Below are 56761 nucleotides of genomic sequence, written 5' to 3' on the forward strand. Positions count from 1 at the left end.
GTCGGCCGTGCCTCCGGGGGATCCGGTCCTGTCTCCGCGGGGGCCGACTCCGTCACCACCGTCCCCGCCCTCCACGTCGATGTCGTCGCCCCGGTCGGCGCCGGTGACGCCTTCGCCGCCGGTTTCCTCTCCGCCACCCTCCGCGGCCTCCCCGTACGCGACCGCGTCCGGCACGGCCACCTCATGGCCGCCGCCGTCCTCACCGTTCCCGGCGACCTCACCGCCCCTCCGGCCCGCGCGCACGCCGACGCCCTCGCCGCACTGGACGACGAAGCCTGGGGGAGACTTCGTCTCGGCCCCGGGTGGACGGGGCACGACCAGGAGGTACGAACGACGTGAGCGGGCGCAGCGAGCGAACGGACAGGAGGGGCGTCCCGGGCGACGTCCGGGCCGAGGGCAGCGAGGCACGCGCATGAGCCAGACCGTCGACCGGGCGCTGAGCATCCTGCCGCTGCTCGCCCGGGGGTCCGCCGACCTCGGGCAGGTCGCCGAGCGGCTCGGCGTCCACAAGTCCACCGCGCTGCGCCTGCTCCGCACGCTCCACGAACACGGGCTCGTCTACCGCCAGCAGGACCAGCGCTACCGCCTCGGCGCCCGTCTCTTCGCCCTCGCGCAGGAAGCCGTCGAGAACCTCGACGTACGCGAGATCGCCCACCCCCACCTCGTCGAACTCAACGAGAGCTGCGGCCACACCGTGCATCTCGCGGTGTACGAGGAGAACGAGGTCCTCTACATCGACAAGGTCGAGAGCCGCTACCCGGTCCGGATGTACTCACGCATCGGGAAGCCCGTCGCGATCACCGTCGCCGCCGTGGCGAAACTGCTCCTCGCCGACCTCACCGAGCCCGAGCGGCGCGCCATCGCCGAGAAGCTCGACTACCCCATGTACACGTCCCGTTCGATCCCGAACGCCGGTGCCTTCCTCAAGGAGCTCGCCGCCGTCCGCGAACAGGGCTGGGCCACCGACCTCGGCGGCCACGAGGAGTCCATCAACTGCGTCGGCGCCCCCATCCGGGGTGCGGACGGTCGGGTCGTCGCCGCGATGTCGGTCTCCGCGCCCAATGTCGTCGTCACGGCCGAGGAACTCCTCACCCTGCTCCCCCTGGTGCGCCGCACCGCCGACACCATCAGCCGGGAGTACTCCGGCACCGACCACCCCCACCAACCCAGGAGAGCCTGAACAGCCATGACCGAGAAGATCGCCCTCACCCCGAGCACCCACACCACGCCGCCCGCGAAGTTCTCGCACGGGGTGAAGAAGGGGAACATCCTCCAGGTCGCCGGTCAGGTCGGCTTCCTCCCCGCCGTCGAGGGCAAGGCCCCGACCCCCGCCGGTCCGACCCTGCGCGAGCAGACCCTGCAGACCTTCGCCAACGTCAAGGCGATCCTGGAGGAGGGCGGCGCGAGCTGGGACGACGTGATGATGATGCGCGTCTACCTCACGGACGTGGACCACTTCGCCGAGATGAACGAGATCTACAACAGCTACTTCGGCGAGCAGAACCTGAAGGCGGCCCCCGCCGCCCGTACGACGGTCTACGTCGGCCTTCCCAAGGGCCTGCTCATCGAGATCGACGCGCTCGCGGTCCTCGGCTGATCCGGCTGAGCAAGCCGATCGTGCCTGCCGACGGGTCAGGACGGGCGGGTGCAAATGATGTTCTTGCCTCCGTCCACCTTCCAGTACCAGTTCCGCTCCCCGGCACCCGCCGGACAGATCTGGCCGCTGTACGACTTGGGCGCCCGGTAGTAGTCGGTGATCTGCAGGATGGCGTAGCCCGCGACCGGCACCCGGTCGGAGCTGCAGTTCCAGACCACCATCAGATCGGCCTGGCCGTTCCCCTTCGGATCGGCGGGAAAGCACTGGCCCTTACGGAATTGACGCGACAGGCACAGGGTCGTGTCGAACCCGTCGTCCGCCGAGTGGTGCCACTCGCCGCGGCCGTTCCCGCTGCGGCAGTCGTAGGGGGAACCGGAGGTGGAGGTGGCGCTGGAGACATAGACGTAGGCGCTGGCGGATTCGCAGTCGACCCGGATGGGCACCGAGGCGCTCCACCTCCCGTGCCCGTCGTCGTAGACGTTGAGACAGTCACCGGAACGCACGGCGCGGAACGCCTGGTCCGTGGGGTCGGGGGTGGGTGTGGGGGTGGGCGTGGAGGTCTGCCCGGCGGTGGAACCGTAGGTGCTTCCGCCGGACGCGGTGGTGCTGGTGCTGCCCGTATCGAAGAGCTTCCAGGGCTGCCAGACCACGAGTACGAAGAAGAGGACCGGGACGAGCAGCCAGCCGCTGCCGGAGGACTTCTTCGCCGCCGGTGGTGCGGGTTCCGCAGGTGTCGTCGGTGTGCGGCGGGGCGCTGATGAGGACGCTGACGCCGACGAGGACGCCGACGAGGACGACGAGGACGACGATGAGGACGTGGACGAGCCGGGCGACGGCCGTGCCGACGAGGCACGGGCCCGCCGCTCGGCCCGCCAGTGCTCCTTCGCGGCGCGTTTCTTCGCGCGTTCGCGTTCGGCGCGTTGGTGTTCTTCGGCGGCGCGTTGCCGTTCTCGTGCGGCGCGTTTCTCGGCGCGTTCGCGTTCGGCGCGTTGGTGTTCTTCGGCGGCGCGTTGCCGTTCTCGTGCGGCGCGTTTCTCGGCGCGTTCGCGTTCGGCCCGTTGGTGCTCCTCGGCGGCCCGCTGCCGTTCCCGCTCGGCACGTTCCTGCTCGGCACGTTCCTGCCCGGCGCGTTCCTGCTCGGCGCGTTCCCGCAGGTCCCGTTCGCGTTCCCGCAGCCGCCGCAGGTGCGCCTCGCGTTCCTCGGTGTACATCCGGGTGGTGCGCGGTGGCGGCACCATGCTCGTGCGCTGGTCGACGGTCGGGGCTTCCGGCTCGATCCGGTTCGTGCGCGCGAGGTCCCGGCCCTGGGCCGCGTACTCCTCGATCAGCGCCGTCCAGCGCGGTGGCAGCCAGCGGCTGCCGCTGTGCGTCGCCGGCATCCCGGCCTGGTCCGCCCGGAACCGGCCGAGCAGATCGGCGGGCGTGGGGCGTCCGGCCGGATCGGTGGCCAGGCACGGGCGGATCGTCGGGACGAGTTCCTTCGGCAGCCCGTCGAGGTCGAGTTCGCCGCGCTGTACTCGGGCGAGCAGGCGCAGGGCGTCGCCGTCCGAGCGGTACGGCGGCCGGCCGGTGGCCAGCAGGAACAGGGCCGCGCCCAGCGAGTACACGTCCGACGCCGCCGTGGACGGCTCGCCGCGCGCCTGCTCGGGCGAGGTGAACGCGATGGTGCCCAGGGTGAGGCTGGTGCGGGTGAGGTCGCTGGCGTGGGAAATGCCGAAGTCGATCAGCCGGGGGCCGGCCAGCGGCAGCAGCACGTTCTGCGGCTTCACGTCGCGGTGCACGATGCCCTCGCGGTGCAGGGTGACCAGTGCTTCCGCGGTGCCGGCCGCCGCCCACCGCACGGCCGATGCGGGCAACACCCCGCAGCTGCGCACCAGTTCGGAGAGCGGGGGCGCGGCGATGTAGTCGATGGCCATCCAGGGCCGCTCGGCGCCCGGGTCCGCGTCCCGTACCCGCGCCGTGTGCGCGCTGTCGACCCGCTGCGCGAGCGTCACCTCCCGGGCGAACCGCCGCCGGTCGATCGCGCTGACATCCCCCTCCGCGAGCAGCGTCTTCACCGCGACGAGCCCTCCGGCGCCCCCAGAGCCCCCAGCGTCCCCGGCGCCCCCGGGCCCCCCGGTTCTCCGGCCGGACTTCCCGGGGCCCTGCCCGTCGTCGCTCCGGGCCAGGTAGATCCGCCCCATGCCGCCGGAGGCCAGCCGCCCGATCAGCCGGTACGGCCCGAGCACCGCCGGATCGTCCGCGCCCAGTGCCTGAACCCGCGCCCCGGCCATGTCGCTCCCCCCGTCGCACCATCGCGCCCCCACCACGGTGGCACGCGAGCGCCCATGAGGCCATGGGTCGGGCCTGTCCCGGACACCGCGCCCGGAACCGGGACAGACAGGGGACGGCCCCGTCCCCGCAGACCGGCGGGGACGGCCCCGGCCCCATGGACCGACCCGGCCGGGCCCGCACCCGACCGGGCGTCGCTCGACGCGGCGTCCCCTCCGGTGTGTTCTCAGCCACCGGGCCAGTACAGGGGGCCGCTCTGTTGCCCGTAGTACCCGGGTGTTGTCCAGGCAGCCGGCAGCTGGGAGGCCCGGTCGCTGACTCCGCCCGCGGCGGTGTACGTACCCGGGGGCGCGTCCACCGTCGTATCGCAGAAGCGGGTCTCGGTGGCGACCGGCCGAGGGCAGTGGTGCCGGTCGCTCTTGTGCCTCGTCTCGGTGCGCACGAGCCATGTCCACATCTGTTTCGGCGGGTCGGCGACGGCTCCCGCCGCCCGGTAGTACGTGGCGACGCGCAGCCGTCCTCCGGACGTGCCGATGCACATCCGGTACGTCACACCGTGGTCGGGGTTCTTCCAGCCGCTGCACTGGAGAGCCAGGTCCGACGAGTCCACGCCCGGCGGGTCCGCGTCCGGGGAGGCCGGTGGCCGTGGGGCCGTCGATGTCGGGGTTTCGGACACCGACGGTGTGGCGGGGGCGGGCGAGGCGGCACCCGAAGGTGTGGGATCGGTGGTCGGGCTCGATTCCGGGCCGGCCGAGGGCGAGACCGCTGGAGCGGGGGGCGGGTGCCCCGGACCGGTGCTGCCGCCTGCCGGGTACAGCCGCGCTCCCACCAGCACGACGGCCAGTACCAGTCCGGCGGCGTGCAGGGACACCGCCGTGCGATGGCGCAGGGTGCCCCGTGCCCGGGAACCGTCGCCCGACGCGACGACGACCTGGCTCCCGCCGTGGACGTTGTGGATGACGACGCTCGGGCCACCGGGGGCCGGGGCCGGCGCGTGGACACCGGCACCGGCACCGGCCTGCGTCCGCTTCACCGTCGAAAGCCGCCCACGGCCCGCGTCCTCCTCCCTCCGTCTTCCCGGCGTGTCCGGTACGTCGTCGGTGGTTCCCGCATCCCCCGAACCGCCGGATGCCGGACGGGACCCCGACGGGACGACACGTTGCAGCGCCATGCCGGTCACCGCGAGCAGCAGCCCCGCCACGGAGGCCACATCACTGCCGGTGCCCCACCCGTCGAGTTGAGCGACCACCACCGGAGCCAGCGCAAGCAGTCCCGAGCACCACCACAGAAGCTGTCCTCGCCGCCCGTGTCCGATGCTTCCCCGCTCCACAGAACCTTCCTCCGTCCGGGAGTTCGCCGCCCCCCGTGCGCGGCGAACCGGGTGGACAGTCTGCGCCGGAACGGCATTGAATTCCGCACGTGCGCAACGGTGCGAACAACCCCCGGTCAGAATGAAATCAATCTCCGGCCTGCCGACGGCCGACGGACAGGAAGACGGGGGTGACGCGTGGGACGGCAGGAGAAGCCGCTCGACGGGGACCGGGAGGCACTCGTCGAACTCGCCGCTGCGTTACGGGCGTTACGGGCGGCACAAGGAAACCCGCCGTACCGGACATTGGCCGCCAGAGTCCATGTGGCGCCCTCGACCCTCTCGGCGGCGGCCTCGGGCAACCGGCTGCCCACATGGGTGGCGCTCAGCGCCTTCCTGCGCGCCTGCGGTGTCACCGACGACACCGAATGGCGCGCCCGGTGGAACCGGCTGAGCGGGCGGGACGCTCCGCTCGCGGCCGGGCCGAACCCGGGACCGCCCCCGGTACGACGCGGCCGGCCGGTAGCCCCGCGTACCCCGTACGAGCGGCAGGCGTCCGGCCGCTCACCCGGTGTCCGTGTCCCTGACACTCCCACTTCCTTCGTCGGGCGGGCCGACGACCTGCGGCGGGTGCACGAACTGCTGTCCGCCGGACGGATGGTGACCCTCACGGGCCTGGGCGGGGTCGGTAAGACGAGACTCGCGCAGCAGACTGCCCGCAGCGCGGCTCTCCGGCACCGCGACGGGGCACGCTGGGTGGAGCTGGCCGAGGTGAGTGCGCCCGAGTCGGTCGCGAACCAAGTCCTCGCGGCGCTCGGCGAGGTGCCGGTCCCGGGAGTGCCGCCGCTCGCCGGACTCGTCGCGCTGTTGCGCGATCGCGACCTGCTCCTCGTCCTCGACAACTGCGAGCATCTGATCCCCGCCACCGGCAGGCTCATCGACGCCGTCCTGCGCGGAGCGCCGGACATCACCTTCCTGACCACCAGCCGCCATCCGCTCGGCGTCGGCGGAGAGTGCCTCTGCGCCGTCGCCCCGTTGCCGGTCACGGCCGACCGCGGCGGCGCGCTCGACCTGTTGTGGGCGCGTGCCCGTTCCGTCCGGCCCGATCTGCGATGGGGCGCCGCGGACCGGGAGAGCGCCCGGCAGATCTGCCGCCGCCTGGACGGTGTGCCGCTCTCGATGGAGATCGCGGCACGCCGGCTGCGATTCCTGTCGCCCGCCCAGCTTCTGGAGCGGCTGGATTCCGGCCTGCACGATCTGGGCAACGCGAATCCGGCGGCCCCGCCCCGCCACGCGTCGCTGCGGGCCGTGCTCGACTGGAGCCATCGGCTGTGCAGTCCGGACGAACAGTGGGCCTGGGCGGCCTTCTCCGTCTTCTCGGGCCAGGTGCCGGTGGAAGCCGCCGAGGCCGTCTGCGCGCCCGTCCCCGTACGGGCCCCGGCCGCTTCCCGCAGCGCCGTCCTCGACTCGCTGGCGGGGCTCGTCGACCACTCCATTCTCACCGCGGTGCGAACGGCGGACGGTGAGCACCGGCTGATGATGCCGGAGACGGTCCGCGAGTACGGGCGCACCCTGCTGGACGGGCGGGGAGGCGCCGAACTGGCCGCGCGCAGGCACCTCGACTGGTGGGCCGGGTTCGCGAGGAGCGCCCGCGAACGCTGGCACGGACCGGGCCAGGCCGAGCTGATCCGGGCCGTCCGGGCAGAGCTGGCGGGACTGCGCCGCGCCCATGAATACGGGCTGACGGAGTCACGCGACCCGGCCGCCGTCCGGGTGGCGGCCGGAATGGTGGCCGATCTGTGGTGGCATTGCGTCGCGGTGGGATCACTGGACGAAGGCCGCCGATGGATGACGCGCGCCCTGCACCGCACCATCGATGCCTCGGCCGGTGGTGCCTCGGCCGCCGACTCCTCGGCCGGTGGTGCCTCGACCGCCGACTCCCCGGCTGCCGACTCCCCGGCCGTCCGTGCCGGGAGGGCCGGTGACATCCACGATGCCGTCGAGTGCGATGACACCCGGGTATGCGAGGACACCCGGGTCCCCGTGACCCGGACCCTGCCCGTCGAGGGGACGGCCCCGGCGCCGGACCCGCCCGCGCCCACACCCGCCGGCGTGCGTACCAGGCTCATGTGGATGCGCGCGTACCTCGACGCCATGCGCGGGGACGCCGACGCAGCACTGAAGGGCGCGGTCCGGGCCGCGGGCCGCGCCCGGCGGTCCGGTGACCCCTGCGCACTCGGCTGGAGCCTGCTGGTGCAGGGCCTGTCCCTCCTGATGCGTGGGCAACCGGACCGGGCGGTGGCACTCACGGAGAGGTCGCTCGGACTCTTTCGGACGGAGGGGAACGCGGAAGGCCTCCAGCACGCGCTCAGTCAGCTCGGCACCGCCTACTGGCAGGCGGGCGACGCGGACAGAGCACGTACTCATCTGACGGACGCGGCAGCGGCCGCTGCCCGGACCGGAGAGGAGTGGCATCGCGGCTACATCCTCTGGTCCCTGGCCCTGTTGCTGCTGGCCCGTGGCGAGCCGGCCGAGGCACGCGCCACGCTGGCCGAGGCGCTGACCGGCCGGGAGCGGTTCCCGGACAGGCGCACACCGGTCGCGCTGCTCGACGCGCTGGCCCAGTGCGCGCTGGCGGAGCGCAGGGGGCTGCGGGAGGCGGCGGTGCTGCTTGCCGCTTCGGCGGCCATCTGGCCCGCGAGCGAGGCCCTGCTCTTCGGGTACGAGGGCCTGATCGAACGCCGCAGCGCGTGCCGCGCCGCGCTGCGCCGGGCCCTCGGGGAGCGGGTGTTCGACGCGGCGGTCACCGAGGGCGCGACGCTCACCCCGGCGCAGGCCGTGGGCCGGGCCGTGCGTCACTGTCTGTCTCCGACGGGGTGAACATGCAGCAGCGCCGCCGGGGAGCGGCGGCGCTGCTGGTCAGGAGGTACGGCCACCGGCTAAGGCAGGCCGTGGACGTGCGGGGCCACCGCGTTCGACCAGGCGTTGCCCGACTTGGCGTCCCAGTTGGTCGACCAGGTCATCGCGCCGCGGAGACCGGGGTAGGTCTTCGAGGGCTTGAAGGTGCCGCAGTTGGTGCCCGAGGCCAGGCAGTCCAGGGCCGCGTTCACGACCGAGGGGGACACATAGCCACCGCCCGCGCCGCTGGCGGAGGCGGGAACTCCGAGGCCGACCTGGGACGGGTCGAGGCCGCCCTCCAGCTGGATGCAGGCGAGCGCGGTGAGGAAGTCCACCGAGCCCTGCGAGTAGACCTTGCCGTCGCAGCCGAGCATCGAACCGCTGTTGTAGTACTGCGTGTTGACGACGGTCAGGATGTCCTTGATGCCGAGGGCCGTCTTGAAGTACTCGCCCGAGGTGGACTGCATGTCGATGGTCTGCGGGGCCATCGTGATGACGAGGCCGGAGCCCGCCTTCTGCGACAGCGAGTGCAGCGCCTTCGTCATGTACGTGGAGTTGAGGCCGTTCTCCAGGTCGATGTCGACGCCGTTGAAGCCGTACTCCTGGATGAGCGAGTACACCGAGTCGGCGAAGTTGGCCGCGGAGGCGTCGCTGTTGACCGAGACGGACCCCTTCTCACCGCCGACCGAGATGATGACGTTCTTCCCGGCCGCCTGCTTCGCCTTGATGTCGGCCTTGAACTGGTCGACGGTGTAGCCGTTCAGCCCCGCCGTGTCCAGGTTGAAGGTGACGGCACCCGGCGTGGTCGTGGCATCGGCGAAGGAGACCGCGATGATGTCGTAGTTCGCGGGCACGTCGCCGAGCTTCTGCACGGTCGCGCCGTTGTTGAAGTTCTGCCAGTAGCCGGTCACCGCGTGCTTGGGCACCGAGGTGCCGGGATGGGGATTGCCGCCGCCGTCCTTGGCCGTACGGCCGCTGACCGTCGCGGACTTGACGGACTCACCGGCCGCGTTGGTGGCGGTCACCGCGAACTGGTACGCCGTGTCGGCTGCCAGACCCGTGACCGTGGCGGAGGTCCCGGTGGACGTGGTGGCCTTCGTGCCGTCCTTGTAGACGGTGTAGCCGCTCGCCCCGGAGACCGCGTTCCAGGACAGGGCCACGGAGGAGGTTGTGGTCGCGCCGACCGCGAGTCCGGCCGGGGCGGCCGGGACCCCCGGCTCGGGGTCGGTACCGCCGCCGTCGGGGCCGCTGACCGAGACGTCGTCCACCAGATAGGCGGCCTGCCCGTACCAGCCGTGCGTGTACACCGTGACCGAGGTGGTGTTCGGGCCGGTCCTGAAGCTGGTGGTGAGCCGGGACCAGTTGGTGGAGCCGGGGGACCAGGCCGACACGTCGGTGGTTCCGGTGCCGCTCGCGCCGAGGTACGCGTACCCGCCCTGCACCCAGGAGCTGAGCGTGTACGTCGAGTCGGGCCTCACGGCCACGGTCTGGGCGCACTGCGCGTTGTCCTGGCCGCCCGGGGTGGCCTTGAGGGCGGCGGTGCCGCCGTGCACGGGCGAGGAGACGATGGTGCCACTGCCGCCGGAACAGGCCCAGTTGGCGAGCCCCGACTCGAAGCCCGCGTTCTTGGCGACGTTGATGTCGGCGGCCTGGGCGTTGCCGACGAGACCGGTGGCGGTCAGCGCGCCGGCCGCGAGGACGGCCAGGGCGCCGCCGAGGAGCGGCCGGGTGTGGCGCCTGCGGAGTCTGTGGCCGCTGGCGGGGGAAGGTTCCACTTTGCTGCCTCCGTGGGGGAGTTGGGGTGCTGGGCGGGGGAACTCGGGGGAAGGCCGGGCCGGGGGTGCTCGGGGGTGCCCGAAGACACCCGGGAACGAGTCGGCGGCATCGGCCGACGGGTATCGCGGCTGTCTTCGGAGTGGCGCGGAGATGAAGCGGGAGTGGGGTGGAGCGACGGTGGCCACCGCTGGCGGATAAACTGGTCCAGACCAATCAAGTTGTCAAGACCTCTGGCAGTGACGGTTGTACGGGCGGCGCCCGCCGGGCCGCCCCGCGTGGTCCCCGTCGCGCACCCGTGAACGCCCCCGCGCAGGTTCCGGAACCGCCGTGAACCCCCAATGAATTGACGTTTTGTTGACCTCGTACGCCCCCGTGCGGGTGACGTGGCTCAGATGTCCGGACAGTGACGACCCGGCCGCCGTCGCAGAGTCGTGTGCCAGGTTCCGCATCCGGTCTGACGTGCGGAAATCAATTCGAGGCCGCAGGTAATCGGAAGGTGGATTCGTAACACTCCGCAGTGGTGCAGGAGTTAACGGTTTTCGATTTGATCCGATTTAGCACCAGGGCGTTGCCCGGCCGTCTCGCACACGTTGTCGTACTGGCCCCCGAAAAGTGTTCTCTGCCAGGTAGGACGTGGATAAAGTGCTGAGGCAGAACCGCGGAGCAGGAGCGATTGCGGCCTACGTCATGACCGGCGTTTGGCCGGAGCCGAAACGGGGAACAGCGTGCCGACCGCAATAGCAGTGACCAGTGCTGATTTGGTACTACCTCCGACCGACCAGCAGACACCGACAGCCGCTCTGTTGCAGGCGCCCGACGCGCAGGCGCTGGAGATGGCCATCGGTGACATGCATGTGCTGCTCGAACAGCACGGGTACGTCGTCGCCGTCTACCCGACCGGTATCGCGCCCGCTCACGAGCGCCGCCTCTACTCCGTACGGTCCGTACTGGAGAGCGACCGCATCGCTCTGCTCAAGGTGGACCTCCCCCCCTTGGGTATCGCCGTACTCGTCAGGCAGCTGCGCCAGCTGTCCATCTGCGACTTCAGCCCGGGAGTGGTCGCCTCCGCCGCCCGGCTGCTGTCCCACTACATCCATGCGGGCGCCCTGCTGAACTCGGTCACCAAGTTCGACCGGGTTCCGGTCGACCTCAGGACACACGCACAGTCCTGGGTCCCGGGCTCCCAGTTCGCCGTGGTCGCGGGGCCGGACCCGCAGCTCGTCAAGGTCGGCCCGAAGGCGGACCTGCCGACCGGCCCGGAGTACGCCACCGACCTGGTGATCGCCAAAGGGCAGTCGCAGTCCGAGTGGGTCAAGCAGACTCTCGCACCCGCGTGGCAGGTCCAGTCCATTCACGAGGCTGCCCTCCCGTCCGATTCCCCGGCTTGGTGGGGAACCGGGAAACTGGTGGAATTCGCCGCCTATCTTCCAGACATCTCCGTCCTGTACCAACTGGTGGCCTCCGTGCGTCGAGAGAACTGCCACTGGTGCGGAATGGAGCTCATCGGCGACTGCTGCGGGTTCTGCTCCTCCCCGCTACCCGCAGCCGAGAGCCGAATGCACCCCGCCGGTGTCCTCAGCCATGGAGCGCCCGCACCACCGCAGTCCTAGCGCTTCCGCTTTCCTCCGTAGACGCCCTCCTGTCCGCTGCCCCACGCATCCGATTCGAACGAGGTTGTCCGGCCCATGAACTCCCGCCAGCGCCGCGGCGTGATACTCCTGCTTTTGTCGGTTCTGTGCGCCTTCGGCGCCTTCGCCGGCGTGCTCTCGGTGATCAGCGATGTCAATACCAAGGTCGGCCCCGAGGTCTCGGCCTACCAGCTGAAGTCGGACGTCGCGCCCTACACAGCCCTGTCGTCCGGCCAGTTCGAGAAGATCTCGATGCCGAAGCGCTGGCTCTCCACCAACGCGGTGACCGACCTCTCCGAGGTGAACGGCAAGATCGCCGTCACCCAGCTGCGCAAGGGCTCGCTGCTCCAGTCCGACATGATGCAGAAGCGCCCCGAGCTGCAGCCCGGGGAGCAGGAGATCGCCATCATGATCGACGCCGCGACCGGCGTCGCGGGCAAGATCACCCCCGGTGCCACCGTCAACATCTACGCCACCTTCGCCGGTGAGCGCGACGGCGACCCCTCCCAGTCGAAGGTCATCGTCTCCAACGCCAAGGTGCTGGACGTCGGCAAGCTCACCGCCCTGGAGCCGAGCGGCGACGGCAAGTCCAACATGGGCACCGAGGCCGTCCCGATCACCTTCGCACTCAACACGCTCGACACCCAGCGCATCGCCTACGCCGAGTCCTTCGCGGAGCACGTACGCCTCGCGCTCCTGGCCTCCGGCAGCGACAGCACCATCCGCCCGGGCGACCGCACCTACACGATCGACAAGGACAAGTGAGGATCGCATGACCACCAGGATCCTCCCGGCCGTCGGTGACCTCGACGCGGCCAGATCCGTCACCACCCTGCTCAGCCAGCTCCCCGACGCGGAACCGGCCACCCCGGTCGGCGACTCGACGCAGCTGATCGACACCCTCGCCCGGCTCGCGGGCGAATCCCTCGACGATCTGCCCGAGGTCGTGCTGGTCCACGAGCGGATCGGTCCGGTGCCGGCACTGGAACTGATCCGGGAGGTCTCCCTGCGCTTCCCCGCCATCGGGGTCGTGCTGATCACCGCCGACGTCACCCCCGGCCTGTTCGCCTCCGCCATGGAGTCGGGCGCGCGAGGCGTCATCACCCTGCCCCTGAATTACGAGGAACTGGCCAGCCGGGTCCAGTCCGCCGCCCAGTGGTCCGTCGGCGTCCGCCGGCACCTGAGCACCGGGGCCGATGTCTTCACCGGCCCCGGCGGTACGGTCATCACGGTCAGCGGTGCCAAGGGCGGGGTCGGCACCACCGTCGCCGCGATCCAACTCGCCCTGGCGGCCCAGGCGTCCGGGCGCACCGTCGCCCTGGTCGACATGGACCTCCAGGCCGGCGACATCGGCTCGTACCTCGATGTGCAGTTCCGGCGCTCCATCGTCGACCTGTCGACCATCACCGACATCTCGCCGCGGGTCCTGTCCGATGCCGTGTTCACCCACGGCACCGGTCTGGCGCTGCTGCTGGCCCCCGGCGAGGGCGAGAGCGCCGAGGAGGTCAGCGACCGCTCGGCCCGGCAGATCGTCAGCGCCCTGCGCTCCCGCTACGAGGTCGTGGTGATCGACTGCGGCAGCCAGCTCCAGGGAGCCAGCGCCGCGGCCATCGAGATGGCCGACTCGGCGCTGCTGGTCACCACACCGGATGTGATCGCGGTGCGCGGCGCCAAGCGCCTCGTACGGATGTGGGACCGGCTCCAGATCCGCAAGGCGGAGGAGACGGTCACCGTGGTCAACCGGTTCATCCGCAACACCGAGATCCAGCCGCAGCTGATCGAGAAGATCACCGGTACCCGGACGGCCAACACCGCGGTTCCCGCGAACTTCAAGGAACTCCAGGCCGTCGTCGACGCGGGCCGACTGCATGAACTCGACTCCAAGAGCACGGTCAAACAGGCCCTCTGGGCCCTTGCGGGCGAGCTCGGCATCGTCAAGGTTCCTGAGAAGACGGAAAAGAACGGCGCGAAGAGCGGCGTGAAGTTCAAGAACGACCGAGGCTCGATCGGCCGCCGACGCGACCGTGACGGCGACTCCCGGAACCGTTGACGACCTAGGGGGCAAGTTGACCAATGGCACTTACCGAGACGAAAGACACGGAGATACGGGGAAGGCGCTACGGTGATCCGTCCCCGGCGCCCGGCGGTGTGTGCGGCCGGCTGCCCGGCCGAGGGCGCGACCGGGGCCAGTCCGCGATCGAGTTCCTGGGCGTCACACCGCTGATCATCCTGTTGTGTGTCGCGCTCTGGCAGTGCGCGCTGATCGGCTACACGTTCTCGTTGGCGGGGAACTCGGCGGACGAGGCCGCGCACACGGGGGCCATCTCGGAGGGCTCGCGGGGGCAAGCCTGCCGGGACGCGGCGGAGAAGAACCTGCCGAAGGTGTGGCGGGAGGGGATGAAGCGGACGAAGTGCGATGACTCGTCCGGGCTGTACAAGGCCACGGTGAAGCTACGAGTGCCGGTCCTGGTGCCCGGAGTCTTCAACCTGCCGATGACCATCGAGGGCAACGCCGCGTCGCCGCTGGAGGCCGAGCGATGAGCATGCGCACGCACACACCGGGCCGGAGGACCGCCGCGTCCCGCCGTGACCGCGGGCAGGTCGCCATCGAGTACATGGGCTTCATCCCGCTGATGCTTCTGGTGGGTCTCTTCGCGATCCAGCTGGGGGTCGCCGCGTACGCCGCCGGCCAGGCGGGCACCGGCGCCCGCACAGCGGCGCGTTCCGCCAGCCAGGACGAGCCGCGCGGGGATTCCGAGCGTGCGGGGCGCGAGGCGATGAGTGACTGGCTCGGCAGCTACAAGAACGCGAAGTTCAGTCGCCACGACGGATCCGGCAAAGTGCAGTACACCACTCGCGTGAGGATCCCCTCCGTTGTGCCCGGTATCGCCGACTGGGGTTGGGCGAAGCGCAGTTCCACCATGCCGCGAGGGTGAGCGGGGCCCGCACCGCACGACCGGAGCACCACCAGCAAGCCTGAGCGAGGAGTTACGGAATGAGTCTGCGGGCACGCATGACCGCCCCCGAGAAGAACGGCGGCGCGCGGGAGGACAGCCACATGGTGGCCACCTACCGCGCCAAGCTGCTCGAAGAGATCGACCTGGCGGAGATGTCTTCGCTCGCCGCCGCAGACCGGCGAGCCCGGCTGGAGCGCGTACTCAGCCACATCATCAGCCGTGAGGGCCCGGTCCTCTCGACGGTCGAACGCACCCAGCTGATCCGCCGGGTCGTCGACGAGGCCCTCGGTCTCGGCATCCTGGAACCGCTCCTCGAAGACGCGTCCATCACCGAGATCATGGTGAACGGGCCGGACCAGATCTTCGTCGAGCGCAGCGGCAAGGTCGAGCAGCTGCCGATGCGCTTCAGCTCGCACGAGCAACTGATGCAGACCATCGAACGCATCGTGTCGACGGTCAACCGTCGTGTGGACGAACAAAACCCCATGGTTGACGCGCGTCTACCCAGCGGTGAGCGTGTCAACGTGATCATCCCGCCGCTGTCGCTGACCGGTGCCACGCTCACCATCCGGCGGTTCCCGAGGGCCTTCACGCTCCAGGAAATGATCAACGTCGGCTCGCTCGACGAGCAGATGCTGATCCTGCTGTCCGGACTCGTCCAGGCCAAGCTGAACGTCATCGTGTCCGGGGCCACCGGTACCGGAAAGACGACGCTCCTCAACGCGCTCTCCGGCCTCATTCCCAACAGCGAGCGCATCGTCACCATCGAGGACTCCGCCGAGCTCCAGCTCCAGCAGAGCCATGTCATCCGGCTGGAGTCCCGGCCGGCGAACGTCGAGGGAAAGGGCCAGATCACCATTCGTGACCTGGTCCGCAACTCCCTGCGTATGCGACCCGACCGCATCGTCGTCGGTGAGGTCCGTGGCGGCGAATCGCTCGACATGCTCCAGGCCATGTCGACCGGTCACGACGGCTCGCTCGCCACCGTCCACGCCAACAACGCCGAGGACGCGCTCATGCGTCTGCAGACCCTGGCCTCGATGTCCGAGATCAAGATCCCGTTCGAGGCCCTGCACGACCAGATCAACAGCGCCGTCGATGTCATCGTCCAGCTCACCCGGCACGCCGACGGCTCCCGCAAGATCACCGAGATCGCCGTTCTCGACTCGCACGGCAGGGACCCCTACCGCATCGTGTCCGTCGCCCGGTTCGACGCCCAGCCCATGGACGCCGAAGGACGGATCCACGGCGAGTTCACGTACCTCCCGATCCCGCGCAAGATCGCCGAGCGCCTCTACATGGCCAGCCAGCCCGTCCCGCAGGCCTTCGGGGTCGCCGAATCCGCCGAACAGCTCGCCACCCGAGAGGCCAACTAGGTACCGTGCCATGACGAATCTCCCTCTTCTCACGATCGGTGTGACGCTGCTCGCCGGCGTCACGGGCGTCGCGGGCCTGCACGCCTACTCCGGCGGCAAGGCCGACCGGGACGCCATGGTGGACCGCCTGTCGTACACCGGTCACGTCCCCGAGACCGGGCGGCACCGCCGGTTCCGCGGCCTCGACACCAGGCTGCGCAAGACCGGCCTCGGCCGGAAGCTCGAACTGAAGCTGGCCGCCACCGGCCTCGACATCACCCCGGGCGAGTTCTTCGTCTGCGCGCTCGTCGCGATGGCCGGGCTCTGGATGATCGCCTCGTCGATGCTCGCGAGTTTCTTCGGCCCGGTCGCCGCCCTGATCGGCCTCTGGGGCACCAACGCCTTCCTGAACTGGGAGCGGACCAAGCGCACCGAACGCTTCATCAACCAGCTCCCCGAACTCGCCCGCATCCTCGCCAACGCCACCCAGGCCGGCCTCGCGCTGCGTACCTCCATCAGCATGGCGGCCGACGAGATGGAGGACCCGGCGGGCGAGGAACTGTCCAGGGTCTCCCGGCGCCTCGCCGTCGGCGAACCTCTCGACGACGCGCTGAGCGAGCTGACCGACCGGCTCCCCTCCCGCGAACTCGTCGTCCTCGTCACCACCCTCGTCCTGTCCAACCGGGCCGGCGGTACGGTCGTCAGCTCCCTGCGCAACCTCACCGAGACACTGGAAGAGCGCAAGGAGACCCGGCGCGAAGTCAAGACCCAGCTGTCCCAGGTCACCGTCACCGCCTACGCCGTCCCCATCTTCGGCCTGGGCGCCATGCTCCTGATGAACGCCGTCATGCCCGGTGCCCTCGACCGCATGACCGGCGCCTTCATCGGCCAGGTCGCGGTGGTCATCGCCATCACCCTCTACGCGATCGGATTCATCGTGATCCGTCGTCTGTCCCGGATCGACGTCTGATGGGCGGGGCACACATGGACCTGTTGCTCGCGGGAGGCATGGCTCTGGCCGTGTACGGCATCATCGCCGGCATCCGCATGTACCGGGCAGACGCGAAGCTTCCCGGCGACCTCGCCATCGCCCTGGAGGTCGGTTCCACCCGCACCAGCGCGGTCGGTTCCGGCATCGACCGGCTGGGCATGCGCTGGGCCCCCGCGGTCCTGCGGATGATGGGCCCGAAAGCCGTCAACAAGAAGCGCCACCAGATCGACATGGCGGGTAACCCCGGCGGTCTGACCCTCGACCGCTACGCTGCCCGCCGCGCCGTCTACGGCGGCCTCGGCGCGCTCGGCGCGTTCACGATGATCATGCGCGGGCAGATCTTCCTCTCCCTGGTGCTGGTCGCCTTCGGCCTGTTCTGGGTCGAGGTCGGGCTCTGGTCGGCGGTCCGAGTCCGCCGCGACCACATCGACCGGACGCTCCCGGACTTCCTCGACGTCCTCGCCGTCGTCGTGTCGGCCGGCCTCGGCTTCCGTCAGGCGCTGGGCCGCGTCGCCGAGAAGTACGAAGGCCCATGGGCCGACGAACTCCGCATCACCCTCCGCCAGATGGATATGGGCGTCAGTCGCCGCGAGGCGTTCGAGCAGCTGCGCAAGCGCAATGACTCGGAGCAGGTGGCGATGTTCGTGACCACGCTGCAACAGGGTGAGGAGCTCGGTGCACCGATCGTCGAGACGCTGATCCAGATCGCCAACGACATGCGGCGCACCGACGCCCAGAACGCCCGCCGGAAGGCGGCCAGGGCGGTTCCCAAGGCGACCTTCGCCGTCACCACGTTCCTTCTCCCCGGAACCCTGGTGCTGCTGACCGTCGGCTTCGTCTACGGGGCCGACGTCGACTTGAGCTTCCTCACGGGCTGATGACGTGAACGACGCGGACGGCGGGCAGGACGGGCAGAAGGAGGTGACAGGCTCATGTCTTTCCAACTCGGTGGCATCCAGACCGGACTGAACACGGACGTGCGCCGGGCCATCGCCGATCCCGGATCGCGCCCGGCGTTCGCGATCCAGCTCAACGCCCTTCAGGCAATGTGCCGACAGGTCTTCGGCTTCCGGCTCGCGATGATCGCCATGGCCACCCCGTCCGCGATCGGCCACACCGCGTCGGGCCCGGCCACCTGGCTGATCGGCTCGGCCATCCTCGTCACATTCATGGGCTCGTACGTCCTGTTCCGCGACTGGGAACGCTTCGGCCCCGTACTCCTGCGCCATCCCTGGCTGCTCGGCATAGACGCCTTCTTCGGCGCCCTGCTGCTGATCACAGCGAGCCCCGAGTCCACCCTCGCCTATGTCACCGTCTGCACCCCGCTGCTGGCCGGACTGGTCTACGGCTGGCGCGGTGCGGCGGTCTTCGCCGCCCTCCAGATCGTCATCGTTCTCGGGGTGTACGGCACCGACCCGAAACTGCAGCCCGCCGACGCCACAGCGTTCCTGCTCCCCGGCTTCTGCGTGATCGCGGGAGCCGTCGGTGTCACCCTGCGCAATCTGCTCCTCCGCTTCGGAACGGCCAGCCAGGCCCTCACCGAGACCAGGGCCCGCCTCGCCGTGAGCGAGGCCGTGGAGGGTGAACGCACCCGGCTCGCCCGGGAGATGCACGACTCGGTCGCCAAGACCCTGCACGGCCTGGCTCTGGCCGCCGACGGCCTGGCCGGCTCGTCCGACCGCATGGACCCGCTCGCCGTGAAGCACCAGGCCGAACTGGTTGCCAGAGCCGCCCGTCGCGCCGCGGCGGAATCCCGCGAACTCCTGTCCGACCTGCGGCGCGAGTCCGGTCTCGACGGCGGCGTGGACGTCGTACGCGAACTCCGGGCCCGAGCCGCGGACTTCACTCGGCGGCAGGGCCTCACGGCCACCTTCCGACTCCTCGACGAGGCACCGATACCGCACCTCCCGCAGGCCGTCGCGCGTCAGCTGCTCACCATCGCCTCCGAAGCGATGGAGAACGCCCACCGCCACGCACAACCCACCTACCTCGTTGTGCTCGCAGGGGTGAACGGTGATGTCCTTCGCGTCAGCGTGTACGACGACGGACGAGGTCTGCCCGCAGGAATCACCCTGGACGACCTTCGCCACGCCGGGCACTTCGGCCTGGTGGGCATGGTCGAACGCGCCGCATCCATCGGCGCCCGCATCCGTATCGGGAAGGGCCAGGCAGCCAAGGGCACCGAAGTACGCCTGGAACTCCCGATCGCCGCTCTCGATGTCCCCGCAATGGGACAGCAACTCAGCTGAACAGCAACCGAACCGAACAGTTCCTAATCCACCCTCACCCCCCATGACACCCTGAGAGGAGGTCGCAGATGCCGGATGACATCTCCCGCGCGTCGGGCCAGGACCGGGCAGCGCAGAACCACGCCTTCCCGCACACATCCCCGCACGTCACTCCGCTCGACCCGGAGCCCAGCTCGTATCCGCTCACCACCCCCGTCCCCCAGCAGTCCGCGGCATCCGAGTCCATGCCTCCCTTCCCCGCGCCGCCCATGCCCGTGCCCGGAGCTCTGCGGGTCGTCGTCGCCGACGACAATCCGGTGGTCCGGGCCGGCCTGGGCGTCCTGCTCTCCGGCCGCGACGACATCGAGGTCGTCGCGGAGGCCGCGGACGGCCGCCAGGCCTACGACATGGCCGTACTGCACCGCCCGGACGTCGTCCTGCTCGATGTGCGTATGCCCGGTGTCGACGGCATCTCCGCACTGCCTCACCTCGTACGGGTCGCGCCGGTCATGATGCTGACGTACAGCCGCGAGAGCGAAATCGTCCATGAGGCCCTGCGCCTCGGCGCCGGCGGCTATCTGGTCCACGGCGAATTCACAGCCGACCAGCTGGTGCAGGCCGTACGCGACACGAGGGACGGCCGTGCCCACTTCACGGCCACCGCGGCCAACGCCCTGCTGGCCCATATGCGTCAGGGCCCCGGACCACAGGGGCGGACCCTCCCGGAGGGGCTCGGCGCGGCCCTGACCACGGACGTTCCCTACCAGGGGGCCGGCTATGACGGCCACAGTCGCGATTTCGTTCAGCAACACGGTGCGCCCGCACCTACACCTCAACCTGAGCCGACCCCACCTGCGGCGCGACCGGTCCGACCCGCGCAGGGTCTTTCGCATCTGCAACCGGTTGTGGCACAGTCTTCCATGACCGGGGGGCCGGGCACGGCTCTCAACAGGCTTCAGTTCGGGCTGAGTTCACGGGAGGTGGAGGTCATGGAGCTGATCGCGTCCGGCATGAGCAATCAGCAGATCGCCGCCACCTGCTTCATCAGTGAGAAGACGGTCAAGAACCACATCAACCGCATCTTCACCAAGCTGCACAGTGCCAGCCGCAGCGAGGCCATCGCCCGCTGGCTCGGTACGGCCCCCTCGGCGGGGCCGGGGGCGCGCGGAGTCGGTGGTCACCGTGGCTGAGCGGGAGAACGGGGCCACGGCGAGGCAGATGGGGCGTGGGGCCCCGCACCGCCTGTACGTCTCCGTGTCACAGGCCCAACTGACGCTTTGGGCCCGGGAATGGGTCCTGGGGCCCTCCGGCGAGCAGGGTGCGCCGCCCTATGTTTCTCATGTCGCCAGCGGCACCGGCCAGGAGGAAGCCGGTACCGCGGGCGACGCCAAGGAAACGTGCGAGTCGGCCGGCTACCGGTCGGCCGAATCCGGAGGGGAACACCATGTCGGACATCACCCTGAAGACCGCTGTTCGCATCAATGGCTGGGCCAACACCGCCGTGAGCCGCATGCAGAAGCGCTACGAGAACATGGACCGCGGCCAGACGGCGTTCGAGTACCTGGGCATCATCCTGGTGGTCGTGGCGATCATCGGTGCGATCGTGGCCACGGGTATCGGCAGCGCGATCAGCGAGAAGATCAAGGGCTTGGTGGGCACCATCGCGACCAAGTAATGCGGCGTCGCACTCGTACCGATGCAGGGCAGGCCTTCCCCATCTACGTAGCGATGGTGGCGGGCCTGCTCTTCCTCGCGTTCGCATTCTTTGCCGTCGGCAAGGCCTCGGCCTTGCGCAATGGAGCCCAGGGGGCCGCGGATGCCGCGGCCCTGGCTGCCGCCCAGCAGACTCGTGAGCAGTTCGGGGCACCGTTCTACGCCTCGCTGCCCGGGAAGATGCTGGACCCTTTCCTCAATGCCCACCCGGTTCGCGGCTGCCCTGCGGCTTATGGGCTCGCCTCGGCGAATCGGGCAACAGTCAAGGTCTGTCGCCCGATTCCTGGTGGTCAGCGAGACCGGATCAGGGTTGAGGTCAAGGGGCACGATTCGGTGGACTCGCCGGTCGTTCGCGATACGGAGAAAGTGGTCGGCAAGGCCAAGGCCACCGCTGTCATCGAGTTTCGCTGCCCCGACTGGGAGTCCGTGGACTACAACGACGACGGCGTCCAGGACATGTACTTCTTCACCTGCAGGGGCGGCGAGGTGCTCGAAATCGAGCCGAGCAATCCTCCGCCCTGGTCCGAGGTGAGCAAGACTCTCTACGACGTGCACCTGGTCGACAACTGACGGCGAACGACGAGTAAAGGAATCAGAACCCATGAGCATTCGGTGCTCCACCAAGTCCCGAAGGGCAGTGGCTGCCGTCTCCCTGGCAGCGGCCCTGGCCCTGGCCGTCACGGGCTGCGGCACTGACGGTGGTGGCGAGAAGACGAACGACGCTGGTTCGTCGCCGTCCTCCGAGCCGTCCAAGCCTTCCGACGGGGACAAGGCGGCGAAGCAGGAGGACACCGCTGCCGGGGACAACGTGGACCCGAATGTGAAGCTCGCCGAGATCAAGGGAAGCGGACTGACTCTCGTGATCAATCAGGTGAAGCGTGACTCCGGAGGATTCGTCACGATTCAGGGCGAGATCAAGAACGTGAGCGACCGGGCACAGAACTCCGGTTCATGGGCCGGTCCGGAGACTGCGGTTGCTACGAAGAACCCGAACTCCGTGGCCGGCGCGACGCTGGTGGACAAGGTAGGAAAGAAGCGCTACTACGTGCTCCGGGACACGGAGAGCCGTTGCCTCTGCACCACCAACATCCTCCCGGTGTCGCCGGGGGAGTCGACCCCGATCTTCATGCAGTTCCCGGCGCCTCCGAGCACGACGACGGAGGTCGACTTCACCCTGCCGACGTTTGCCACGACTTCCCTGAAGATTTCAGGGTGACGGCTGACATGAACAACAACCGAACCAGGTTGAAGCCGATCGGCGCCGCCGGACTCTCCGTGGCGTCGGTCATGGTCGTGGCCACTGCCACCCTGTTCGGAGCCTCGTCGGCGCTCGCCGACGACGGCCCGAGCGTGCCGCCCGGCACCGAGGCGACGTCGGTGCCTCCGGTGAAGCTCGACCCCGACGACCCCGATCTGAAGATGCCCGAGGGCGGCACGCTCGCCCCCGCCAAGGTCCTCGACATCATCCAGGTTGTCGAGGACATGGGCGGCGAAGAGCGTCGCGAGGACAGCAACGCGAACATCAAGTTCGCGCTCCAGGCCGAGGTCCTCTTCGGCAAGGACAGCGCCAAGCTGAGTTCCGCCGCCAACTCGCGTATCGCGGCCATCGCCGCCGAGATCAAGAAGCAGAACGCCACCAAGGTGCGCGTCTTCGGCTTCACCGACAACCTCGGCTCCTCGGCCCACGGCGATGTGCTGTCCAAGCAGCGCGCCAACGCCGTGCAGTCGGTGCTGGTCAAGGAGCTGGGGTCGAACGTCACCTTCGACATCCGTGGTTACGGCGAGCAGTACCCGATCGCCGACAACAGCAGCGAGGACGGCCGCAAGAAGAACCGCCGCGTGGAGGTCTCCTTCCCGCGTGGCGGCGCTTCCTGAGGTCACCCGCGCCTGCCACAGGGGCCCGGCACCGCGAGCGCTTCGCGGTGCCGGGCCCCTGTTGTTGCTACAGCAGATGGTCGGCCTTGCCGGCCTTGATGTCGCGGATGAGTTGCTGGAGTGCTTCGCGGCTGTCGGTGAGGCAGTGCTCCTCCGCGCCGGTGACAGCTATGTAGCTGCGGCCCTGTTCGTCGGTTCCGATTGCTGGAATCCACTTCCAGATCTGCGATATTTCTATACTTCAGACCTAGGTTCCAGAATGGGTTAATGTGAGCAAAAGGTTCATGGCTAGATTTTTGCAGGCTCCGGAGGTCTCGCCCGAAGATTGGGTATCGCAACCGGAGGCGGCGAAACTTCTCAATGTCTCAGTGGCGCGAATCGGGATGCTTATAGCCAGGGATAGGCTCTCTCCTGCCTGTAGTTCAGAGGGTGCCGAAGGAGTGACTCGTGAGAGCGTCATTCAAGAAGTTGATTGGCGCAAGTCCGCAACAATTCTCAGCAAGGCGGGGCGCGTTCTGAAGGATTTAGTCAAGTTCCTTTGAGGGGTAATTGGTAGCAAAGCAGAGACGGCATGGTGGTGGCCTCGCCCGAGCCGTTGCCGCGTCATCTGCACTTACTGGCTATCCCATTCTGTACAGAGATTCCGTGCGGGTCCAATCACACCGAGAGCCGAGGCGCGCGCGGGAAACTGAAGCATCTTCTTCCGGAGCCAGCAGTCCTGTAAGGGACCTGGGTTACTGAGCCTTTTTCAACCTGCCCCTTGGGCATGGTGGTTGGAGGTATGGGTGGTGTACGGGCGTGGAGAAGCTCCTGGTAGACGGGTGCGTGTCGAGTTCAAGCCGTCCTGCCAGGAGCTTCCGCGTGCTTGTCCACCCAGTCGGCGCCGATCTGTCCGCCGCGCTGTACCAGTCGCGGCCCGAGGCGACGATCAGGCAGGTCGCTGCCGATCTGGGGTCAACCGGGAGACCCTGCGCAACTGGGTCCGGGGCCGCCGGACCGAGACGCCGACGGAGCCTCCCACGCCGTTGGAGGAGGAGAACGCCGCCCTGCGCCGGAAGGTCCGTGAGCTGGAGATTAACGCGAGATCCGACGCAAAGCGGCCGAGTATTTCGCCGGGGATTTTTTCCTGAACACGAAAGGAAGCTGAATGTAGGGCAGCTGCCAAAAGTGATGCTGTGTGGAAGATGAAGCTTTTGTGGCCCTTCGAAGCCGCCCTGCGGGGGGAAGCTTCAAGCCGCGTGTGTCACGAACGCAGAGGGGAGCTCAAATAGGAGGAGCTTCTTGATGCGGTGCTGTGCGTGAGATGAAGGACTCGGCCCTTCGAAGCCGTCCTGCGGGGGAAACTTCAATCGCCGACGGGGCGAAGAAGCTGGGCAGCCCCTCAACCCGTTCGACTAGTAGCAAGGCCCGGGGCAAGATTCCCAAGCCCACAGCGCGAGTTCGATTCTCGTCACCCGCTCCAATAAAAAAAGCCCAGCTCAGGGGACGAACCCCCAAGCTGGGCTTCTGTGTTGTCTAAGGGCTGTCAGAGTTGACAGATAAAGCCCGCAAGGTGGACGCCCGCCTTCCCGGAATGGACCTCTAGGGCTGGAGGCACTCGACAATGAGAGGAGAGGCCACCACCAGCCTTGATGGGCGGCTAGAACCCATATCCAGGAAGATTCGATTGGTGCAGTCGAAAGTCGCCACCACCTGAGCGTAGCCGGACAGCCTCGGGAAACTAAGACTCTGCTGCTCGACCCGTTCAGCCATTTTGATTACACCTTCACGGAAACCTGGCATGCCAGCCAAAAGAGTCTCGTTATCCTCTGCCGCCACTGCTTGAATCATAGCAATCAGGCTGTCGTGAGCGGAGTCTAGCTCTTGCACTTCCACCCCTGCTCGAACTCCGGGGGGAGTGGTTAGGTTACTTGGATTCCCGTAGAGTAGGAGCGCCACCTCGTCGGTGGATTGAGGGTGAGGGCCGAAGAAGAGCATTCGGAAATCGTCGGCCCACACGAGGGCTTGGGCTAGCCTTGTATCAAACCGAATCCAGGCACCATCGGATACTCTCGGATTCTCATACTGCAGTGCGATCTTTTTGAGATGCTTCAGAACCTTTCTTGCCTCTTTGAGGACGGTCTCTGGGGTACTGTCCTCAGCGTCAGCGGACCCTGCGGTTGCGGACAGTGTCGCAATGCTCGCTACCGACACCTCGGCGCTCACATCCTTCAGAGATAAGCGAGATTTCTTACCCCAAGGGAACTGCTGCAACTTACTCCTGGAAAGGTAAACCACTTGGCGCACGCGTTTTCTCCACCCCTGTAGTGCCAGTGATATAGGACCATCTCAGTGAGACGAGCGGTCGGCTTGACCCACTTCTTGAAACATGCCTAAGGGGCATCCGCCAGACGGCCCATTCGTCACCAAGCCGGGGTGCCAGTAAGTGTGATTCGGTAAATACCCTACGGGGAAGCTGCGGCCGCCTGACGCCTGGCAGCGCGTGTCGCCGCCATACGCGCCCGCTGTGCCGGTTGGACATAAATAATGAACACGGCCTCATTTATCAACTCGGCAACGTCCGCTATCTCCTCTGCGGAATACGCTAACCCATCATGGACTGCATCATTCCCAACCACTCTCGCCTCATGGAAAGCGTCCACGATATTCTGTGAGACACCTAGCGCAGCCAGAGAGGTTATCCGATTATAAAGGTTGCTTCCAGTGGCACCTTGATCTTTAGCTATTTGCTCCACGACTGACCGATATCCGACACCTGCCAGCCGGTAAGCCCCTACCGACTCAGTCAAGGCCGCTTCGCCAAATATCTCGCGCACCAATGACGGCGCATCCGAAGAGATCTGACGTGGTTGCGGCTCCACCTTTGGATACACTCGCCTAATTTCGACACTCTCGTAATGCGTGACGGAGCCTTTTTCCATCGGATCTATCACAGTCCACAAGAATAGACAGTTGGCAGAGCAGTAATCACAGGAAAGCTTGATGCTGAATAGCGTGAGGCTCTGCTTTATACCATCAGCGAATTTTCGACTCAGACCTTGGAGCTCTCGACGATCCACCACCTGCATTGATGTATTCATTGCACAGTGAGGGCAGCGCAAATAGACCTGCCGCTTAACACCAAACCCGACGTGCCTTTCGGTCACGGGTTCTACCTCTGAGAGCTGATCAGATAATTCAAGCACAGTTGGACAGTAGCTCATTCTCTCTCTGCCCGTCATGTGATTTCAACACATCCCAGCCGGCTACTGAACTTGATTGGGTGATGTCGGGCCGTTCGCCTGACATCGGCTGAGTCGGGTCGGTAGCTGTGGGGTGTGAGATACGTGCAGGGCGGCGGTTTGACCGATGCCAAGAGGGCGGCAAGAGAGCGGATCCGGCTGGAAGCGGTCGGTCGCTTCGAGAGCGGCGCGAAGAACCGGGAGATCGCGGCCGCGCTGCGGGTGAGCGAGCGGTCGGTGGAGCGCTGGCGCCGTCAGTGGCGTGAGCGGGGTGAAGAGGGTGTCCGGTCGAAGGGATCGCCAGGGGGTCCGAGGCTTTCGATAGACCAAATTGCCAAATTGGAGCGGGAGTGGGAGCGCGGCCCGCTCGCTCATGGCTGGGCTGACCAGCGGTGGACACTGGCCCGGGTGAAGACTCTGATCGGGCGGTTGTTCCACGTCGGCTACACGGTGGAGGGGACATGGCGGCTGCTTAAGCGCCATGGCTGGTCGTGGCAGCAGCCGGCCCGCCGGGCGATCGAACGTGATGACGGAGCTGTGGAGTTGTGGAAGAAGGAGGTGTGGCCGCGGGTAAAAGTACGGCGGCGGCCCGCGGGGCCTGGATCGTCTGTGAGGACGAGGCAAGCCAGTCGCTGAGGCCGCCACGTGCGAGGTCCTGGGGCCGCATCGGCCAGACGCCGGTAGTCCGCGTCCGGGGCAGGGGTTCCGGACGGGTTTCGATGGCGGGAATGGTCTGCTTCCGACGCGGAGACCGGTCGAGGCTGATCTACAGCTTTCGCGTCCACCGGGGCCGCAAGGGCGAACCCAAGGGATTCACCTGGCAGGACCGCGGCCTCATCGTGCGGGCGCACAACCAGCTCAAAGGCCCCATCGTCCTGGTCTGGGACAGCCTGCGCACCCATCTCATGCCGCAGATGAAGGACTTCATTGCTGCGAACGAGGACTGGCTGACCGTCTTCCATTTCCCGTCCTACGCACCCGACCTCAACCCGCAGGAAGGCATCTGGTCCCTGGTGAAACGGGCGATCGGTAACCTCGCCGCCGCGAACCTCGACCAGCTCGCCGCCGCCGTGAAGCGGAGCCTCAAGAAGACCCAGTACCGACCGCACCTCATCGACGGCTGCCTCATAGGCACCGGCCTGACCTTGACCAGCTGACACGATCAGGCCGACATCACACATTCAAGTTCAGTAGCGAGGGAAAGACATGCACACGACCATCAGCCCGTTCACGCTCGCGTACTGGAAGGAGAAACAGCCCCACGGGCGCACGAAGTTCGGCTGGCAAGGTACCTCTCCGGAGTTCGGCGATATCCGGGTGGTGTACCCGGCGGGCCGCGACGTGCCGAACCTGATCGTGACGGACGTGCGCGGCGGTCTGATCCCCACGGCCACGTTCGAGACGCGCGGCGCGCACACGGACGTCGTGTCGATGCCGACCCTTAACCGCGCGACGCTCCAGGTGGGTGACGGGCTCGTGCGGATGAGCCGGAACCGGTGGGCGCCGACGCACCGGGGGCGCTCCCTGGACATGACGTATCTGGGTGACGCGTACAAGCTCACGGCGATCAACCGCCGGGCGTACAAGCTGTCCCGGCAGCCCGACGCCGAAGACGCCGGTGTCATCATCACGGTGCGGCAGACGGGCCTCGGAAGCGGCAGGAAAGTAACCGTTCAGGCGGCGGGCCGGGTCCTGCCCGCCGACGTCTCCCTTGCGGCTCTCTTCTCCGGAGTCGACCGGTCCGTGCTCACGCGGCGCGGCGCCGTACGGGTGGGCTTCTCAAGGATCTTCAACTTCTGGGCCGAATCCCAGTCCTGAGCAACTACCAGGTGAGTGTGTATGCCTTCGTTCGATATCTCCTGGTCTCGCTTCCGGCTGGCCGACGAGCATGTGATCGCGCTCTCCGAGATGGCGCCTGACCTCGGCCTGGCAGGCTCGCCACGAGGGCCAGGACGGTGTGGAGACACGCGGCTTCGCCGTCTGGGACTGCGGCCCCCTCGGCTACTGGCTGCGTGAGCTGTCCGCCGAGCCTGTGCCAGCGGAGCGGATCACCCCGGCGAGTACCTCCAGGCCTGCCCGCGTGGACGCCAAGACGATCTGGACGCGGATCACCGGCCTCCTGCCCGACAAGGGCGAGCTCCGGCACGCGGCGGCACGCCCGGCCGCGCCGAGGCCGGTTTGATCGTTAACCTGTGTGGTGAGGTGGAGCAGTCGCATCTTCCGTGCCTTCAGAGCTGCTGGGGCCCGGCACTGCGAGCGCTTCGCGGTGCCGGGCCCCTGTTGTTGCTACAGCAGGTGGTCGGCCTTGTCGGCCTTGATATCGCGGATGAGTTGCTGGAGTGCTTCTCGGTTGTCGGTGAGGTAACGATCCTCCTGGCCGTGGACGGCGATGAAGCCACTGCCCTCCGCGTCTGTGCCGAGTCTGAAGCAGTTGTTTCCTTCGCCGCAGTAAGGGTCTTCCCAGTTGATCTCAGACATGCTGAACTCCCTCAAAGTTGGTGTGAGAGATAACCGGCAGTAAGAGGCTCGTGGAACTCGTCGCCGCCGTCCAGAAGGGTACGATCACGGTGTCGATGCCGGCCCTTGACCGCGCGACGCTCCGGGTGGGCGACGGCCTCGTGCGGATGAGCCGGAACCGGTGGGCGCCGACGCATCGGGGGCGCTCCCTGGACATGACGTTTCTGGGCGACGCGTACAAGCTGTCCGGCTCAAGCGTCTGCAGTGCCGGCCCGACGCCCTCGACGACTTCATAGCCGGTACCGGCTTGGCCATCGACACCCCAACGTCTTCCTAACCAGTCGAAGTCGGCGGTGGAAGGCAGCTCTTCGAGGGGGGCTTTCCCTCGGGCCAAGCGGCGCTGACGAATTTGGGTTGCCGACTGACGAAGTCGAGCTCGACCACGGGAACTACCTTGTTGTAGGGGGTGCCGAACTGGCCGAGGCAAATCCAGCCGCTGGCACCTTCCACCTTGAACGAGCCCTTCATGCGCGGCCAGATTTGGCCGACGTCCTCGAGGCCGGGCAGCACGTAGCTGGGCAGCCTCGGCTCGTACATCTCGTAACTCTGCTGGATAGCGGCGAAGGCGGTCAGGCCCGCGTCGTACGTTGCAACGAGTGTGCCGTCGGTGAGATCGTCGTTGCCCAGAGAGAGCCCGTACGCGCTCTTCGCCGTCCGGATCAGGGTTTCCAGGGGCTTTCTTGATCCGCCCGTCGGCGGAGCGGAGGGCGCCTTCCAGACATCGGGATGGAAGGCGGTGGCGTACCGCAGACGGATCTTGCCGTGGCCCCGCAGCCTCGCCCAGTCAAGCTCCGGGTCATTGGCGAGTCGGCTCGCGTCTGAGCCGCTGATGACGGTCAGGTCTTGCTTGGCGCAACTCAGGCTTCCTGTAGTGGAGTTGAGGAAGTCCCGGAGTGACTCCGCGCGGCCCGCGAAGAGGACTGTCTTGATCTCAGGCGTCTTCCGACAGACTTCGTTGGCGATTTCAGCGATCGCCTTCTCCTGCGCATTGTTTTGCTCAGAGGTATCCGAAGCCTCGTATGACTGCGCAGGGAACGGCGACGACTTCACCATCTTCTGGAATTCTTTGCGTAAACTGGTCACGTACAGGTCGCCCGGGTTGTCCTCGCTGACGAGGACGGACTGCTGCGGGTCGAGTTTTGACCAGGCGGTCAGGGCGCGCTGCTGGTCGTCGAGGTCGGCCATCACCCGGGCGACCCCGGGAGGAGCGCTGTCGCCGGTGACTGGGCTCAGGGCGGTCGAGGCGCTGACGACGGGAATGTGGCGTGCGGCGAGGTACGAGATTGCCTTCTGGTTCAGTACGTTGTTTGCGTCGAGACCGATGACCGCGCGCAGCGGGGACGAGTCCCCGGTCAGATCCTTCAGCTGCGTGGCGACCCTCGCCCAGTGGGTGCCACCGTGACCGGGGTTGGCCAGCAGAAGGCGGATCTTTGGCCCTTCTGGGAAGCTGTTGGCGTGCTGCTGCGCCAGGAGGGCACCCTCCAGCTTGTGCCGGATCCGGCGTCGTTCCTCCGGGGCGGACGCCGACATCGAGGTCATCAGGGCGATGGTGACCGAGGGAGCTTCCTCACGCAGGACCTTGTCGTTCGCGTCTCTGATCCGTTCTGAGACGTCGTCGAGACCCTTCGTGAACACGTGTCGGCCGTCGGTGACCCCGACGCACTCGCCTTCCACCGTGGTCACGCCTGTGGACGCGCACTCCTCCGTGTCATCCCGCAGGTACAGATACGTACCGCCGCCGAGTAAGCCGACAGTCAGGGACAGCGCGAGGAGCACCTGGCCCGGTCGCTGTAACCGCGCCGAACGCGGTGCGGCTTGCCACTCCCACCGCGCCCACTTTTCCCAGTCATTGGCGGGTTCCGCCACGGTTTGGGGCGGCCGGGCCTGCACCTCGGTGGCCCGCCTTAACTCCGCGTCCGTCCTGGCCGCCCGCTGCTCCTCCTCCGCGGCCCGCTGCTCCTCCTCCGCGGCCCGCTGCTCCTCCTCCGCGGCCCGCTGCTCCTCCTCCGCGGCCCGCCGCTCCTCCTCCGCCCGCCGTCGCGACTCCGCTACGGCCCACCGGTTACGGACCAGGCTGATGCTGGTGCCGCCGTTGCGCGCCCGCTGCTGTGGCTGAGGGCGATTTTTGGCGGCAAGCTCGCGCCGCACATGGCGGAAGATCGCGTCCATGCTCAACGGGTCGGGCCCGTCGGGAACTCCCTTTTCCAGGGCCCGGAGCAGCTCGCCTGTGAACGCCGTGTATTTTTCGCCGGGCGGGGCGAGGGCCTGCTTGGTCCCCGCGGCGGCGGTCATGACGTACGTTCCCTCTACCGCGACCGAGTCGGCAACATCAATGGACCCAGCGGATCCGGTCGGCCCTGCGGTCCTGGCACCCGAACCCATGTAGCCGTCCAGTGCACGGCCGCCGTAGCAGCAGTCCAGGATGACAACGCGGCGGCGGGCGGTGGCCTCGTCGACCAGCTGAGAGCGCAGCAGATCGTAGGAGACACCGCTGTAGATGCGCTCCGCGTGCGAGGAAGGCAACGCCAGATACAGATCGCCCTTGAGTGAGACCAGGCCGTGCCCGGCGAAGTAGACCAACAGGGCGTCCTCGGCCTCGGCTGCGGCGGCGCGCACGGCGTCGAGCACCGTCTCGGTCGAGCCGGGGTTGGACAGTACGGTGCAGTGCCGGGGGCTCAGCCCCCACAGGTCGGGTTCGGTGAGCAGTGTCTTCAACCGCCGCAGGTTGCCCGCCACGGCGGGCAACGGCTCCATTTTCTGGTAGCGGCTCACGCCGATGAGTACCGCGCGCGATGCGGCCGGGTCGGGGAGATCCGCCGCGGAGCTCACCCGTCATCCCCCTGTCGTTGTGCGGGCTCCGCCTCCCCTGCACCCTCCTGCAGCTGCGCCGAGGCCCTGCGCAACGTCTCCGGGGAGGCATCCCCGAGTACGACCGTCGCGGCGTTGACCGTCAGGTGGATGGGCGGGGCCGATGGCCGGGTGGAGCGCCAGGCGGCGTAGGCGGAGATCACCACGCTGAGGACCGAGCACATGACATTGATGTACTCGATGGCGCCCATGGCGCCGTTGCCTGGCTCGGCCGAGCCAGGACGCACCTCTGCCACACGCTTGACGTCCTCGTCCTGGCGCAGCCAGCGGTACAGGTCGTGCAGCGCGTCACCGTCGTTCGCCGTGGCGCTGATCCGGACCAGCATCGTCACCCCCATCACTCCGATTCCTTCCCTAGCTTATGCAGAAAGCTCTGGATAAACAGGCAGTTGAGACTCGGAAGGGCGCGGCTTGCGGTGTGGCTGTGGCTCCGGAAAGCCGCTACGACGGTCCATCCTGGCCAACCTCACCGTGGTCGCCCTCAAAGCCGCCACGGCGAACGCGTCAGGGACTTCGAGAAGGTTCACCCCAACGAACTGAAGTCAGTAACCTGTGCGGTGAGGTGGAGCAGTCGCATCTTCCGTGGCTGCAAAGCTGCTGGGGCCCGACACTGCGAGCGCTTCGCGGTGCCGGGCCCCTGTTGTTGCTACAGCAGATGGTCGGCCTTGCCGGCCTTGATGTCGCGGATCAGTTGCTGGAGCGCCTCGCGGCTGTCGGTGAGGTAGTGCTCCTCGGAACCGACGACGGAGATGTAGCTGTTACCCCGTTCGTCCGTCCCGAGGCGGTAGCAGCTGGCGCCTTCGCCGCAGAATGCTTCTTCCCACGTGACGTCCTGCATGGTGACTCCCCTCAAAGATGACGTGCGATGTCATGGATGAAATCCCGCGACTTCTGGGGCGGCAGCGCGATCCGCTCCATCCAGTCAAGGTGTGAACGATACTTCGCCAACTGGTCTTCCCCGTAAAGGAATTCGGGACCATGTGTGCTGTCCACCTGGACTGTGTCCAGCTGAGGTACGGGTCCCTCTGCGTAATTGACCGTCTGCCCCGCACCGGGGAATGCGCCCGCTTCGAAGGGGATGACACGCAGCGTGATGTGAGGGCTTTCGGAGACGGCGAGCAGGTGGTCGAGTTGAGCGCGGGCCACCGTGCGACCGCCGAACTGCATGCGAAGCGCGCCCTCGTGTATCACCCCCACGTACTCAGGTGGGGCGGATCCTTCCAGGACTTGCTGGCGTTCCACTCGATGAGCGAGCCGCAGGGCGACTTCGTGCTCCGAGAGTGCGGGGACAACCACTCGGAAGACAGCCAGGGCGTGGTCGCTGGTCTGAAGGATTCCCGGGATATGTACGGAGTGAGCGGTCCGCATCCGTAGAGCGTTGGCCTCCAACTCGGCGATGTTCAGAAGCCCTTCGGGTAGCGAGTCGCGATACGTCTTCCACCATCCCCGCCTCGCGGGCTTCGTCATCTCGGCCAGTGCCTCAACGTACGCATGGTCCTGGCATGCGCACGCGCGGGCGAGAGCGCGCAGCCGGTCCTCGCTGATAGCTCGGATGCCCTGCTCGATGTTGGAGAGCCTGGACCGGTCTACCCGGAGAAGTCCGGCAGTTGCCTCGGCGGAGATGTCGGCCGCCATTCGCATCTTCCGGAGTTCACGCCCCAGGCGCTTCTGTCGTTCGGTCGGGGACGTTCGCGATGTCATGTCAGTGCTTCCGTGACCTTGTCCGTGAAGTCTGCCGCGTGGAGGGCCTTGCGAGCCACGACGTATCGCTGCGCCACCGTGACGACGCACTCCGTCTGCTCGTCTGGGACCAGCACCGTTCCTAGCCAGTGTGCATGAGTGGGTCCTGGACCCACTGATGTGTGCTGGGCGCATCCCGAACGGTGTTGGATGCGCTGGGTTGCCGCTTTCTCGTCCCGTTCGGCGGCACGTCTCTGGGGACGTGTTCCGTGGCGGGTGGGCGGGTTCCCTCACGTCCTCGGGTGCCTGGCCTGGCCTGGGCGGTCCGATGCCCCGCACGATCTCTCCGGTCGTGTGGGGGCGGTGCCGTCCGACGCCGGACCGGGTGTCCGAGGGCGCGTCGTCCGATCGCGATGCCGGCGGCATCGTGACGGGACATCTTTCGTTTGGGGGTGGCCAGTGGTTTCTGCCAGTGCTGGGCCCCCCACACGCTGGTGTAGGCGGGGTCGACCGCGACGATGCTCAGGCCCTGCTCCGCGGCCATGGAGACCAGCCGGGCCCTGACTTTGCCGGTCGGGATGCCGGAGATCAGCTGCCGGAACCGTTTCCTGCGGCCGTGCTTCTCGCGGGTCTTCTCGGTGGTGAAGTCGAGGTCCTCGATGGCGATCGCACCCGCACCGGTTTGCTTGGCCCAGTGCAGGAGCTGAGTCAGTGCGTGGCGGATCTGGGCATCGCGGTGAGCGGCGGTGCCGGACAGGTCGTAGAAGAAGCGCCGGGGCTCGCCGGTGGGGTTGCCGTGTGGGTCGAGGTGGTAGGCGGCGAAGTGGTCGGCGTTGGTGTCGACGCCGACCATGCCCCGGGCGCGGGCGGTGGCCAGCGGGATCGTCCGGACGGCGGGGCGTTGCCAGGACGCGGTGAGGTACCAGCGGCCACGGCTGGTGTCGAGGTGGATGCGGTAGGCGACGGCCTGGTTCGTGGTGATGCGGTCGGCCCACTCCACGCCCCGGTGCGCAAACTTTACGGTCGAGGTGAGGGTGTACCGGCCGTGTTTGGTGTTGGCGAGGTGGGAGAGCGGGGCGGGCAGTTTGATGCTGATCTCGCCGTCCGGGGTGACGCGGATCGTCTCGTTCCCGAACCGCTTCCCGGACTCGCCGTCGGCGGCAAGAAACCAGCGCTCCGCCTCCCAGCGCTCCCGCCACTGCTCCTCGGTGAGGTGGGCGTCGGTGAGGTGGTGGCGGGTGTTGAGGAGGCGTTTGCCGCCCCGTACGACCCGGACGCGTCCGGCCTGCCGGTCACGGACCGCAGCATCATGCCGGGCTTCCAGCGCCGCGAGACGGCGGGACTTGTGGAACCACTCACCCCTGGACCGGTAACCACCCGGGGCCCGCTTCGTTCCCGGCGCGCCGATAGGGAGGGACAGGCGGTGCCGCAGCGTCCTGATCCCGGCCTCCAGCGTCCGGATGTGCGCGGCCTGGCAACGCCGGGCGAGCGCCCACTGGTCATGGGTGGCCTTGGTGATCGCACCGGCGATCCGCGACGACGACACCCCGGTCAGATCCCGCTTACGCGACGCCCAGGTCTCCTTGCCGTGCTCCAGGCCACCCGCACAACGGGCCTTCAGATCGCGTGAAGCCAGACGGCCCTGGTGCTCACCGATCGCACGCAGAACCTCCTCGTCCCGGGGCGTGAGGTGCTTGAGACGGTCCCGGACCGCCACCCCGCACGGCCCGGCCACCACGAACGGCGCCGCCAACTCCCGCACACCACCCACCACAACACCCCCTCCCACAAGACCGGACACCCGCCCCCAGCCCAACGAGCACCAACCGCCAAGGTCACCCATTCGACCCCAGAACCCCCGTTCCCACCCCACGAACCCACCGCCAGCACCCACCCCTGCTCACCACAACTCACTTCAGCTCAGCAAACCGACAGCAGTCCACACCCCCGCCATCTCCAGGCGGACGTGGCCACGCTCTGCGAGACGCGGCGCCGACGGGCGCTCTGGCTGCTCGCGGCTGTGGTGGACGACTGGGGCGGGGAGTGGGGTGCGTGTGATGCGGCCTCGCCGCAGCGGGGTACCAAGTCCTGGGTCGTGCTGCCCCGTTGATGTCCGTTGCGGTCGATGGAGGCGCCGGAGAGGCGCGAACCGTTGGTCTCCACCGGCCGACGCGGTCAGCCGTTCATGCTGTAACCCAGCTCCTCCGCGGCGATGCACCAGAAGGAGTTCTCGTCGGCGACGGCCGCCGCGTCAAGTGCCCCGAACCGTTCCATCAGGGCATCGGTGAGCGCGTCGGCAGCCTGCTCGGCCAGGTCCTCGGCCTCGTCGGAATCGCTCTCGGGCCCCTCGTACGCGGCGGCCTCGGCGGCGGCCCGCTCGTAGGCCCGGGTGAACGCGACGAGCGCCTCGGGGCTGGAGTTCACCAGGTGGGGTACTCCGTCCTCCGGCAGGCCCCACAGGGAGCCATCGGTGCGTCGTACGCCGAGCGCGCTCAACCCGGGGTCGAGCGCGACCACGGCGTACCGCACACTGTCAACCGCGCGTTCCGTGAAAGGAGCGTCCTGCCAGGCGCCGGGATACGGGCAGCCGGTGCATCCGGCCAGGAGCGGGGCGAGTTCGGTGTCGTCCGTGCGGACACCGTAGCGATGCCTGGTACGGCATCAGATGCCCGTGGTGCCGTCGACGATCTCGCGGATCACGTCGAGGTGGCCGTTGTGCCGGGCGGTCTCCTCGATCAGGTGCAGGAGGATCCAGCGCAGATCGGGGCAACGGCCGTCCCTGCGGGGGTTTTTGGCTGGGGTGTCCAGGTCGTGGGAGGCGACCAGCTCGCGGTAGCGGACGGTCCGTGCCTCGTACTGGGCCAGCACATCGGCGAGCGGCATCTCCACCGCGATGCGCATCTCACGGTCGGGGTCCTCGTCCGTCCACGGGCCCTCGTCCTCGCCGCCGAGGAAGGCCACCTCGAACCAGAAGTACTCGACCCAGCTGAGGTGGTTGATCAGCCCGGCGATGGTCATCAGGGGGGAGCCGGGCAGCGGGGCCCGGCGGGCGTCTTCCGGCGAGATGCCCTCGCACTTCGCGCGTGCGGTGTCGCGTACGTAGTCGAGGAACGTGGTCAGCTGGGTGCGCTCGTCCCATGCGGGAGGCGAATCGGTGCGTGTCATGGACGTACACCATGGGCGATGGGCCCACGTCTGTCCATCGCATAAACCATGTGCTGCGGACCGGGGCCGGTGAACCCTCCGGCCGTCGCCGTCGCCGTCGCCGTCGCTGTCGCCGTCGTCGCCATTGCCGTCGGAGCGGACCGGTCGGCGCCGAACGCCTCTCGCTCCACCGCGACGCGGTGGAGCGAGAGGGGACCTGGGTCCCCCGGAGAGAAGGGGGGACAGGTCCCATGTCTCCGAGGCGGTCGCACGACACACTGATGTCTGCCGGGATCACGAGGCCACTCGCAGGAGGCAGCAGTCATGACCGCACCAGCACCGCCCAGGCTCTGGCAGCCGCCACTGCGGGGAATCGCCCTGGCGGCGCAGAAGGTGCCGCAGCTCGCGCTCTTCGTCCTGATGGTGATCTCCCTCGTCTATCTCGGCCTCGGTGTGGGCGTGCTGCTCCTGCCGCCGGTGGTGGCGGGTATCCGGAAGCTGGCGAACCGGTCGCGGCGCCTGGCGCAGGTCTGGTCCGGGGTCCGGATCCCCGAGCCGTACCGTCCGCCGCCCGCCCGCGAGCCGGGACTCGTCGGCCAGTGGCTCCGGTGCCGTCAGTTGCTCTTTGACCCCGCCACCTGGCGGGACATGCTGTGGACCACCGCCGACCCGGTCGTCGGCACCGTGCTCGCGCTGCTGCCGGCGGCGCTGCTGGTCTACGGACTGGAGGGCCTGGTCTTCCCGTTCGTCTGGGACGACCTCGTGGCGGCCGGCTACGACGACCACTACGCCGGGCTGATCGATGTGAGCGGCGAGCGGGGCGTACGCACCTGGCTGATGCCGCTGGCCGGCATCGGGTTCATCGGCCTCGGCCTCTGGGCGGGACCCCGGCTCCTCACCGCCCACGCCCTGTTCACCCGCAGGCTGCTCGGTCCGCGGCCCGGCGACGAACTCGCCGCACGCGTCGGGCATCTGACCCGGACCCGGGAGTCGGTCGTGGACAGCCAGGCGGCGGAGCTGCGCCGCATCGAACGGGATCTGCACGACGGGGCCCAGGCCCGGCTGGTCGCCATGGGCATGAATCTCGGCGCCGTCGAGCAGCTCCTGGACACCGACCCGGAAGCCGCCCGAGCCCTGTTGGCGGAGACACGGGACTCGTCCTCGAAGGCGCTCGGCGAACTCCGTGACCTCGTCAGGGGAATCCACCCGCCGGTTCTCTCCGACCGCGGACTGGGCGACGCGGTACGCGCCCTGGCCCTGGACAGCCCCCTCCCGGTCGATGTCGTCATCGATCTGCCGGGACGGCTGGACGCCCCGGTCGAGTCCGCCGCGTACTTCGCCGTCAACGAACTGCTGGCGAACGTGGCCAAGCACGCCCGTGCCGGGCGCGTGCGGATCGATGTCCGGCACGATCGCGACGCGCTGCGCATCAGCATGACCGACGACGGGATCGGCGGTGCGACCGCGTCGGCGGGATCCGGGCTGCGCGGAATCGAGAGCCGTATCGCCGCGTTCGACGGCATACTTGCCGTGCACAGCCCCCGGGGCGGACCGACGATGGCATCCATGGAGATCCCGTGCGCATTGTTCTCGCCGAAGATCTCTTCCTCCTGAGGGAGGGGCTGGTCCGCCTCCTCACGGCTCACGGATTCGAGATCGCCGCGGCCGTGGACAACGGACCCGCACTCCTGGACGCGCTGATCGAGCACCGGCCGGACGTGGCACTCGTGGACGTACGGCTGCCGCCGACCTTCACCGACGAGGGGCTGCGCGCCGCCATCGAGGCACGGACCAGGATCCCCGGACTTCCGGTGCTGGTGCTCTCGCAGTACGTGGAGCAGCTCTACGCCCGCGAGCTCCTGGCGGACGGCTCCGGCGGGGTCGGCTACCTGCTCAAGGACCGGGTCTTCGACAGCGGGCAGTTCGTCGACTGCGTGCGCCGGGTGGCTGCCGGAGGCAGTGCGATGGACCCGGACGTGGTGGCGAAACTGCTGGCGGGCAACGCGAGCGACAAACCGCTGACCCGGCTCACCGCACGCGAGCGCGAGGTGCTGGCGCTGGTGGCGGAGGGCCGCTCCAACGCGGCCATCGCCGGGCGGCTCGGCGTCACCGAGAAAGTTGTCACCAAGCACACGTCGAATGTCTTCGCGAAACTCGACCTGGCGCCCTCCGATGACGACAACCGCCGTGTTCTCGCCGTCCTCGCCTATCTGAATTCCTGAACCACGACGGCACCCGTCTTCCTGCCGTCCCCGCGCATCGGGCTTCCGCCCGGAGTTGGTCAGCTCGTCAGTTCGTCCGACACCGCACCACCGGACGCCGCGGCGGAGCGGCCCGGTTCGGCGGTGGTGCCCACGGCCGGCGGGGGGTCTCGCGCATAGCGCGGTGCGGCCGCTCCGGTGCAGGCCCCACGGGCACGGCTCATTGGGGCCCGCGCCTGGGTCCGTGGGCCCAAGCCCGGACAGGCCGGGCTCATTACGCTCGTACGTGACCAACCGTGAGCACTCCTGACCCGGCGCCCGTCACAGGCGTCCGTCCGGTGCGCCCATACGCACGTTGATCTGCACGCTCCACCTTTATTCGTTCCATGGGGTGATGTATCGATGAGTGATGGTTTCTTCTACTCGTACCACCTCGGCTGGAGCCGCCCGGACGCCGAGTCGCTCTTCAGAGATCTCGACGCGGCGGGGCTGCGGCTCAGCCACCCCGTCACGCGACGGGTCACGCTTCTCGGCCCCGGGCCGGACCCCTGGGGCACTCGCTCGTGGGTGACCAGGGAGCAGCTCGTACTCCTGGCCGGCCTGCAACGCATCGACAAGGTCGACTTCCTGCTGTGGGTGAACAGCGGGACCGATGTTCCCGCGCGCATCCGGCGGATGGGGGACGGAGTCGTCGCGCTCGAATTCGGATTCGGGCGGCTGACGCGGGACGAACAGGAGGTGGCCGCGCGGGCGATCAGGGAAGCGATAGGGCGGGCTTCCGTGCTCTGCATCGGGTTCGTGGTCGACCGGGAGGGCGCCTCGGCGGCGACCGACTGGAGCGGTGTCGTCATCAACGGGACGACGTACTTCGACAGTTGGCCGGACACGCTCGCCGTCCGGCACGAAATCGCCGCGATGCAGCCGCAGTTGTCCGGGGTGGCGTCGTACGACGATTCCCCGTGGATGCTGTTCGGGAGCGAGGTCGCCAGCCGGTAGCGGCGAGGTCCCTGACCGGGACGCGCCGACTCGCCCCGGTCAGAGCCACCCCCGCATCGCCGCGAACCCCAGCAGCAGTCCGACCGCGAACGCCCCGAGTACGACCGCGAACACCGCGGGTATCACCACCGGCCCCCACGCCCCCGGTCCGGCCACCGTGGCGTGCTTCGCCGGGTCCGCCGGGTCGTAGCTGACCCGGACCGGCCTTCCGACCTCGAAGCCGAACGGACCCGGGGCATGGTCGGTGAACTCGATGTGGCGGCCGTCGCGGGTCCGGAACGCGAAGACGTACTCGGTGACGTGACTCCGGTCCGTGCCCGGACCTCGGTCGGCCGTCCGGCGGTCCGCGCACCGGCCCTCGGCGTGTTCGCCGTGCCGGACCAGCCGCAGCACCCGGTTCAGCCGCAGCGCCGACCGGATCGCGAACACGCCGCAGAAGAGGCCGAACAGGAGCAGGAACGTGGCCGTGCCACCGGGCAGGATCTGCATGAACGTGCGCCTCTGATCCGCTGTTTGAAGCTACTCGAAACTGCCTGATGCCGTCGTCGGAGCCGTTGGAGCCGCCGAAACCGCCCCGAAGCCGCCCCGGATCCGCCGGAGCCGACCGACCCTACTTGACCGTGATCGAGTCGACGAACGCGTCGAGGTCCCCCTTGCTCAGCGAGCCTTTCACCGCGTTGATCCGGACGGCGAACGGCACATGCTTCGAATCGACGCCCGCCACCACGACGCCCGTCATCGGGGTGCCCGGCGCCGGGGTCCGCTCCTTGCCGCTCGACGTGAACTCGTAGTCGATCCTGCGCGCCTCGCGGGCACTGTCCGCGCCGGCCAGCCGCACGTCCGAGGTCTCCTTCCGGGTCGTCCCGAGACCGATACCGGCGCCGGCCGCGGCCGCCGCCTCGGCGGCGTCGTCCACCCCCGTGGCGAAGTCGAGCTGCACGGAGACCATGCCGGTGCGCAGCCCGCCCTCCTCCTTGAGCGCGACGGCGGCGTTGGCCTTGGTACGGTCGGCCGCCGACTGCTCCTTGTAGCCCTTGTCCTCGGGGTAGCCGACGGAGAGGCTCTTGGTGTCGAGCGTGCCCCAGCCCTCGGGAACCGCGGCGGAGTCGTCGCCGCAGCCGGTGAGCAGGGTGAGGCCGATGGCGGCGGCGGCAGCTGCGCCGATTGCCCGGGACATCTTCATCGTCGTCGTCATCGCCTGTCGCCTCTTCGTCGTGCGTGGTTGCCGCGTGCCGTGCCGTGTGCCATAGCCGTACCCCGTTCGTGCGGCTACTTCGCGCAGTAGCTGTACGGAAGGTACGAGCGCTTGTCGCCCTGCGGAGCCCCGAGGAACTGCGCGTCCGTCAGTGTCTCCTTCTTGTGCTCGTCGGACAGGGAGAATCCCAGACTCATGCCGAGCGACACCTCGAAGCCGAACTCCTGGGCGTCCGTCTCGCCGTGGTACTTCATGGTGCTCGACAGCCCGTCCTGGTACATCAGCTGGTCGAACGGGTCGGTGCCGGCGGGCTTCTGCTGCATGGAGTGGTCGCCGAACATGTACTCGAACGGGGCGGTGTTGTTGCCGGAGCCGTTCAGCCACTGCTCGGCGACGGCCCGCTTGTCCTCGGTGGCCTTGTCGGTGTCCTTGCCGAAGACGACCGAGTTCGTCAGGACCTCGATGCCGGTCTCGCCGGAGGAGTCGGAGCCGCTGACCTTGCCGCCGCGCTTGTCCTTGCCCTTCTCGCCGTTGTCGCCGCTGATGTCGCCCTTGTTGGAGGTCGAGCCGTTCTCAAGGGTCTGGGTCATGTCGATGCGGACGATCTTGCCGGTCTTCTGGTCGCGGGTGACGGTGATCGCCCCGGTCCGGTTGTCCTTCGCGGCGGCCGCGCCGCCGAGCGGACCGGCCGAACCGCTGACCTTGCCCTCCAGTTCGAGTTTGGCGGTGTACGTGTACGACTCGTTGCCGTTGACGTCGTCCTTGGTGATGGTCACCTCGGGGGAGAACTTGGCCTTGCCGCCGAGCTTGGCACCGAGTTTCGTCTCGTCACCCGCGCTGATGGAGAGGCCGCCGTCCGCGTAGGCGTTGAGGCCGATGGTCGAGTAGGAGACCTTCTTGTCGCCGATCTTGCTCTCGACGTCCTTCTTCTTGTCGGCCCACTTCATGCCGGAGTACCAGCCGCCGCCGTAACCACCGCTGTACTTGGTGGAGGTCTCCCACATCTTCATTTCCTCGATGTCGTCCCGCATCTTCTTGGCTTCTTCCTCGCTCTTGAAGACCCAGGTGTCACCGTTGGTGATCTTGATGCCGCCGCCGACGTCCACGTCCGCCTTGCCCAGTTTGCCGAGCTTGACGCCGGGGGTACTGGCGGTCGCGCCGGCCGAGGCGGCGTCGGTGAACGTCATGTGGACCAGCTTGTCGTTCTCGTCGACCTTGCCGTCGCCGTTCACATCGGTCTTGGCCTGGCTGACCTTCTGCTGGAAGCCGTACTCGTTGCCCCACTCGAACCAGCCGATCTTGACCTTGTCGCCGACGGTGTCGGAGATGCTGGAGACCTGGCACATCTTGGGCTCGTAGTCGGCGTCCGTCTTCGGCTTCGCGGTGGTGTCCCCGCCGCCGGCGGAGCAGCTGCCACCACCGCCGCCCATCGAGTTGATCGCGCAGCGGATGCGTTCGCCGATCTGCCCGCCGACCCCCGCCATGGCCATCGCGCCGATCATCGTGACGACGAGGACGATGACCCCGAGGTACTCCAGGGCGGTGGCTCCGCCGTCCCGCCAGGAGTACGGGTGGTACGGCGCCGCGGCCGGCTCGTCGTCGCGGTCGTCCAGCAGCCGGTCGACGGCCAGGCCCGCGGCCGAACCGGTCGCGAGGGTGACGACCGGCATCAACGCGCCCTCCAGGGACACGAGATGCCAGGACACGGCGAATCCGTAGGCGAGCGCGGCCAGCGGGACACCCAGGGCGGCGAGCAGGGTCAGCGGCCGGGACTCGCGCTGCTCGTCGGGCAGGACGCGGGCCGAGGCCAGGACCGTGAGCACGGTCGTGATGACGTTCGGCACGTGCAGCAGGCCGAGGCGCCAGCCGAAGCTCGCGAGCCGGTCCTCGGTGGCGAGCATCTCGACGAGCCCGCGCGACACCAGATATCCGGCGGCGATGTAGACCAGGGCGCCTGCGGCCCAGCTACGGGTCAGGGCAAAGAACACGCCACCGCTCGTACGGGAACCACCCCCGCTTCCCGGCGGTATACGGCCCGCGCCTCCGCTTTCCCAGCCCCCGTCACCCGTCACGGCTCTCCCTCTCCGACGCCCGCTCGACATGCCTGTGCCCGCAGTTCAGCAATGCGGGTGTGACGGTGAGCGTACGGATGTACGAGCCGGGTGACCTGGGCCCTTGGCCCCAAAGCCGGGCCCAACGACGTACGGTGCCCGGCCCCGTACGCGCGGGTGCGGGTACGGGGCCGGGCACCGGGGAGAGGCGGTCCGGGAGTCGGTCCAGGTCGTCCGCGAACGTCCCGGGGGAGGACGAGGCCGAGGTCCTCTGGTCGATCGCCCCCGCCCTGCCGCTCTCCCGCACGAAGCTCCGCCCGTAGCCCCGCCCGTAGCCCCGCCCCATCAAACCCCGCATCAAGCCCCGCACGAAGCTCCGCCGTATCAAGCCCCGCCGCCCGCAGCCCCGCCGCCCCTGGCGGGCGGGACCACCCACCGCGGAGATAATCGGCAGCATGCCCGACGACGATCCGGCCGCCCAGGCCACCGCCCCCGCACCGCGGCTCGTGCGGCAGCACGGCCACCGAACGCAGCCGCAGCCGCCGCCGTCGCAGCCCTCCGCCCGTGGTCGCCTCACGGCGGCTCTCGCGGCGGCGGCACCGGCCCTCGGGGCGTACGCGGCCGTGCGTCTGATCGGTCTCGCCGTCTTCGCCGCTGCCGCGTCCGGTGCCGGGAAGAGCGCCTTCCACCTCCTCGCCGAGCGCTGGGACTCCGTCTGGTATCAGCGGATCGCCGAGAACGGCTACGGCCACACCGCCATCCTCCCGAACGGTGGCGTCCACCCCGACCTGGCCTTCTTCCCGCTGCTGCCGGCGCTGGAACGCGGCATCGCCGAGGTGACCCCGCTCTCCCTCGCGGGCGCCGGACTGCTGATCGCCTGGGTCGCCGGGCTCCTCGCCGCCTGGGGGATCTTCGCCGTCGGAGCGCGTCTGTACGGGCGCCGGACCGGGGTGGTGCTGGCCGCGCTGTGGGGCGCGTACCCGACGGCGTTCGTCCAGTCGATGGCGTACACCGAAACCCTGTTCACCGCGTTCGCGGCCTGGACGCTGTACGCCGTACTGACCCGGCGCTGGATCGCGGCGGGCACCCTGTGTGTCCTCGCCGGGCTGACCAGGCCCTCCGCCGCGGCGCTCATCGCCGCCCTCGCGATCACCGCCGTGGTCACGCTCGTCGGGGAGTACCGGGCCGGCCGGACGGACGGCATCGTCCGCCGCAACGCGCGGATGCTGATCGGTACCGCGCTCGCGCCGCTGGGCTGGCTCGCGTACGTGGTGTTCGTCGCCGTACGGCAGGGCAGCCCGTTCGCGTACTTCGACGTCCAGGCACAGTGGGGCAACAGCATCGACGGAGGCGTGGCGCTCGCCTCGTTCATCCTCGGGCTGCCGCTGCCCGCCGCGCTCGGACTGTGCGCGGCGCTCGCGGGCCTGGGGTGGGTGGTGGTCCTGTGCGTACGGCAGCGTCAGCCGCTCCCCGTGCTCGCCTACTGCGTCGCCGTCGTCGTCATCTCACTGATCGGCTCCGGGTACTTCGGGTCCCGGCCGCGGCTGATGATGCCCGCGTTCCCCCTGCTCCTCCCGCCCGCCGTCGCGCTGCTGCGGCTGCGCACCACGGCCCGCACGGTGACGGTCGTCGCCGTGCTCGCGGTGGCTTCGGCGGCCTACGGGGCGTGGACGCTGCTCGGTTCCGGCCCGCCGTAGAAGCGAACAGCCCGTCGCGCGATGAACCGGGGACGATGAACCGGGGGCTCACCGCCGCTCCCCGTCGCCCTCCTGCTGGACGATCCGCACCTTCGCTCCCGGCCGCAGCCCCCACTTCTCCATCGCCCCGGCCTCCGACTCGATCACATGACGGGCCCTCAGCCGCGGCATCCCGAGCCGGCCCGGCTTCATCGTGTGGACGGCGACCACATGGAACTTCCGGTCCAGGTACGCCACATCGATGGCGAACCGCATCCGGAAGGTGTGCACACTCCCGCACGGGGTGATCAGCAGAGCACCGTCGATCCCGTCCTGTCCGAGCAGCCCCCGGCTCCTGGCCGGGTACGTGGCCGCGATCCGCAGCGGTATCTCCGGCTCCTGCCCTCCCTGTGGATCGGTGACCGTCAACGTCCCATTCCCATTGCGCCATTGAGCCATGGCCCAGACGGTAGCGTCCGGTGGCGGTCGCTGGGTCCGGAACGGTACGCGGTGGGCCCCAGGACCCATGGACCCGTGTCCCGGAACCCGCCTAGGGTCTGCTCCGTGTACGCCATGCTGACAGTGTCCGCCGCGCTCTGGGGCGCGGCGGCCGGACTGCTCGTCCCGCGCGCCGCCTACCGGTTCTCCGTCGATCCGGAGGATGCCTGGCGGGACACCTGCCCCGCGGGCCACGCCCTGACCGGGGCCGCCCGCGGCTGGCTCGGCTCCACCCGGTGCGCCCCGTGCGCGGCGGTGCCGGTCCCCGCGGGCGGCGAGCCGGGAGCCCCGGACGCCGGGGAGAACGGCCCGCGGACCGCGGTGCGGTACGCCCCCGGCGTCCTCGTCCCCGTCGTCACCGCGCTCGTCTGTGCCGTCCTCGCGGCGGGCACCGGTCTGCGGCCCGAGCTCGCGGTGTGGCTGCTGCTGGCCCCCGTCGCCGTGCTCCTCGCGACCGTCGACCGCCGGGTCCACCGCCTGCCCGACCGGCTGACCCTGCCCGCCGCCGGAGCGGTCACCGTGCTCCTGGGCGCCGCGGCGCTGCTCCCGGAGCACGGCGGATCCTGGCGGTCCGCCCTGCTCGGCGGAGCGGTCCTCGGTGCCTTCTACTTCCTGCTCTTCCTCATCAACCCGAACGGAATGGGCTTCGGAGACGTCAAGCTCGCCCTGTCGCTGGGCGTCGCCCTCGGCTGGTACGGCTGGGCCGTGGTGTTCGCCGGCGGCTTCGCCGGGTTCCTGCTCGGTGCGGTGTACGGGTTCGGGCTGATGGTCCTGAAGAGGGCCGGCCGCAAGACCGGCATCCCGTTCGGACCGTTCATGATCACGGGTGCGCTGCTGGGCCTGCTGCTCGGCGGCCTGACCGCCTGACCGTCCGCCGTCTGCCCGCCGCCCGCCCGCCGTCTGCCCACCGTCTGCCCGGCCACCGGGCGGCGGACGAGCGGCGCCCGCGCCGTGCCCGTATTGAGGTCGCGCGGGACACCGCCCGGCTGACACCCTTCCCGTATGCCTGGAACACCAGCGGAATCAGCAGAACGCGCACGGTTCGTCGCACTCGTCGAGGAGGCCGCCACAGTCTCCGTCGACGGCTGGGACTTCTCCTGGCTCGACGGCAGGGCCACCGAACAGCGCCCCTCCTGGGGCTACGCCCGCGCCATGGCGGACCGGATGCGAGGGGCGAGGGCCGCGCTCGACATCCAGACCGGCGGCGGCGAGATCCTCGCCTCCGTACCCGAACTCCCGCCGCTCACGGTCGCCACCGAGTCCTGGCCGCCGAACATCGCCCGCGCCACCGCCCTCCTGCACCCGCTCGGCGCGGCCGTGGTCGCCGACGCGGACGAGCCGCCGCTGCCGTTCGGCGACAACGCCTTCGACCTGGTGGTCAGCCGGCATCCGGTGACCACCTGGTGGGCGGAGATCGCGAGGGTGCTCACCCCCGGCGGCACGTACTTCTCGCAGCAGGTCGGCCCGGCCAGCGTCTTCGAGCTCGTCGAGTATTTTCTTGGCCCGCAGCCGCCCGAGGTGCGCGGCGCCCGCGACCCGGAACGGGCGCGCGCCGCCGCCGAGGCGGCCGGGCTCGACGTGGTCGATCTGCGGATGGAGAGGCTGCGCACCGAATTCTTCGACATCGGAGCCGTCGTCTACTTCCTGCGGAAGGTGATCTGGATGGTGCCGGGCTTCACCGTCGAGGAGTACCGGCCACGACTGGCCGCACTGCACCACCGGATCGAGACCGAGGGGCCATTCGTCGCCCACACCACCCGATTCCTGGTCGAGGCCCGCAAACCGGATTAGGACAGGCTCCCTGCTTTCGTCCGAATGATGCGACCCTGGGCGGTGAGCGCATGGGGAGGGGACCAGTCATGAGGGTGGGGAACGAAGACGAGGCGCCGCGTGTCCCGCGGCAGGGCAGGGCCGACTGGCTCAGAGGCGCACGCATCGTCGGAGTGCTCGGCGTCTTCTACCGGCCGGAAGGGCGGATGGGCGAGCCGGAGGCGGTCGAATTCCTGCTGGCGGACGACCAGTCGGTGATCCTGACCTGCGCCTCCGACGGAACCCTGCGAGTCGGCCCCGGCGCCTGGCCCCGGCTGCCGAAGTGGTGCGTACCGTCGGGACAGTGGGAGTTCCTCACCGTGTCGAACCTGCCGCCGCCCCCCGACGGCGGCTGGACCGTCACCCGCACCGAGGAACGCAGGGACGAGCGGGGCGAGGTCCACGAGGCCGTCATCCGGTGCGAGGGGGGACGCTTCGTGGTCGTCGGCGGCGACACCGTGACCATCCGCTTCACCCGCTGCCACCGGGGCGCACCGGCGGCCACCTGAGGCCACTCGTTCGGGCCGGGCCCTGCCCCATATCGGCCACTGAACCGCCGACCGCGCGCCGTGCTCGCACCGCAGTCCGGTGAATTCGGAGAGTAATTGTGGAGTGGCGTGGCACGCAGCATCACTTACGAAGGGTTATGGTGGAAACCCCCCCTCGGGCCGGTCCGTATCCCCCCCCACGGACCGGCCCGTTTTTTGTGGCCGGGCCGTCCCGGCCCGGGTGAGGCCGGACGCCACACGCGCACCGGCCTCGCGCAGACCCCTTCCGTCAGCTCCGTCCGGCCCAGATGTTGGTTCCCGCGGTGTCCACGGCGAAGGTGTCGATCTCCTTCAGTTCCCCGGCGGACAGTGGCGGTCCGGCGAGCGCCGCGACGTTCTCCTCCAGCTGCTTCACACTCGATGCGCCGATCAGCGCCGACGTCATACGGCTGTCCCGAAGCACCCAGTTCAGTGCCAGCTGGGCGAGCGACTGGCCGCGCCGCCGGGCGATGTCGTTCAGCCCGTTCAGCCGGCGGAGCACCTCGTCGGAGAGCAGGCCCGGGTCGAGGGACTTGCCCTGGGTGGCGCGCGAGCCCTCCGGGATGCCGGTCAGGTACTTGTTCGTGAGCAGGCCCTGGGCGAGCGGCACGAAGGAGATGCAGCCCATGCCGGCCGTCTCCAGGGTGTCGAGCAGCCCGTCGTCCTCGATCCAGCGGTTGATCATCGAGTAGGACGGCTGGTGGATCAGGGCGGGTACGCCCATCTCCTTGAGCAGCCGGGCCGCCTCGGCGGTCTGCTCCGCGTTGTACGAGGAAACCCCCACGTACAGCGCCTTGCCCTGCCGCACGGCGGAGGCGAGCGCCCCCATCGTCTCCTCCAGCGGGGTGTCCGGGTCGAAGCGGTGGGAGTAGAAGATGTCGACGTAGTCGAGCCCCATCCGCTTCAGCGAGGCGTCGAGCGACGACAGCAGGTATTTGCGGGAGCCCCACTCACCGTAGGGGCCCGGGTGCATGTCGTAGCCGGCCTTGGTGGAGATGATCAGCTCGTCCCGGTACGGGGCGAAGTCCTGCCGGAATATCTTGCCGAAGTTGAGCTCGGCGGAGCCGGGCGGCGGCCCGTAGTTGTTGGCCAGATCGAAGTGGGTCACCCCGAGATCGAAGGCGCGGCGCAGGATCGCCCGCTGGGAGTCCAGCGTGCGGTCGTCGCCGAAGTTGTGCCAGAGGCCGAGGGAAACGGCCGGGAGCTTGAGGCCGCTGCGGCCGGTGCGGCGGTACTCCATGGAGTCGTAGCGCGAACCGGCGGCCTGGTAGAAGAAAGGAGAATCAATCACGTTTCTCTCCTTATCACGGACTTGTGACAGGCCGGGTTGGGCCGGTGTGCCGCCCGCGCAGTAATGTGGCGGCCTCGGGTACTGCCACGGCACGGCGGGGCGATGGACTCTGCGGAACAGTGCGGCGATCCCCAGGAGGACGGCCCCGGTCCCCGGGAATTTGGGGCGGGCGGGCCCGCACAGAACCGAGAGGTGAACTCAGTGAACTTGCGCGACCTGGTGTACGGGCTCTACGCGCGCCGGGTGGAGGCCCGCCTCGACCACACCCAGGTGCCCAAGCACATCGGTGTCATCCTCGACGGCAACCGGCGCTGGGCGAAGGCGTCCGGTGGCACGGCCGCGCAGGGGCACCAGGCCGGTGCGGTCAAGATCCAGGAGCTGCTCGGCTGGTGCAGTGAGACCGATGTGGAGGTCGTCACCCTCTGGCTGCTCTCCACGGACAACTTCGACCGGCCCGAGTCCGAGCTGACGCCGCTCCTCGGCATCATCGAGAACACCGTGCGCGACCTCGCAGCGGACGGACGCTGGCGGGTCCACCACGTCGGCACGCTCGATCTGCTGCCCGCCCACACCCAGACCGTCCTCAAGGAGGCCGAGCAGGCCACGGTCGGTGTCGACGGGATACTGGTCAATGTCGCCGTCGGCTACGGCGGCCGCCAGGAGATCGCGGACGCGGTCCGCTCGCTCCTGCTGGACCACTCCGAGAAGGGGACGTCCTTCGAGGAACTGGCCGAGATCGTCTCCACCGACCTGATCTCCGAGCACCTCTACACCCGGGGCCAGCCCGACCCGGACCTGGTCATCCGCACCAGCGGCGAGCAGCGGCTGTCCGGCTTCATGCTCTGGCAGAGCGCGCACTCCGAGTACTACTTCTGCGAGGTCTTCTGGCCGGCCTTCCGCCGCGTCGACTTCCTCCGTGCCCTGCGCGACTACGCGGCCCGGCACCGCCGCTACGGCGGCTGACACCCTCTCCCCGGGGGCCGGCCCTGTCCGGGGGCCGGCGGACCCCGGCCCCCCGTCCGGCGTTCGAGGTCCGAGGACGGCGCCCGTCACGGCGGTGGCGCCGCGCTGACGTGGCCGGACGCACCGACTCCGCACACACCCGCCCGCCCCGGGGCGGCATGGCTTCGCGTGTTCGAGGGAATACCCCTGACAGGTCGACGTCCGGTCACCAACCAGGCGGACGTCGTGTCCAAGTGAGCGGCATCGAGTCCGCTCGCCCGGGAGGCCCTTTGCACACGAAGGACCGTACATACAGTGCGGCCGACGCGGAGGGCCGGCGCTCGGCCCGTGCATCGGGGCCGCAGCCCGGTCCGTCCTCTCCCATTGGGATGCTCCGCGACACCGTCGCACCCCAACCTCGTCCGAGGGGGTACGTCCTTCCGTGGTGACCAGCACAAAGCGCCGCTTGCTCGACAGGCGCACCTACGTTCTCGACACCAGCGTCCTGCTGGCCGATCCGAACGCCATGGCCCGGTTCGACGAGCACGAAGTCGTGCTCCCGATCGTCGTGGTCACGGAACTGGAGGCCAAACGGCACCACCCGGAGCTGGGGTACTTCGCCCGGCAGGCCCTGCGCCTGCTGGACGACTTCCGTACCCGGTACGGCCGGCTGGACGCCCCGATCCCGCTCGGGGATCTGGGCGGGACCCTGCGCGTCGAACTCAACCATTCCGATCCCGGCGTACTGCCCGCCGGCTACCGGTTGGGGGACAACGACTCACGGATCCTCGCGGTCGCGCGCAACCTCCAGGCCGAGGGGTACGACGTCACGGTCGTCTCCAAGGACCTGCCGCTGCGCATCAAGGCGTCCTCGGTCGGCCTCCTCGCCGAGGAGTACCGTGCCGAACTCGCCATCACCGACTCGGGCTGGACGGGGATGTCGGAACTGCCCCTCGCCGCCGAGCAGGTCGATCTGCTCTACGGAGAGGAAACGCTGTACGTACCCGAGGCCGCCGAACTGCCCGTGCACACCGGACTGGTCCTCCGGTCCGAGCGCGGCAAGGCCCTCGGCCGGGTCACCGCCGAGGGCAGTGTGCGCCTGGTGCGCGGTGACCGGGAGGTCTTCGGTATCCACGGCCGCAGCGCCGAACAGCGCATCGCGCTCGATCTCCTCCTCGACCAGGACGTCGGCATCGTGTCGCTGGGCGGCAGGGCCGGGACCGGCAAGTCGGCGCTGGCGCTCTGCGCCGGTCTCGAAGCGGTCCTGGAGCGCAGGCAGCACCAGAAGGTGATGGTCTTCCGTCCGCTGTACGCGGTCGGCGGCCAGGAACTGGGCTATCTCCCCGGCACCGAGGCCGAGAAGATGAGTCCCTGGGCGCAGGCCGTCTTCGACACGCTCTCGGCGGTCGCCGGACGCGAGGTGATCGAGGAGGTGCTGGGACGCGGGATGCTGGAGATCCTGCCGCTCACCCACATCCGGGGCCGCTCGCTCCACGACGCCTTCGTGATCGTCGACGAGGCGCAGTCCCTCGAACGGAACGTCCTGCTGACCGTGTTGTCCCGGATCGGGGCGAATTCCCGGGTGGTGCTCACGCATGACGTGGCCCAGCGGGACAACCTCAGGGTCGGCCGGTACGACGGAGTCGTCGCCGTGGTCGAGAAGCTGAAGGGACATCCGCTCTTCGCGCATGTCACGCTCACCCGCTCCGAGCGCTCGCGGATCGCCGCACTGGTGACCGAAATGCTGGAGGACGGCCAGATCTGATACGGGATACGCCAGTTGGTGCCGCCCGGCGAGCGCAGCAGCTTAGCCGGGCGGCATCGTGTTGCGGCGGTATTTCTGAAAATCACTTGCTCCAAACGAGGTGTGAGCTTTCACACGCAACGGAGAATTGCTTCCCGGTGTCCTGGTCCGGCAAAGTCTTGCTTCCGTCAGGCCCCGCATACGGCACACCCGCACCTCCAGAGGTGCCACGCACCACACAACTCAACAATCGCCGTCCGTATGCCGCCCGCGAGCACCACGCGGCGCTCCCTCCGGGGAGTTGCCCACCGGGTCCGTGCCTCCCGTGACCCAAGCAGTAGGGAGGCCAGCGCCAGGGGCACGATTGCGTCCGCGAGGTCACCTAAGCGGGCGATGCTGGAAGGACACCGTGTGAGCCGGATCTCGGTCCGGGGGTTCGCCGTGGCATCCGCCACTGCCGTAACCACCGTTGGCGCCGTCGTTGGCGTTGCCTCGGGCAGCACTCCCGCTGTCGACGACAACAACTTCGAGGCGACCGCAGCCGACACCACGCTGCTCGCAGACATCCCCGCGGGCCAGCAGGCCCAGGTGCAGACCGCCTCACTGACGCAGCAGGCGGACGCCCAGGCGTCCGCGGCCGACGCCATGGCGAAGAAGTCCGTGGAGGAAGCGGCCCGCATCCAGGCCGCCAAGGACGCCAAGTCGAAGAAGCAGGCGGCCGAGGCCAAGCTGGAGAAGGAGCGCCAGGACAAGAAGGACAAGGACGCGGCCGATCGCGCCAGCCGCTCCGAAATCCGCAGCACGGCCTCGTTCGCCCAGCAGAGTTCGTACACCGTGGCCGAGGTCAAGGCGATCGCACGGCAGATCGTGCCCGCCGACCAGTTCCAGTGCTTCAGCAACATCGTGAACGTCGAGTCGACCTGGAACTACCGGGCGAGCAACCCGTCTTCCGGTGCCTACGGCCTCGTCCAGGCGCTGCCCGGCTCGAAGATGGCGAGTGCCGGCGCCGACTGGCAGACCAACCCGGCCACCCAGATCAAGTGGGGACTCAGCTACATGAACGGCGCCAAGTACGGCAGCCCGTGCGGTGCCTGGTCCTTCTGGCAGGCCAACCACTGGTACTAGAACCTACCGAGGTTCCGGTCTCAACCACGCGAAGCCCCTCGCCGTCCTACGGTGAGGGGCTTCGCGCGTGTACGGTCGGGTCCGGACGGCTCGGCGGGGGAGTGGTGGGGAGCGAAGGCGGGGGAAGAGGAACGATCATGTCGAAACTTCCGGGGTGGCTCGGCCGTCTGGGCGCCGAACTCACCGAACTGGGCGAGCGGCTGGAACGACGCAGGGCCGAGGCCGAGCGGGGCGGGGGCGAGCCCATCCGGCCGGTCGAGCCGCCGGTGCCGGTCCCAGCCGCACCCGCGGGATCCGACGCCGCCGGAGCCGTACCGGACGATGCGGCCCGTCGCGACACCGCGGCCGCCGACCATGTGCCGCCGCCGCCCGCGTACGCCCCCTCCGTGGCTGCCCGGCCCGATCCGGTTGCCGCGATCCCCTGGGGCATGCGGGTCGCGGCCGAGGCGGGCTGGCGGCTGCTCGTCCTGGCGGGCACGCTCTGGGTGATGATGGGGGTCATCAGCGCCGTCGAGCTGGTCGTGCTGGCCTTCGTCGCCGCGCTGCTCGTCACCGCGATGCTGCACCCGACCGTCGCCCGGCTCAGGCGGTACGGGCTGCCGCGCGGGCTGGCCACCGCGGTCACCGCGATCTTGGGCTTCGTCATCATCGGGCTGGTCGGATGGTTCGTGGTCTGGCAGGTCATGGACAACATCGACACCCTCTCCGACAAGGTGCGGACGGGTATCGACGACCTGAAGAACTGGCTGCTCGACGGCTCCTTCCATGTCACCGAGCAGCAGATCAACGACGTCGCGAAGAACCTCAGCGACACCATCGGCACCCATGCCGAACAGATCACCTCCGCCGGGCTCCAGGGCGTCACCGTGATGGCGGAGTTCGTCACCGGGATGCTGCTGGCGATGTTCTCGACGCTCTTCCTGCTGTACGACGGGAAGCGCATCTGGCACTGGACGCTGAAGCTGGTGCCCGCGCAGGCCCGGCCGGGTGTCGCGGGTGCCGGTCCGCGGGCCTGGCGGACCCTGACCGCCTACGTGCGGGGCACGGTCCTGGTGGCGCTGATCGACGCGATCTTCATCGGGCTCGGGATCTGGTTCCTCAACGTGCCGATGGCGGTGCCGCTCGCCGTCTTCATCTTCCTCTTCGCCTTCATCCCGCTGATCGGCGCAGTGGTTTCCGGTGCGCTCGCGGTGGTCGTCGCGCTGGTCACCGAGGGCGTGTTCACCGCGCTGATGGTGCTGGCCGTGGTGCTCGCCGTGCAGCAGATCGAGGGCCATGTGCTGCAGCCGTTCATCCTGGGACGCGCGGTACGGGTGCATCCGCTCGCGGTCGTCCTCTCGGTCGCCACGGGCGGCGTGATCGCGGGCATCGGCGGAGCGGTCGTCGCGGTGCCGCTCGTCGCGGTCACCAACACGGTGGCCGGCTATCTGCGTTCGTACGGGCAGGGGGAGGCGCTGCGGCACGCACCGCCGCCGCACGGGGCGTCCGCGCTCGATGTCGCTCCGACGCCGGCGCCGGGCTCGCCGCCCGAGGACACCGACCACGGCGACGACGAGGGCGGCGGCGGCAAGAAGGCCACCTGAACCAGAAGAAGGGCCCCGGGGACGGTCGGTCGTCCTCGGGGCCCTTCTCGTACAAGGGGTACTGCTGGTCCTACTCGGCGAGCACGGCCTCGGCTTCGAGGGTCACGCCGACCGCCTGGATCACCGAGGCGATCTTGACGGCTTCCTGAATGGTCTCACGGTCCACGCCGGCCTTGCGCAGCACCTGCTCGTGGGAGTCCAGGCACTGGCCGCAGCCGTTGATCGCGGAGACCGCGAGCGACCACAGTTCGAAGTCGATCTTCTCCACACCGGGCTTGCCGATGACGTTCATCCGCAGGCCCGCGCGGAGCGTCCCGTACTCGGGGTCCGACAGCAGGTGCCGGGTCCGGTAGAAGACATTGTTCATCGCCATGATGGCGGCGGCCGACTTCGCGGCGGTGTACGCCTCCGTGGAGAGGTTGGCCTTCGCCTCCGGCTCCAGCTCGCGCAGCACCTTCGGCGAGCGCGAGGCGATCGCGCAGGCGAGGACGGTGCCCCACAGCTGCTGCTGCGGAAGCTCGCTGTTTCCGATGACCGAACCGAGGTTCAGCTTCAGGTCCTTGGCGAAGTCCGGGACGGCGGCCTTCAGTTCGTCGAGTGCCATGTCGCCGTCAGCTCACTCGCCCGCGAGGAGTGCGACCGGGTCGAGGGTGTTCTCGCCCTTGGTCCAGTTGCACGGGCACAGCTCGTCGGTCTGCAGGGCGTCGAGGACCCGCAGGACCTCCTTGGGGTTACGGCCCACGGAACCGGCGGTCACCATCGTGAACTGGATCTCGTTGTTCTGGTCGACGATGAAGACGGCGCGCTGGGCGAAGCCGTCCTCGCCCTCGATGCCGAGCTCACGCATGAGCTCGTGCTTCGAGTCGGCCATCATCGGGAAGGGCAGGTCGGTCAGGTCCGGGTGGTCCTTGCGCCAGGCGTGGTGCACGAACTCGGAGTCACCGGAGAAGCCGAGGACCTGGGCGTCACGGTCGGCGAACTCGTCGTTCAGCTTGCCGAAGGCGGCGATCTCGGTGGGGCACACGAAGGTGAAGTCCTTCGGCCACGCGAAGACGATCTTCCACTTGCCCTCGTAGGTCTTGTGGTTGATCTGCTCGAACTCCTTGCCGCTCTCCAGCGAAACACAAGCAGTCAGGTCGAACTCGGGGAACTTGTCACCGACAGTGAGCACGCGCTCTCCTTGTTGCGTAGGAATTCCCTTATGAGGGAGTTCCTGAGGGTTGGACGATCTCCACCTTGGCACAGAGTGCATTGATCGCGGAAATAGCTACAATCGGTCGTGATGATCGGAGGTGCCTATCAGTGGTGCGGAGCAATCAGGGGAATCGGACCAAACAGCCCAGCCTGTCGCAGCTGCGCGCCTTCGTGGCCGTCGCCGAGTACCTGCATTTCCGGGACGCGGCGGCAGCTATCGGGATGAGTCAGCCGGCACTCTCCGGGGCCGTGTCGGCGCTGGAGGAGGCACTGGGCGTCCAGCTCATCGAGCGTACGACCCGCAAGGTGCTGCTCTCGCCGGCCGGGGAGCGGCTCGCGGTGCGGGCCCGGGCGGTGCTGGAGGCCGTCGGTGAGTTGATGGAGGAGGCCGAGGCGGTCCGGGCGCCGTTCACCGGAGTGCTCAGGCTCGGTGTGATCCCGACCGTCGCACCGTACCTGCTGCCGACCGTGCTGCGGCTGGTCCACGAACGTTACCCGGAGCTGGACCTCCAGGTGCACGAGGAGCAGACCTCCTCGCTGCTGGAGGGGCTGGCCGGGGGGAGGCTGGACCTGCTCCTGCTCGCCGTGCCGCTCGGTGTGCCGGGCGTGACCGAGCTTCCGCTCTTCGACGAGGACTTCGTGCTGGTGATGGAGCGGGACCACTGGCTGGGCGGGCGCACCGACATCCCGCGCGAGGCCCTGCGCGAGCTGCCGTTGCTGCTGCTCGATGAGGGCCACTGCCTGCGCGACCAGGCGCTCGACATATGCCGGGAAGCGGGGCGTACGGAGGGCGCGCCGGTCACCACGACCGCGGCCGGGCTCTCGACGCTGGTGCAGCTGGTGGCCGGCGGGCTCGGGGTGACGCTGCTGCCGCGTACCGCGGTGACGGTCGAGACCGGCCGGAACGATGCGCTGGCCACCGGGTACTTCGGGGATCCCGCACCGTCGCGGCGGGTGGCGCTGGCGATGCGGACGGGGGCGGCGCGGCAGGAGGAGTTCGAGGAGTTCGCGGCGGCGCTGCGGGGGGCGATGAGGGCACTGCCGGTCCGGGTGACGGCGGGCAGGTAAGGGGCGGGAAGAGGGGAGAAGGGGAGAAAAGGGGAGAAGGGGTGCGGTCCTCCGTTTCGGGGACCGCACCCTCGCGGCTACCGCGACGTCACTCCGTCCGCAGTCCGTCCGGACGCATCATGCGCCACAGCGGTGGCAGCGACAGGACGGTGACCAGCAGGATCAGCGCCGCGCCCGCCCCCGCCATCGGCAGGAACAGCCACCAGTCGGTCACCTTCTTGCTGATCATGCGGACCATCACGGCCCCCAGGCCGATACCGCCGACGATCGCGACCACCAGCCCGATGAGGACGGGAACGGCGGTCTGCCAGAGCACCGACCAGCCGAGCGTGGTCCGCCGGGTGCCGAAGGCGACCAGGACGGACAGCAGCCGCTTGCGCTCCCGCAACTGCTCCAGCTGCGAGACCAGCATCGCGGCGGCGATCAGCAGCAGCGTCACGGTCCCGCCGACCTGGAGCCCCCTCTGCACACTGGCGTACTGCCGGTCGCGGACCACCGACTCCAGGGCGACGACGCGCATCCCCGGGTCGAGCTCGGCCGCCGTGTTCCGTACGTACTCGGAGACGTTCTCGACGCTCCGGTCCACCCGGATCTGCGCGTTGGTCTGGGCGTGCGGCAGGGTGGTCGGGTCGATCGCGCCGACCGTGGCCATGATGCCCCAGTGATCCTGGCCCATCGGATCACGGCGGGTCTGAACGGTCCGGGCGTCGGTGGGCAGGGTCCACAGCTTCGACTTCTCGCCGGGCTCCGACCCCGCCATGGAGTTGAGTTCGACCGGCTTGCCCTTGCGGGCCGTCTCGTCCATCCACGTGGCCATGTCCTTGTCCTGGGGG

General features: G+C 68.8%; 56 protein-coding genes (2 of these 56 only partly in view). 35 read left to right on the top strand and 21 right to left on the bottom strand.

Annotation, left to right across the window (positions count from 1 at the left end; all coding sequences use genetic code 11):
- The 3 genes from ACF08M_RS19275 to ACF08M_RS19285 form a co-directional block, all read left to right on the top strand.
- Nucleotides 1-339 carry the final stretch of a sugar kinase gene (locus tag ACF08M_RS19275; RefSeq protein WP_392186444.1) on the top strand. 804 nt of this gene lie to the left of the window's left edge, so only the last 339 of its 1143 coding nucleotides appear in the window; its start codon lies off the left edge, out of view; the stop codon is at nt 337-339.
- Nucleotides 340-412: 73 nt separating this feature from the next.
- Entirely contained in the window at nt 413-1180 is a 768-nt protein-coding gene (locus tag ACF08M_RS19280; RefSeq protein ID WP_392186445.1) for an IclR family transcriptional regulator, read from the top strand.
- A gap of 6 nt (nt 1181-1186) precedes the next feature.
- Nucleotides 1187-1597, top strand: a complete 411-nt coding sequence (locus ACF08M_RS19285; protein ID WP_392186446.1) for a RidA family protein — start codon at nt 1187-1189, stop codon at nt 1595-1597.
- A 35-nt stretch (nt 1598-1632) separates the two neighbouring features.
- On the opposite strand, the gene ACF08M_RS19290 is transcribed toward ACF08M_RS19285, so the two are convergent.
- Nucleotides 1633-3870 carry a protein kinase gene (locus ACF08M_RS19290; RefSeq protein WP_392186447.1) on the bottom strand — a complete coding sequence of 746 codons (2238 nt, stop codon included), beginning with the start codon at nt 3868-3870 and terminating at the stop codon, nt 1633-1635.
- Nucleotides 3871-4094: 224 nt separating this feature from the next.
- A complete protein-coding gene (locus ACF08M_RS19295) occupies nt 4095-5198 on the bottom strand; it encodes a hypothetical protein (protein WP_392186448.1) in 1104 nt (367 codons plus the stop codon).
- Nucleotides 5199-5375: 177 nt separating this feature from the next.
- On the opposite strand from ACF08M_RS19295, the gene ACF08M_RS19300 reads away from it, so the two are divergent.
- Nucleotides 5376-8057: an ATP-binding protein gene (locus tag ACF08M_RS19300; protein WP_392186449.1), complete on the top strand. Its 2682-nt coding sequence runs from the start codon at nt 5376-5378 to the stop codon at nt 8055-8057.
- Between the two features lie 59 nt (nt 8058-8116).
- Here the strand turns inward: ACF08M_RS19300 and ACF08M_RS19305 are convergent, their stop codons facing one another.
- Nucleotides 8117-9850 carry a chitinase gene (locus ACF08M_RS19305; protein WP_392186450.1) on the bottom strand — a complete coding sequence of 578 codons (1734 nt, stop codon included), beginning with the start codon at nt 9848-9850 and terminating at the stop codon, nt 8117-8119.
- Between the two features lie 744 nt (nt 9851-10594).
- On the opposite strand from ACF08M_RS19305, the gene ACF08M_RS19310 reads away from it, so the two are divergent.
- The 14 genes from ACF08M_RS19310 to ACF08M_RS19375 all read left to right on the top strand — a co-directional run bounded on the left by ACF08M_RS19310 (nt 10595) and on the right by ACF08M_RS19375 (nt 22598).
- A complete protein-coding gene (locus tag ACF08M_RS19310) occupies nt 10595-11461 on the top strand; it encodes a hypothetical protein (protein WP_392186451.1) in 867 nt (288 codons plus the stop codon).
- A gap of 75 nt (nt 11462-11536) precedes the next feature.
- On the top strand, nt 11537-12244 hold the full coding sequence (gene cpaB / locus ACF08M_RS19315) for a Flp pilus assembly protein CpaB (RefSeq protein WP_392186452.1): 708 nt from the start codon (nt 11537-11539) through the stop codon (nt 12242-12244).
- Nucleotides 12245-12251: 7 nt separating this feature from the next.
- A complete protein-coding gene (locus ACF08M_RS19320) occupies nt 12252-13529 on the top strand; it encodes a CpaE family protein (protein ID WP_392186453.1) in 1278 nt (425 codons plus the stop codon).
- Nucleotides 13530-13552: 23 nt separating this feature from the next.
- Entirely contained in the window at nt 13553-14020 is a 468-nt protein-coding gene (locus tag ACF08M_RS19325; protein ID WP_392186454.1) for a TadE family protein, read from the top strand.
- Nucleotides 14017-14415: a TadE/TadG family type IV pilus assembly protein gene (locus ACF08M_RS19330; RefSeq protein ID WP_392186455.1), complete on the top strand. Its 399-nt coding sequence runs from the start codon at nt 14017-14019 to the stop codon at nt 14413-14415. Before ACF08M_RS19325 ends, ACF08M_RS19330 begins: the two co-directional genes overlap by 4 nt.
- 59 nt (nt 14416-14474) lie before the next feature.
- A complete protein-coding gene (locus tag ACF08M_RS19335) occupies nt 14475-15812 on the top strand; it encodes a CpaF family protein (RefSeq protein WP_392186456.1) in 1338 nt (445 codons plus the stop codon).
- Nucleotides 15813-15822: 10 nt separating this feature from the next.
- On the top strand, nt 15823-16761 hold the full coding sequence (locus tag ACF08M_RS19340; RefSeq protein ID WP_392186457.1) for a type II secretion system F family protein: 939 nt from the start codon (nt 15823-15825) through the stop codon (nt 16759-16761).
- Nucleotides 16762-16775: 14 nt separating this feature from the next.
- Nucleotides 16776-17660 (top strand): DUF5936 domain-containing protein, encoded by an 885-nt coding sequence (locus ACF08M_RS19345; RefSeq protein ID WP_392186458.1) that lies wholly within the window; start codon nt 16776-16778, stop codon nt 17658-17660.
- 54 nt (nt 17661-17714) lie between these two features.
- Nucleotides 17715-19031: a sensor histidine kinase gene (locus tag ACF08M_RS19350; protein WP_392186459.1), complete on the top strand. Its 1317-nt coding sequence runs from the start codon at nt 17715-17717 to the stop codon at nt 19029-19031.
- 68 nt (nt 19032-19099) lie between these two features.
- A complete protein-coding gene (locus ACF08M_RS19355) occupies nt 19100-20200 on the top strand; it encodes a response regulator (RefSeq protein WP_392186460.1) in 1101 nt (366 codons plus the stop codon).
- 254 nt (nt 20201-20454) lie between these two features.
- A complete protein-coding gene (locus tag ACF08M_RS19360; RefSeq protein WP_392186461.1) occupies nt 20455-20685 on the top strand; it encodes a hypothetical protein in 231 nt (76 codons plus the stop codon).
- Nucleotides 20685-21293, top strand: coding sequence for a pilus assembly protein TadG-related protein (locus tag ACF08M_RS19365; RefSeq protein WP_392186462.1), 609 nt, complete (start codon nt 20685-20687; stop codon nt 21291-21293). The genes ACF08M_RS19360 and ACF08M_RS19365 overlap by 1 nt, the downstream gene beginning before the upstream one ends.
- 31 nt (nt 21294-21324) lie before the next feature.
- Complete coding sequence (locus ACF08M_RS19370; RefSeq protein WP_392186463.1) at nt 21325-21939, top strand: hypothetical protein; 615 nt, start codon at nt 21325-21327, stop codon at nt 21937-21939.
- A gap of 8 nt (nt 21940-21947) precedes the next feature.
- The gene (locus tag ACF08M_RS19375) at nt 21948-22598 is read left to right on the top strand and encodes an OmpA family protein (protein ID WP_392186464.1); all 651 of its coding nucleotides are present in this window, start codon (nt 21948-21950) and stop codon (nt 22596-22598) included.
- 1581 nt (nt 22599-24179) lie between these two features.
- Here ACF08M_RS19375 and ACF08M_RS19380 read toward each other — a convergent pair.
- Both ACF08M_RS19380 and ACF08M_RS19385 read right to left on the bottom strand, forming a co-directional pair.
- The gene (locus tag ACF08M_RS19380; protein ID WP_392186465.1) at nt 24180-24884 is read right to left on the bottom strand and encodes an SAVMC3_10250 family protein; all 705 of its coding nucleotides are present in this window, start codon (nt 24882-24884) and stop codon (nt 24180-24182) included.
- A gap of 158 nt (nt 24885-25042) precedes the next feature.
- On the bottom strand, nt 25043-25783 hold the full coding sequence (locus ACF08M_RS19385; protein WP_392186466.1) for a DUF4145 domain-containing protein: 741 nt from the start codon (nt 25781-25783) through the stop codon (nt 25043-25045).
- 132 nt (nt 25784-25915) lie between these two features.
- Between ACF08M_RS19385 and ACF08M_RS19390 the strand changes: the two genes are divergently transcribed.
- The 4 genes from ACF08M_RS19390 to ACF08M_RS19405 all read left to right on the top strand — a co-directional run bounded on the left by ACF08M_RS19390 (nt 25916) and on the right by ACF08M_RS19405 (nt 28001).
- Nucleotides 25916-26455, top strand: a complete 540-nt coding sequence (locus ACF08M_RS19390) for a winged helix-turn-helix domain-containing protein (protein ID WP_392186467.1) — start codon at nt 25916-25918, stop codon at nt 26453-26455.
- Nucleotides 26452-26976: a transposase gene (locus tag ACF08M_RS19395; RefSeq protein ID WP_392186555.1), complete on the top strand. Its 525-nt coding sequence runs from the start codon at nt 26452-26454 to the stop codon at nt 26974-26976. The genes ACF08M_RS19390 and ACF08M_RS19395 overlap by 4 nt, the downstream gene beginning before the upstream one ends.
- 49 nt (nt 26977-27025) lie before the next feature.
- On the top strand, nt 27026-27637 hold the full coding sequence (locus tag ACF08M_RS19400; RefSeq protein WP_392186468.1) for a hypothetical protein: 612 nt from the start codon (nt 27026-27028) through the stop codon (nt 27635-27637).
- Nucleotides 27638-27776: 139 nt separating this feature from the next.
- Nucleotides 27777-28001, top strand: a complete 225-nt coding sequence (locus ACF08M_RS19405) for a hypothetical protein (protein WP_392186469.1) — start codon at nt 27777-27779, stop codon at nt 27999-28001.
- Between the two features lie 104 nt (nt 28002-28105).
- Here ACF08M_RS19405 and ACF08M_RS19410 read toward each other — a convergent pair whose 3' ends face one another.
- The 6 genes from ACF08M_RS19410 to ACF08M_RS19435 all read right to left on the bottom strand — a co-directional run bounded on the left by ACF08M_RS19410 (nt 28106) and on the right by ACF08M_RS19435 (nt 34655).
- Nucleotides 28106-28297: a hypothetical protein gene (locus tag ACF08M_RS19410; protein WP_392186470.1), complete on the bottom strand. Its 192-nt coding sequence runs from the start codon at nt 28295-28297 to the stop codon at nt 28106-28108.
- A 312-nt stretch (nt 28298-28609) separates the two neighbouring features.
- Complete coding sequence (locus tag ACF08M_RS19415; protein WP_392186471.1) at nt 28610-31165, bottom strand: caspase domain-containing protein; 2556 nt, start codon at nt 31163-31165, stop codon at nt 28610-28612.
- Nucleotides 31162-31542 (bottom strand): hypothetical protein, encoded by a 381-nt coding sequence (locus tag ACF08M_RS19420; protein ID WP_392186472.1) that lies wholly within the window; start codon nt 31540-31542, stop codon nt 31162-31164. The genes ACF08M_RS19415 and ACF08M_RS19420 overlap by 4 nt, the downstream gene beginning before the upstream one ends.
- 308 nt (nt 31543-31850) lie before the next feature.
- Nucleotides 31851-32042 carry a hypothetical protein gene (locus ACF08M_RS19425; protein WP_392186473.1) on the bottom strand — a complete coding sequence of 64 codons (192 nt, stop codon included), beginning with the start codon at nt 32040-32042 and terminating at the stop codon, nt 31851-31853.
- An 11-nt stretch (nt 32043-32053) separates the two neighbouring features.
- On the bottom strand, nt 32054-32905 hold the full coding sequence (locus ACF08M_RS19430; protein ID WP_392186474.1) for a helix-turn-helix domain-containing protein: 852 nt from the start codon (nt 32903-32905) through the stop codon (nt 32054-32056).
- Between the two features lie 121 nt (nt 32906-33026).
- Nucleotides 33027-34655: an IS200/IS605 family accessory protein TnpB-related protein gene (locus tag ACF08M_RS19435; RefSeq protein WP_392186556.1), complete on the bottom strand. Its 1629-nt coding sequence runs from the start codon at nt 34653-34655 to the stop codon at nt 33027-33029.
- Between the two features lie 195 nt (nt 34656-34850).
- On the opposite strand from ACF08M_RS19435, the gene ACF08M_RS19440 reads away from it, so the two are divergent.
- Nucleotides 34851-34994 (top strand): hypothetical protein, encoded by a 144-nt coding sequence (locus ACF08M_RS19440; protein WP_392186475.1) that lies wholly within the window; start codon nt 34851-34853, stop codon nt 34992-34994.
- A 65-nt stretch (nt 34995-35059) separates the two neighbouring features.
- Here ACF08M_RS19440 and ACF08M_RS19445 read toward each other — a convergent pair whose 3' ends face one another.
- Both ACF08M_RS19445 and ACF08M_RS19450 read right to left on the bottom strand, forming a co-directional pair.
- The gene (locus ACF08M_RS19445) at nt 35060-35413 is read right to left on the bottom strand and encodes an SUKH-4 family immunity protein (protein WP_392186476.1); all 354 of its coding nucleotides are present in this window, start codon (nt 35411-35413) and stop codon (nt 35060-35062) included.
- A gap of 132 nt (nt 35414-35545) precedes the next feature.
- Nucleotides 35546-36049 (bottom strand): DinB family protein, encoded by a 504-nt coding sequence (locus ACF08M_RS19450; RefSeq protein ID WP_392186477.1) that lies wholly within the window; start codon nt 36047-36049, stop codon nt 35546-35548.
- A 303-nt stretch (nt 36050-36352) separates the two neighbouring features.
- Between ACF08M_RS19450 and ACF08M_RS19455 the strand changes: the two genes are divergently transcribed.
- From ACF08M_RS19455 to ACF08M_RS19465, 3 genes are all read left to right on the top strand, one after another.
- The gene (locus tag ACF08M_RS19455; RefSeq protein ID WP_392186478.1) at nt 36353-37642 is read left to right on the top strand and encodes a sensor histidine kinase; all 1290 of its coding nucleotides are present in this window, start codon (nt 36353-36355) and stop codon (nt 37640-37642) included.
- Nucleotides 37606-38250 carry a LuxR C-terminal-related transcriptional regulator gene (locus ACF08M_RS19460; RefSeq protein WP_392186479.1) on the top strand — a complete coding sequence of 215 codons (645 nt, stop codon included), beginning with the start codon at nt 37606-37608 and terminating at the stop codon, nt 38248-38250. The genes ACF08M_RS19455 and ACF08M_RS19460 overlap by 37 nt, the downstream gene beginning before the upstream one ends.
- Nucleotides 38251-38631: 381 nt before the next feature.
- The gene (locus ACF08M_RS19465) at nt 38632-39225 is read left to right on the top strand and encodes a hypothetical protein (protein ID WP_392186480.1); all 594 of its coding nucleotides are present in this window, start codon (nt 38632-38634) and stop codon (nt 39223-39225) included.
- A 39-nt stretch (nt 39226-39264) separates the two neighbouring features.
- Here ACF08M_RS19465 and ACF08M_RS19470 read toward each other — a convergent pair whose 3' ends face one another.
- The 3 genes from ACF08M_RS19470 to ACF08M_RS19480 all read right to left on the bottom strand — a co-directional run bounded on the left by ACF08M_RS19470 (nt 39265) and on the right by ACF08M_RS19480 (nt 42492).
- Complete coding sequence (locus ACF08M_RS19470; RefSeq protein ID WP_392186481.1) at nt 39265-39714, bottom strand: DUF3592 domain-containing protein; 450 nt, start codon at nt 39712-39714, stop codon at nt 39265-39267.
- Between the two features lie 121 nt (nt 39715-39835).
- The gene (locus ACF08M_RS19475) at nt 39836-40420 is read right to left on the bottom strand and encodes a hypothetical protein (RefSeq protein WP_392186482.1); all 585 of its coding nucleotides are present in this window, start codon (nt 40418-40420) and stop codon (nt 39836-39838) included.
- Nucleotides 40421-40494: 74 nt separating this feature from the next.
- Nucleotides 40495-42492: a hypothetical protein gene (locus ACF08M_RS19480; RefSeq protein WP_392186483.1), complete on the bottom strand. Its 1998-nt coding sequence runs from the start codon at nt 42490-42492 to the stop codon at nt 40495-40497.
- Nucleotides 42493-42926: 434 nt separating this feature from the next.
- Here ACF08M_RS19480 and ACF08M_RS19485 point away from each other — a divergent pair, with 434 nt between their 5' ends.
- The gene (locus ACF08M_RS19485) at nt 42927-44168 is read left to right on the top strand and encodes a hypothetical protein (RefSeq protein ID WP_392186484.1); all 1242 of its coding nucleotides are present in this window, start codon (nt 42927-42929) and stop codon (nt 44166-44168) included.
- 48 nt (nt 44169-44216) lie between these two features.
- Here ACF08M_RS19485 and ACF08M_RS19490 read toward each other — a convergent pair whose 3' ends face one another.
- Nucleotides 44217-44606, bottom strand: a complete 390-nt coding sequence (locus tag ACF08M_RS19490) for a DUF192 domain-containing protein (protein WP_392186485.1) — start codon at nt 44604-44606, stop codon at nt 44217-44219.
- 105 nt (nt 44607-44711) lie between these two features.
- On the opposite strand from ACF08M_RS19490, the gene ACF08M_RS19495 reads away from it, so the two are divergent.
- The 3 genes from ACF08M_RS19495 to ACF08M_RS19505 all read left to right on the top strand — a co-directional run bounded on the left by ACF08M_RS19495 (nt 44712) and on the right by ACF08M_RS19505 (nt 46963).
- A complete protein-coding gene (locus tag ACF08M_RS19495) occupies nt 44712-45512 on the top strand; it encodes a prepilin peptidase (RefSeq protein ID WP_392186486.1) in 801 nt (266 codons plus the stop codon).
- 135 nt (nt 45513-45647) lie between these two features.
- On the top strand, nt 45648-46436 hold the full coding sequence (locus ACF08M_RS19500; RefSeq protein ID WP_392186487.1) for a class I SAM-dependent methyltransferase: 789 nt from the start codon (nt 45648-45650) through the stop codon (nt 46434-46436).
- Nucleotides 46437-46504: 68 nt separating this feature from the next.
- Entirely contained in the window at nt 46505-46963 is a 459-nt protein-coding gene (locus ACF08M_RS19505) for a hypothetical protein (protein WP_392186488.1), read from the top strand.
- A 268-nt stretch (nt 46964-47231) separates the two neighbouring features.
- Here ACF08M_RS19505 and mgrA read toward each other — a convergent pair whose 3' ends face one another.
- Nucleotides 47232-48269, bottom strand: coding sequence for an L-glyceraldehyde 3-phosphate reductase (gene mgrA / locus ACF08M_RS19510; RefSeq protein WP_392186557.1), 1038 nt, complete (start codon nt 48267-48269; stop codon nt 47232-47234).
- Between the two features lie 204 nt (nt 48270-48473).
- On the opposite strand from mgrA, the gene ACF08M_RS19515 reads away from it, so the two are divergent.
- The 4 genes from ACF08M_RS19515 (at nt 48474) to ACF08M_RS19530 (ending at nt 53666) form a co-directional block, all read left to right on the top strand.
- On the top strand, nt 48474-49235 hold the full coding sequence (locus tag ACF08M_RS19515; RefSeq protein WP_392186489.1) for an isoprenyl transferase: 762 nt from the start codon (nt 48474-48476) through the stop codon (nt 49233-49235).
- A 421-nt stretch (nt 49236-49656) separates the two neighbouring features.
- Entirely contained in the window at nt 49657-50979 is a 1323-nt protein-coding gene (locus tag ACF08M_RS19520; RefSeq protein ID WP_392186490.1) for a PhoH family protein, read from the top strand.
- 390 nt (nt 50980-51369) lie between these two features.
- Nucleotides 51370-52083: a lytic transglycosylase domain-containing protein gene (locus ACF08M_RS19525; protein ID WP_392186491.1), complete on the top strand. Its 714-nt coding sequence runs from the start codon at nt 51370-51372 to the stop codon at nt 52081-52083.
- A gap of 137 nt (nt 52084-52220) precedes the next feature.
- Nucleotides 52221-53666 (top strand): AI-2E family transporter, encoded by a 1446-nt coding sequence (locus ACF08M_RS19530; protein WP_392186492.1) that lies wholly within the window; start codon nt 52221-52223, stop codon nt 53664-53666.
- 70 nt (nt 53667-53736) lie between these two features.
- Here ACF08M_RS19530 and ACF08M_RS19535 read toward each other — a convergent pair whose 3' ends face one another.
- On the bottom strand, nt 53737-54270 hold the full coding sequence (locus tag ACF08M_RS19535; protein WP_392186493.1) for an alkyl hydroperoxide reductase: 534 nt from the start codon (nt 54268-54270) through the stop codon (nt 53737-53739).
- Nucleotides 54271-54282: 12 nt separating this feature from the next.
- Entirely contained in the window at nt 54283-54837 is a 555-nt protein-coding gene (locus ACF08M_RS19540) for a peroxiredoxin (protein WP_392186494.1), read from the bottom strand.
- A gap of 131 nt (nt 54838-54968) precedes the next feature.
- Here ACF08M_RS19540 and ACF08M_RS19545 point away from each other — a divergent pair, with 131 nt between their 5' ends.
- Complete coding sequence (locus ACF08M_RS19545; protein WP_392186495.1) at nt 54969-55928, top strand: hydrogen peroxide-inducible genes activator; 960 nt, start codon at nt 54969-54971, stop codon at nt 55926-55928.
- 88 nt (nt 55929-56016) lie between these two features.
- On the opposite strand, the gene ACF08M_RS19550 is transcribed toward ACF08M_RS19545, so the two are convergent.
- Nucleotides 56017-56761 carry the final stretch of an ABC transporter permease gene (locus ACF08M_RS19550; RefSeq protein ID WP_392186496.1) on the bottom strand. 1658 nt of this gene lie beyond the right edge of the window, so only the last 745 of its 2403 coding nucleotides appear in the window; the start codon falls outside the window, past its right edge — the gene reads right to left on this strand; its stop codon occupies nt 56017-56019.

Origin of the sequence: Streptomyces sp. NPDC015032 (assembly GCF_043080425.1) — a bacterium.
Lineage (GTDB): Bacteria > Actinomycetota > Actinomycetes > Streptomycetales > Streptomycetaceae > Streptomyces.

What these genes read in the sequence shown, in the direction of transcription:
- ACF08M_RS19280 (WP_392186445.1), top strand. Translation starts at nt 413, where the DNA reads ATGAGCCAGACCGTCGACCGGGCGCTGAGCATCCTGCCGCTGCTCGCC.
- ACF08M_RS19285 (WP_392186446.1), top strand. Translation starts at nt 1,187, where the DNA reads ATGACCGAGAAGATCGCCCTCACCCCGAGCACCCACACCACGCCGCCC.
- ACF08M_RS19290 (WP_392186447.1), bottom strand. Translation starts at nt 3,870, where the DNA reads ATGGCCGGGGCGCGGGTTCAGGCACTGGGCGCGGACGATCCGGCGGTG.
- cpaB (WP_392186452.1), top strand. Translation starts at nt 11,537, where the DNA reads ATGAACTCCCGCCAGCGCCGCGGCGTGATACTCCTGCTTTTGTCGGTT.
- ACF08M_RS19320 (WP_392186453.1), top strand. Translation starts at nt 12,252, where the DNA reads ATGACCACCAGGATCCTCCCGGCCGTCGGTGACCTCGACGCGGCCAGA.
- ACF08M_RS19325 (WP_392186454.1), top strand. Translation starts at nt 13,553, where the DNA reads ATGGCACTTACCGAGACGAAAGACACGGAGATACGGGGAAGGCGCTAC.
- ACF08M_RS19330 (WP_392186455.1), top strand. Translation starts at nt 14,017, where the DNA reads ATGAGCATGCGCACGCACACACCGGGCCGGAGGACCGCCGCGTCCCGC.
- ACF08M_RS19335 (WP_392186456.1), top strand. Translation starts at nt 14,475, where the DNA reads ATGAGTCTGCGGGCACGCATGACCGCCCCCGAGAAGAACGGCGGCGCG.
- ACF08M_RS19340 (WP_392186457.1), top strand. Translation starts at nt 15,823, where the DNA reads ATGACGAATCTCCCTCTTCTCACGATCGGTGTGACGCTGCTCGCCGGC.
- ACF08M_RS19345 (WP_392186458.1), top strand. Translation starts at nt 16,776, where the DNA reads ATGGACCTGTTGCTCGCGGGAGGCATGGCTCTGGCCGTGTACGGCATC.
- ACF08M_RS19350 (WP_392186459.1), top strand. Translation starts at nt 17,715, where the DNA reads ATGTCTTTCCAACTCGGTGGCATCCAGACCGGACTGAACACGGACGTG.
- ACF08M_RS19355 (WP_392186460.1), top strand. Translation starts at nt 19,100, where the DNA reads ATGCCGGATGACATCTCCCGCGCGTCGGGCCAGGACCGGGCAGCGCAG.
- ACF08M_RS19360 (WP_392186461.1), top strand. Translation starts at nt 20,455, where the DNA reads ATGTCGGACATCACCCTGAAGACCGCTGTTCGCATCAATGGCTGGGCC.
- ACF08M_RS19365 (WP_392186462.1), top strand. Translation starts at nt 20,685, where the DNA reads ATGCGGCGTCGCACTCGTACCGATGCAGGGCAGGCCTTCCCCATCTAC.
- ACF08M_RS19370 (WP_392186463.1), top strand. Translation starts at nt 21,325, where the DNA reads ATGAGCATTCGGTGCTCCACCAAGTCCCGAAGGGCAGTGGCTGCCGTC.
- ACF08M_RS19375 (WP_392186464.1), top strand. Translation starts at nt 21,948, where the DNA reads ATGAACAACAACCGAACCAGGTTGAAGCCGATCGGCGCCGCCGGACTC.
- ACF08M_RS19400 (WP_392186468.1), top strand. Translation starts at nt 27,026, where the DNA reads ATGCACACGACCATCAGCCCGTTCACGCTCGCGTACTGGAAGGAGAAA.
- ACF08M_RS19410 (WP_392186470.1), bottom strand. Translation starts at nt 28,297, where the DNA reads ATGTCTGAGATCAACTGGGAAGACCCTTACTGCGGCGAAGGAAACAAC.
- ACF08M_RS19420 (WP_392186472.1), bottom strand. Translation starts at nt 31,542, where the DNA reads ATGGGGGTGACGATGCTGGTCCGGATCAGCGCCACGGCGAACGACGGT.
- ACF08M_RS19425 (WP_392186473.1), bottom strand. Translation starts at nt 32,042, where the DNA reads ATGCAGGACGTCACGTGGGAAGAAGCATTCTGCGGCGAAGGCGCCAGC.
- ACF08M_RS19430 (WP_392186474.1), bottom strand. Translation starts at nt 32,905, where the DNA reads ATGACATCGCGAACGTCCCCGACCGAACGACAGAAGCGCCTGGGGCGT.
- ACF08M_RS19450 (WP_392186477.1), bottom strand. Translation starts at nt 36,049, where the DNA reads ATGACACGCACCGATTCGCCTCCCGCATGGGACGAGCGCACCCAGCTG.
- ACF08M_RS19455 (WP_392186478.1), top strand. Translation starts at nt 36,353, where the DNA reads ATGACCGCACCAGCACCGCCCAGGCTCTGGCAGCCGCCACTGCGGGGA.
- ACF08M_RS19465 (WP_392186480.1), top strand. Translation starts at nt 38,632, where the DNA reads ATGAGTGATGGTTTCTTCTACTCGTACCACCTCGGCTGGAGCCGCCCG.
- ACF08M_RS19470 (WP_392186481.1), bottom strand. Translation starts at nt 39,714, where the DNA reads ATGCAGATCCTGCCCGGTGGCACGGCCACGTTCCTGCTCCTGTTCGGC.
- ACF08M_RS19475 (WP_392186482.1), bottom strand. Translation starts at nt 40,420, where the DNA reads ATGACGACGACGATGAAGATGTCCCGGGCAATCGGCGCAGCTGCCGCC.
- ACF08M_RS19485 (WP_392186484.1), top strand. Translation starts at nt 42,927, where the DNA reads ATGCCCGACGACGATCCGGCCGCCCAGGCCACCGCCCCCGCACCGCGG.
- ACF08M_RS19490 (WP_392186485.1), bottom strand. Translation starts at nt 44,606, where the DNA reads ATGGCTCAATGGCGCAATGGGAATGGGACGTTGACGGTCACCGATCCA.
- ACF08M_RS19500 (WP_392186487.1), top strand. Translation starts at nt 45,648, where the DNA reads ATGCCTGGAACACCAGCGGAATCAGCAGAACGCGCACGGTTCGTCGCA.
- ACF08M_RS19505 (WP_392186488.1), top strand. Translation starts at nt 46,505, where the DNA reads ATGAGGGTGGGGAACGAAGACGAGGCGCCGCGTGTCCCGCGGCAGGGC.
- ACF08M_RS19530 (WP_392186492.1), top strand. Translation starts at nt 52,221, where the DNA reads ATGTCGAAACTTCCGGGGTGGCTCGGCCGTCTGGGCGCCGAACTCACC.
- ACF08M_RS19535 (WP_392186493.1), bottom strand. Translation starts at nt 54,270, where the DNA reads ATGGCACTCGACGAACTGAAGGCCGCCGTCCCGGACTTCGCCAAGGAC.